At 72.4% G+C, this 57,671-nt stretch carries 44 protein-coding genes, 2 tRNA genes and 2 pseudogenes (1 of these 48 running past the window's edge); 41 read left to right on the plus strand and 7 right to left on the minus strand.

What is annotated here, in order from left to right; all coding sequences use genetic code 11:
* The 14 genes from KYY02_RS26195 to KYY02_RS26260 form a co-directional block, all read left to right on the plus strand.
* Window positions 1–3,315: Rne/Rng family ribonuclease (locus tag KYY02_RS26195; protein ID WP_371242058.1), on the plus strand; the 3,315-nt coding region annotated here is incomplete at its 5' end.
* Between the two features lie 217 nt (window positions 3,316–3,532).
* Entirely contained in the window at window positions 3,533–4,600 is a 1,068-nt protein-coding gene (locus tag KYY02_RS26200) for a glucose-1-phosphate thymidylyltransferase (protein WP_371242060.1), read from the plus strand.
* On the plus strand, window positions 4,597–5,586 hold the full coding sequence (gene rfbB, locus KYY02_RS26205) for a dTDP-glucose 4,6-dehydratase (RefSeq protein ID WP_371242063.1): 990 nt from the start codon (window positions 4,597–4,599) through the stop codon (window positions 5,584–5,586). The genes KYY02_RS26200 and rfbB overlap by 4 nt, the downstream gene beginning before the upstream one ends.
* Window positions 5,587–5,701: 115 nt before the next feature.
* Window positions 5,702–6,625 (plus strand): dTDP-4-dehydrorhamnose reductase, encoded by a 924-nt coding sequence (rfbD, locus tag KYY02_RS26210; RefSeq protein WP_371242065.1) that lies wholly within the window; start codon window positions 5,702–5,704, stop codon window positions 6,623–6,625.
* Entirely contained in the window at window positions 6,622–8,619 is a 1,998-nt protein-coding gene (locus tag KYY02_RS26215; protein ID WP_371242067.1) for a glycosyltransferase family 2 protein, read from the plus strand. Before rfbD ends, KYY02_RS26215 begins: the two co-directional genes overlap by 4 nt.
* A 14-nt stretch (window positions 8,620–8,633) precedes the next feature.
* Window positions 8,634–9,227: a dTDP-4-dehydrorhamnose 3,5-epimerase gene (gene rfbC / locus KYY02_RS26220; protein ID WP_371242069.1), complete on the plus strand. Its 594-nt coding sequence runs from the start codon at window positions 8,634–8,636 to the stop codon at window positions 9,225–9,227.
* 212 nt (window positions 9,228–9,439) lie between these two features.
* A complete protein-coding gene (rplU, locus tag KYY02_RS26225; protein WP_004931419.1) occupies window positions 9,440–9,760 on the plus strand; it encodes a 50S ribosomal protein L21 in 321 nt (106 codons plus the stop codon).
* Between the two features lie 14 nt (window positions 9,761–9,774).
* A complete protein-coding gene (gene rpmA / locus KYY02_RS26230) occupies window positions 9,775–10,029 on the plus strand; it encodes a 50S ribosomal protein L27 (protein WP_003976205.1) in 255 nt (84 codons plus the stop codon).
* A gap of 110 nt (window positions 10,030–10,139) precedes the next feature.
* Window positions 10,140–11,594, plus strand: a complete 1,455-nt coding sequence (gene obgE / locus KYY02_RS26235; protein WP_371242071.1) for a GTPase ObgE — start codon at window positions 10,140–10,142, stop codon at window positions 11,592–11,594.
* A 462-nt stretch (window positions 11,595–12,056) separates the two neighbouring features.
* On the plus strand, window positions 12,057–13,607 hold the full coding sequence (locus KYY02_RS26240; RefSeq protein ID WP_371242073.1) for an alkaline phosphatase D family protein: 1,551 nt from the start codon (window positions 12,057–12,059) through the stop codon (window positions 13,605–13,607).
* A 222-nt stretch (window positions 13,608–13,829) separates the two neighbouring features.
* Entirely contained in the window at window positions 13,830–15,044 is a 1,215-nt protein-coding gene (locus KYY02_RS26245; protein ID WP_371242075.1) for a hypothetical protein, read from the plus strand.
* Window positions 15,045–15,269: 225 nt separating this feature from the next.
* Window positions 15,270–16,766 carry a D-ribitol-5-phosphate cytidylyltransferase gene (locus KYY02_RS26250; protein WP_371242077.1) on the plus strand — a complete coding sequence of 499 codons (1,497 nt, stop codon included), beginning with the start codon at window positions 15,270–15,272 and terminating at the stop codon, window positions 16,764–16,766.
* 181 nt (window positions 16,767–16,947) lie between these two features.
* Window positions 16,948–19,023, plus strand: coding sequence for a hypothetical protein (locus tag KYY02_RS26255; RefSeq protein WP_371242172.1), 2,076 nt, complete (start codon window positions 16,948–16,950; stop codon window positions 19,021–19,023).
* 194 nt (window positions 19,024–19,217) lie between these two features.
* On the plus strand, window positions 19,218–20,414 hold the full coding sequence (locus tag KYY02_RS26260) for a glycosyltransferase family 2 protein (RefSeq protein ID WP_371242079.1): 1,197 nt from the start codon (window positions 19,218–19,220) through the stop codon (window positions 20,412–20,414).
* 225 nt (window positions 20,415–20,639) lie between these two features.
* Here KYY02_RS26260 and KYY02_RS26265 read toward each other — a convergent pair whose 3' ends face one another.
* Complete coding sequence (locus KYY02_RS26265; protein ID WP_371242081.1) at window positions 20,640–22,700, minus strand: hypothetical protein; 2,061 nt, start codon at window positions 22,698–22,700, stop codon at window positions 20,640–20,642.
* Window positions 22,701–22,801: 101 nt separating this feature from the next.
* Window positions 22,802–24,235 carry a polysaccharide pyruvyl transferase family protein gene (locus tag KYY02_RS26270; protein WP_371242083.1) on the minus strand — a complete coding sequence of 478 codons (1,434 nt, stop codon included), beginning with the start codon at window positions 24,233–24,235 and terminating at the stop codon, window positions 22,802–22,804.
* Between the two features lie 194 nt (window positions 24,236–24,429).
* Between KYY02_RS26270 and proB the strand changes: the two genes are divergently transcribed.
* The 5 genes from proB (at window position 24,430) to KYY02_RS26295 (ending at window position 29,355) form a co-directional block, all read left to right on the plus strand.
* Window positions 24,430–25,608, plus strand: a complete 1,179-nt coding sequence (proB, locus tag KYY02_RS26275) for a glutamate 5-kinase (RefSeq protein WP_371242085.1) — start codon at window positions 24,430–24,432, stop codon at window positions 25,606–25,608.
* A gap of 133 nt (window positions 25,609–25,741) precedes the next feature.
* On the plus strand, window positions 25,742–26,206 hold the full coding sequence (locus tag KYY02_RS26280; protein WP_371242087.1) for a DUF8830 family protein: 465 nt from the start codon (window positions 25,742–25,744) through the stop codon (window positions 26,204–26,206).
* 63 nt (window positions 26,207–26,269) lie between these two features.
* Window positions 26,270–27,556: a glutamate-5-semialdehyde dehydrogenase gene (locus KYY02_RS26285; RefSeq protein ID WP_371242089.1), complete on the plus strand. Its 1,287-nt coding sequence runs from the start codon at window positions 26,270–26,272 to the stop codon at window positions 27,554–27,556.
* 95 nt (window positions 27,557–27,651) lie between these two features.
* Window positions 27,652–28,194 (plus strand): SCO2584 family spore wall biosynthesis protein, encoded by a 543-nt coding sequence (locus tag KYY02_RS26290; protein ID WP_442538166.1) that lies wholly within the window; start codon window positions 27,652–27,654, stop codon window positions 28,192–28,194.
* A gap of 87 nt (window positions 28,195–28,281) precedes the next feature.
* Window positions 28,282–29,355 carry an SCO2583 family membrane protein gene (locus tag KYY02_RS26295; RefSeq protein WP_371242093.1) on the plus strand — a complete coding sequence of 358 codons (1,074 nt, stop codon included), beginning with the start codon at window positions 28,282–28,284 and terminating at the stop codon, window positions 29,353–29,355.
* A gap of 208 nt (window positions 29,356–29,563) precedes the next feature.
* Here KYY02_RS26295 and KYY02_RS26300 read toward each other — a convergent pair whose 3' ends face one another.
* Window positions 29,564–30,682 (minus strand): M48 family metallopeptidase, encoded by a 1,119-nt coding sequence (locus KYY02_RS26300; RefSeq protein ID WP_371242095.1) that lies wholly within the window; start codon window positions 30,680–30,682, stop codon window positions 29,564–29,566.
* Window positions 30,683–31,020: 338 nt separating this feature from the next.
* On the opposite strand from KYY02_RS26300, the gene KYY02_RS26305 reads away from it, so the two are divergent.
* From KYY02_RS26305 to KYY02_RS26345, 9 genes are all read left to right on the plus strand, one after another.
* On the plus strand, window positions 31,021–31,185 hold the full coding sequence (locus tag KYY02_RS26305; RefSeq protein WP_351999504.1) for a hypothetical protein: 165 nt from the start codon (window positions 31,021–31,023) through the stop codon (window positions 31,183–31,185).
* Between the two features lie 60 nt (window positions 31,186–31,245).
* Complete coding sequence (nadD, locus tag KYY02_RS26310; protein WP_371242097.1) at window positions 31,246–31,884, plus strand: nicotinate-nucleotide adenylyltransferase; 639 nt, start codon at window positions 31,246–31,248, stop codon at window positions 31,882–31,884.
* Between the two features lie 16 nt (window positions 31,885–31,900).
* Window positions 31,901–33,607: an LCP family protein gene (locus tag KYY02_RS26315; protein WP_371242099.1), complete on the plus strand. Its 1,707-nt coding sequence runs from the start codon at window positions 31,901–31,903 to the stop codon at window positions 33,605–33,607.
* Between the two features lie 94 nt (window positions 33,608–33,701).
* A complete protein-coding gene (gene rsfS, locus KYY02_RS26320) occupies window positions 33,702–34,145 on the plus strand; it encodes a ribosome silencing factor (RefSeq protein ID WP_371242101.1) in 444 nt (147 codons plus the stop codon).
* Window positions 34,142–34,810 carry a histidine phosphatase family protein gene (locus KYY02_RS26325; protein ID WP_371242103.1) on the plus strand — a complete coding sequence of 223 codons (669 nt, stop codon included), beginning with the start codon at window positions 34,142–34,144 and terminating at the stop codon, window positions 34,808–34,810. The genes rsfS and KYY02_RS26325 overlap by 4 nt, the downstream gene beginning before the upstream one ends.
* 132 nt (window positions 34,811–34,942) lie before the next feature.
* Window positions 34,943–35,015: transfer RNA gene (locus KYY02_RS26330), tRNA-Ala, on the plus strand.
* Window positions 35,016–35,215: 200 nt separating this feature from the next.
* Window positions 35,216–35,389 carry a hypothetical protein gene (locus tag KYY02_RS26335; RefSeq protein WP_371242105.1) on the plus strand — a complete coding sequence of 58 codons (174 nt, stop codon included), beginning with the start codon at window positions 35,216–35,218 and terminating at the stop codon, window positions 35,387–35,389.
* Window positions 35,390–35,392: 3 nt separating this feature from the next.
* Window positions 35,393–35,626, plus strand: a complete 234-nt coding sequence (locus KYY02_RS26340; RefSeq protein ID WP_019523121.1) for a hypothetical protein — start codon at window positions 35,393–35,395, stop codon at window positions 35,624–35,626.
* A gap of 144 nt (window positions 35,627–35,770) precedes the next feature.
* Window positions 35,771–35,843: transfer RNA gene (locus tag KYY02_RS26345), tRNA-Ala, on the plus strand.
* An 85-nt stretch (window positions 35,844–35,928) separates the two neighbouring features.
* Here KYY02_RS26345 and KYY02_RS26350 read toward each other — a convergent pair.
* Together KYY02_RS26350 and KYY02_RS26355 are read right to left on the minus strand one after the other, a co-directional pair.
* Window positions 35,929–36,474 (minus strand): annotated as a pseudogene (locus tag KYY02_RS26350) (ferredoxin); the annotation flags it as partial.
* A gap of 2 nt (window positions 36,475–36,476) precedes the next feature.
* A pseudogene (locus tag KYY02_RS26355) lies at window positions 36,477–36,773 on the minus strand (cytochrome b/b6 domain-containing protein); the annotation flags it as partial.
* A gap of 482 nt (window positions 36,774–37,255) precedes the next feature.
* On the opposite strand from KYY02_RS26355, the gene leuS reads away from it, so the two are divergent.
* The 9 genes from leuS to KYY02_RS26400 all read left to right on the plus strand — a co-directional run bounded on the left by leuS (window position 37,256) and on the right by KYY02_RS26400 (window position 48,348).
* A complete protein-coding gene (gene leuS, locus KYY02_RS26360; protein ID WP_371242108.1) occupies window positions 37,256–40,138 on the plus strand; it encodes a leucine--tRNA ligase in 2,883 nt (960 codons plus the stop codon).
* Window positions 40,139–40,334: 196 nt separating this feature from the next.
* Window positions 40,335–41,072 carry a hypothetical protein gene (locus tag KYY02_RS26365; protein WP_371242110.1) on the plus strand — a complete coding sequence of 246 codons (738 nt, stop codon included), beginning with the start codon at window positions 40,335–40,337 and terminating at the stop codon, window positions 41,070–41,072.
* Between the two features lie 83 nt (window positions 41,073–41,155).
* The gene (locus KYY02_RS26370; protein ID WP_371242112.1) at window positions 41,156–42,001 is read left to right on the plus strand and encodes a DegV family protein; all 846 of its coding nucleotides are present in this window, start codon (window positions 41,156–41,158) and stop codon (window positions 41,999–42,001) included.
* A gap of 106 nt (window positions 42,002–42,107) precedes the next feature.
* Window positions 42,108–43,334 carry a ComEA family DNA-binding protein gene (locus KYY02_RS26375; protein WP_371242114.1) on the plus strand — a complete coding sequence of 409 codons (1,227 nt, stop codon included), beginning with the start codon at window positions 42,108–42,110 and terminating at the stop codon, window positions 43,332–43,334.
* Window positions 43,331–45,916, plus strand: coding sequence for a ComEC/Rec2 family competence protein (locus KYY02_RS26380; protein WP_371242116.1), 2,586 nt, complete (start codon window positions 43,331–43,333; stop codon window positions 45,914–45,916). Before KYY02_RS26375 ends, KYY02_RS26380 begins: the two co-directional genes overlap by 4 nt.
* 16 nt (window positions 45,917–45,932) lie before the next feature.
* A complete protein-coding gene (locus KYY02_RS26385; RefSeq protein WP_371242174.1) occupies window positions 45,933–46,778 on the plus strand; it encodes an arylamine N-acetyltransferase family protein in 846 nt (281 codons plus the stop codon).
* A gap of 15 nt (window positions 46,779–46,793) precedes the next feature.
* Window positions 46,794–47,048 (plus strand): hypothetical protein, encoded by a 255-nt coding sequence (locus KYY02_RS26390; protein ID WP_371242118.1) that lies wholly within the window; start codon window positions 46,794–46,796, stop codon window positions 47,046–47,048.
* Between the two features lie 52 nt (window positions 47,049–47,100).
* The gene (gene holA / locus KYY02_RS26395; RefSeq protein WP_371242120.1) at window positions 47,101–48,078 is read left to right on the plus strand and encodes a DNA polymerase III subunit delta; all 978 of its coding nucleotides are present in this window, start codon (window positions 47,101–47,103) and stop codon (window positions 48,076–48,078) included.
* Between the two features lie 102 nt (window positions 48,079–48,180).
* Window positions 48,181–48,348, plus strand: a complete 168-nt coding sequence (locus tag KYY02_RS26400; RefSeq protein WP_371242122.1) for a hypothetical protein — start codon at window positions 48,181–48,183, stop codon at window positions 48,346–48,348.
* A gap of 449 nt (window positions 48,349–48,797) precedes the next feature.
* On the opposite strand, the gene rpsT is transcribed toward KYY02_RS26400, so the two are convergent.
* On the minus strand, window positions 48,798–49,064 hold the full coding sequence (gene rpsT, locus KYY02_RS26405) for a 30S ribosomal protein S20 (protein WP_030858234.1): 267 nt from the start codon (window positions 49,062–49,064) through the stop codon (window positions 48,798–48,800).
* A 254-nt stretch (window positions 49,065–49,318) separates the two neighbouring features.
* Between rpsT and lepA the strand changes: the two genes are divergently transcribed.
* The 4 genes from lepA (at window position 49,319) to hemW (ending at window position 56,917) form a co-directional block, all read left to right on the plus strand.
* Window positions 49,319–51,187 (plus strand): translation elongation factor 4, encoded by a 1,869-nt coding sequence (gene lepA, locus KYY02_RS26410; protein ID WP_371242124.1) that lies wholly within the window; start codon window positions 49,319–49,321, stop codon window positions 51,185–51,187.
* 246 nt (window positions 51,188–51,433) lie between these two features.
* Complete coding sequence (locus KYY02_RS26415; protein WP_371242126.1) at window positions 51,434–53,308, plus strand: AMP-dependent synthetase/ligase; 1,875 nt, start codon at window positions 51,434–51,436, stop codon at window positions 53,306–53,308.
* Window positions 53,309–53,545: 237 nt separating this feature from the next.
* Complete coding sequence (locus KYY02_RS26420; protein WP_371242128.1) at window positions 53,546–55,657, plus strand: SpoIIE family protein phosphatase; 2,112 nt, start codon at window positions 53,546–53,548, stop codon at window positions 55,655–55,657.
* 27 nt (window positions 55,658–55,684) lie between these two features.
* Entirely contained in the window at window positions 55,685–56,917 is a 1,233-nt protein-coding gene (gene hemW / locus KYY02_RS26425) for a radical SAM family heme chaperone HemW (protein WP_371242130.1), read from the plus strand.
* A gap of 179 nt (window positions 56,918–57,096) precedes the next feature.
* Here hemW and KYY02_RS26430 read toward each other — a convergent pair whose 3' ends face one another.
* Window positions 57,097–57,671, minus strand: partial view of a DUF3097 domain-containing protein gene (locus KYY02_RS26430; RefSeq protein WP_371242132.1) — the 3' portion only. Its footprint extends 232 nt past the window's final position; 575 of the gene's 807 nt are visible here — the last part of the coding sequence; its start codon lies beyond the right edge, outside the window; its stop codon occupies window positions 57,097–57,099.

Consider the following 57,671-nt stretch of genomic DNA (forward strand, 5'->3'; position numbering starts at 1 on the left):
ACCCGGCGTCGCGCCACGCGGCGTGCCGACGTGCCCGTCGCCGAGGAGACCCCGGTGACCGAGGCCCCCGAGCCCGCGCGGACCCCTGAGCCGGTGCAGGCCTCGGAGCCCGAGCAGACTCCCGAGCCCGCGCAGACTTCCGGGCCCGTCGCCGACGAGGCCGGTCCGCGGCGCCGGCGCCGGGTGGTCCGCAAGCCGGCCGCCGGCTTCGCCGAGCCCGCCGGGTCCGGTGAGACGGAGGCCTCGCAACGACGCCCCGCGCGTCCGGCCGTCGCCGTGTTCCAGCCGCCGGTGTTCACCGAACCCCGCTTCCAGACCCCGGAGCGGGCCGCCGCCGAAGCGGCCGTCGAGGTCGCCGAACCGACGGTGGAGCCGGAGCGGACCGAGGAGTTCGCGGAGGAGCAGCCCGCCGCCTCCCGCCGCCGGCGCCGGCGGCGGGGTGCGGGCGACGAGCCCGAGGCCGCTCCCGTGCCCCCCGTCGAGGACGAGGCGGAGGAGGCCGAGGAGCAGTCCGAGGACCACGCCGAGGCCGACGACCAGGACGACAGCGAGGCCGCCGGTTCGCGTCGCCGCCGCCGCCGCGGCGGCCGTCGCCGCCGACGTGGTGACTCCGCCGAGACCGACCTCGAGGGCGAGGAGTCCGCGGACGCCGGCGCCGAGCAGGCCGCCCAGGACGCCGAGGACACCGCCGAGCAGGTCGAGGAGGACGCGGAGGACGAGGGCGAGTCGGCCGAGGACCGCGAGGAATCCGGGTCCAGCAGCAGTCGTCGCCGTCGTCGCCGTCGCCGTCGCGCCGGTGACGGCGGCGGGGAGACCGAGGCGGTCTCCGACGACCCCGAGCGCACCGTCGTCAAGGTCCGCGAGCCCCGTCCGAAGGCCGAGCCGTCGGACGAGGTGCAGTCCATCAAGGGCTCCACGCGTCTGGAGGCGAAGAAGCAGCGTCGCCGCGAGGGCCGTGAGCAGGGCCGCCGCCGGGTGCCGATCATCACCGAGGCCGAGTTCCTGGCCCGCCGCGAGGCCGTCGAGCGCGTCATGGTGGTGCGCCAGCACGGCGACCGTACGCAGATCGGTGTCCTGGAGGACGGCGTGCTCGTCGAGCACTACGTCAACAAGGAGCAGGCGACCTCGTACGTCGGCAACGTCTACCTCGGCAAGGTGCAGAACGTGCTGCCGTCGATGGAGGCCGCCTTCATCGACATCGGCAAGGGCCGCAACGCCGTGCTGTACGCCGGCGAGGTCAACTTCGAGGCGCTCGGCATGTCGGGCGGCCCGCGCCGCATCGAGTCCGCGCTGAAGTCGGGGCAGTCGGTCCTGGTGCAGGTCACCAAGGACCCGATCGGGCACAAGGGCGCCCGCCTCACCAGCCAGGTCTCCCTCCCGGGCCGCTACCTCGTGTACGTCCCCGAGGGCTCGATGACCGGCATCAGCCGCAAGCTGCCCGACACCGAGCGGGCCCGGCTGAAGACCATCCTCAAGAAGATCGTCCCCGAGGACGCGGGTGTCATCGTGCGCACCGCCGCCGAGGGCGCGAGCGAGGACGAGCTGCGCCGGGACGTCGAGCGACTGCAGGCGCAGTGGGAGGAGATCAAGAAGAAGTCCAAGAACGGCGCCGGCAGCGCGCCGACGCTGCTGTACGGCGAGCCGGACATGACCGTCCGGGTCGTGCGGGACATCTTCAACGAGGACTTCACCAAGGTCGTCGTCAGCGGTGACGACGCCTGGGAGACCATCCACGGGTACGTGTCGCACGTGGCGCCGGACCTGGCCGGGCGGCTGTCCAGGTGGACCAGTGAGGTCGACGTCTTCGCCACCTACCGGATCGACGAGCAGCTCGCCAAGGCGCTGGACCGCAAGGTGTGGCTGCCCAGCGGCGGTTCGCTGGTGATCGACCGGACCGAGGCGATGGTCGTCGTCGACGTCAACACCGGCAAGTTCACCGGCCAGGGCGGCAACCTGGAGGAGACGGTCACCAGGAACAACCTGGAGGCGGCCGAGGAGATCGTGCGCCAGCTGCGGCTGCGCGACCTCGGCGGCATCATCGTCATCGACTTCATCGACATGGTGCTGGAGTCCAACCGGGACCTGGTGCTGCGGCGCCTCCTCGAGTGCCTGGGCCGGGACCGTACGAAGCACCAGGTCGCCGAGGTGACCTCGCTGGGTCTGGTCCAGATGACCCGCAAGCGGGTCGGCCAGGGCCTGCTGGAGTCGTTCTCGGAGACCTGCGTCCACTGCAACGGACGCGGTGTCATCGTGCACCTGGACCAGCCGACCGCCGCAGGCGGTGGCGGCAAGCGACGCAAGCGGGCCAGGGCCGGTGCGGACCAGCCGCACGAGCACGAGGCGGTCGCGAGCGTGGAGACGGCCGAGGAGGAGGCGGAGACGGAGGCCGAGGTCGCCGCCGAGGCCGCCGAGCCGGTCGCACTCCCGGCACCCGAGTTCGTGCCGGACGAGGAGTTGTACAACAGCGCCGCCGAGGCGGAGGCCGCGGCGACCCGTGGGCGCACGCGCCGCCGGGCGAGCCGGCGTACGTCGGCCCCGGCGGGCGCGCCGAGGCGGGAGACCGCCAAGGACAGGGCCGACCGGCACAGGGCCGAGGAGAGCGAGCCGGCCGAGGACGAGGTTCCGACGGCGCAGGACGTGACGGTTGCGGAGGAGGCCGCGCGTCCGGTGCAGCCGGAGTCGGCCGCCGAGGCGCTGGCCGAGCCCGCGGCCGTCGAGGACGCGGTGGTCCCCGAGCCGGCGGAGGAGGCCGCGCCCAAGGGCCGTACGCGCCGCCGGGCCACCCGCAGGGCGTCCGCGCCGGCCGGTCCTCCGGCGGGAGCGGAGGCCGCGGTGGTGACGGTCACGGAGCCCGCGGCCCCGGTCGCCGAGGCGTCCGAGCCGAAGCCCGAGGAGGTCCCGTCCGAGGCGCCCGCCGGGGCCGGCGCCCCGGCCCGCCCACGCCGCCGCGCGGTGCGCAAGCCGAGCACGCCGACCGCGTCCGAGGAGACGGCCGTCGTGGTCGTCCCGTCGGTGGCGACGGAGGCGGCGGCCGCCGAGGAGCCCGTCGGGGATACCGAGGCCGTCGAAGCCGAGGAAGCCCCGGCCAAGAAGACCGCCCGCAAGGCGGTCAAGAAGGCCACGGCGAAGAAGGCCGCCACGAAGAAGACGGCGGCCAAGAAGACCGCCGCCAAGAAGACGACGGCCAAGAAGGCGGCGGCGAAGACCACCAAGTCGGCCGCCACCAGGACGACCGCGAAGAAGACGGCGTCGAAGAAGACCGCGGCGGCGGCCCAGCAGCCGTCGTCCTCGGTGACGGCCTCGACGGAGGACTGACCTCCGAATCGTTCGACGATCGTGATCCGCCCCCCGGTTCCACCGGGGGGCGGATCGCTTTTCTGCCACGAGGCGGCTATCAGGGTTCGAATACATGAATGGCCGGTGAATCGTTGCCCCTGGCGCATGGTTATGATGTGCCCAAAGATCTAATGCGAAATCAGACAAACGGGGACTTTTTGCCCCTGTCAAGGTCCACAGTATTGGGGCGCCACACGTGAAGGCTCTCGTGCTTTCCGGGGGAGCGGGAACCCGCCTCCGTCCGATCACCCACACCTCGGCCAAGCAGCTCGTGCCGGTCGCCAACAAGCCCGTGCTCTTCTACGGCCTGGAGGCGATCGCCGACGCCGGGATCACCGAGGTCGGGATCATCGTCGGCGACACCGCGGACGAGATCCGCGAGGCGGTGGGGGACGGTTCCCGGTTCGGCATCGAGGCCACCTACATCCCGCAGGACGCCCCCCTGGGTCTCGCGCACGCCGTGCTCATCGCCCAGGACTTCCTCGGCGACGACGACTTCGTCATGTACCTCGGCGACAACTTCATCGTCGGCGGCATCACCGGCCTGGTGGAGGAGTTCCGCACCGAGCGGCCCGACGCGCAGATCCTGCTGACCAAGGTCCCCAACCCCACCTCCTTCGGTGTCGCCGAACTCGGCGCCGACGGCCGCGTGGTGGGCCTGGAGGAGAAGCCGAAGCAGCCGAAGAGCGATCTCGCCCTCGTCGGCGTCTACCTGTTCACCCCGGCCGTGCACGAGGCGGTCCGCTCCATCGAGCCGTCCTGGCGCGGCGAACTGGAGATCACGCACGCCATCCAGTGGCTGATCGACCAGAAGCGGGACGTCCGCTCCACCACGATCTCCGGGTACTGGAAGGACACCGGCAACGTCACCGACATGCTGGAGGTCAACCGGTCCGTCCTGGAGATCCTCGAGCCCCACGGCGCGGGTACGGTGGACGAGGCCAGCGAGATCATCGGCCGGGTGCGCATCGAGGAAGGCGCCCGGGTCAGCGGCAGCCGGATCGTCGGGCCCGCGGTCATCGGCGCCGGCACGGTGGTCAACGACGCATACATCGGCCCCTTCACCTCGGTCTCCGAGGGCTGCCGGATCGAGGACAGCGAAATCGAGTACTCCATCGTCCTGCGGGGCGCGTCCGTCACCGGCGTGCGCCGGGTGGAGGCCTCGCTCATCGGGCGCGACGTCGAGGTCACGCCCGCTCCCCGTAACCCCAAGGCACACCGGCTCGTGCTCGGTGATCACAGCAAGGTGCAGATCTCCTCATGACTACCAGGATCCTGGTGACCGGCGGCGCCGGCTTCATCGGCTCGCACTACGTCCGTACGGTGCTCGGCCCCCAGGGCCCCGGTGACGTCTCGGTCACCGTCCTGGACAAGCTGACGTACGCGGGCAACCCGGCCAACCTCGACGAGGTGCGTGAGCACCCCGGGTTCGCCTTCGTGCAGGGCGACATCTGCGACCCGGAGCTGGTCGGCAGGCTGATGGCCGAGCACGACCAGGTGGTGCACTTCGCCGCCGAGTCCCACGTCGACCGGTCCATCGACGGCGGCGCGGAGTTCGTCCGCACGAACGTGGTCGGCACCCACACCCTCGTCGACGCAGCGCACCGGGCCGGCGTCAGGACCTTCGTGCACATCTCCACCGACGAGGTCTACGGCTCGATCGACGAGGGCTCCTGGCCCGAGACCCACCCGCTGGAGCCCAACTCGCCCTACTCCTCGGCGAAGGCGTCCAGCGACCTGATCGCGCTCTCCTACCACCGCACCCACGGCCTGGACGTCCGCGTCACCCGCTGCTCCAACAACTACGGGCACCACCACTTCCCCGAGAAGGTCATCCCCCTCTTCGTCACCAACCTCCTCGACGGCAAGAAGGTCCCGCTGTACGGCGACGGCGGCAACGTCCGCGACTGGCTGCACATCGACGACCACGTCCAGGGCATCGAGCTGGTCCGCACCAAGGGCCGCACGGGCGAGATCTACAACATCGGCGGCGGCACCGAGCTCTCCAACAAGGAGCTCACCGGGCTGCTCCTCGAGGCGTGCGGCGCCGACTGGGAGACCAGCGTCGAGTACGTCGAGGACCGCAAGGGCCACGACCGCCGCTACTCCGTCGACTGCACGAAGATCCGCGAGGAACTGGGCTACGAGCCCCGCAAGGACTTCCGTGAGGGCCTCGCCGAGACCGTCCAGTGGTACCGCGACAACCGCGCCTGGTGGGAGCCGCTGAAGGAGCGCGCGGCACTGAGCTGACGCACCACCCGTCTCGCGCGGGCCCGGGGTCGTCCCGGGCCCGTTCAGGCGTTTCCCGCGCGTCCCGGATCCCGCCCGGGGCCCGCGCGACCCGGCACGGAGGACAGGAAGAGGGATGAACCCGACAGAGGAACAGGGGAAGACGCCGGCCGGCTGGCTGGTCACCGGGGCGGGCGGGATGCTCGGCCAGGACGTACTGGCCCGGCTGACCGCGGCGGGGGAGCAGGCCACCGCCCTGGACCGGGCGACGCTGGACCTCACGGACGCCGACGCCGTGCGGCAGGCGCTCGAACGTCACCGGCCGGCCGTGGTGGTCAACTGCGCGGCCTGGACCGCCGTGGACGACGCCGAGACCCGCGAGGCCGAGGCGCTCACGATCAATGGCGACGGCCCGGCCCACCTGGCGGCCGCCTGCGCCCGCACCGGCGCCGTCCTGCTCCACGTCTCCACCGACTACGTCTTCGCGGGCGACGCCACGACGCCGTACGCCGAGGACGCCCCCACCGCGCCGCGCAGTGCCTACGGCCGCACCAAGCTGGCCGGCGAGCAGGCCGTTCTGAAGACCCTCCCCGACAGCGGCTACGTCGTGCGCACCGCCTGGCTGTACGGAGCGGGCGGAGGCAACTTCGTCCGAACGATGATCAAGCTGGAAGGTCTCAAGGAGACCCTCGACGTCGTCGACGACCAGCGCGGCCAGCCCACCTGGAGCGCCGACCTGGCAGGCCTGCTGCTCGAGCTGGGGCGCGGAGCCCTGGCCGGCACCGCCCCGGCGGGCGTCTACCACGGGACCAGCTCCGGCGAGACCACCTGGTACGGCCTCACCCGCGAGATCTTCCGCCTGCTCGGCACCGACCCGGACCGGGTCCGCCCCACCACCAGCGAGGCGTTCGTCCGTCCCGCCCCCCGCCCGGCGTACAGCGTGCTCGGCCACGAGCGCTTCGCCGCGGCCGGCATCGAGCCGCTGCGCCACTGGCGCGCGGCACTCACCGAGGCGTTCCCGGAGATCCACCGGGTCCACGAGAAGGAGAACCCGGCGTGACAATCAAGGTCAGCGTCGTCATCGCGGTCTACAACCCGGGCAAGTACGTCGAGGACTGCGTCAACGGTCTGCTCCGGCAGAGCCTCACCCCGGACGAGTTCGAGGTCTTCTTCGTCGACGACGGATCCACCGACGAGACCCCCGCCCGGCTGGACCGGCTGGCGGCCGAGCACTCCCACTTCCACGTCATCCACCAGGAGTCCTCGGGCTGGTCGGGCAAGCCCCGCAACACCGGCATCGACGCCGCCCGGGGCGAGTACGTCATGTTCGTCGACCACGACGACTGGCTCGGCGACGAAGCCCTCGAGCGGATGTACGACTACGGCAAGGCGAACGACGCCGACGTGGTCGTCGGCAAGATGGCGGGCATCGGCCGCCCGGTCCCGCAGGAGCTGTTCCGGGTCAACCGGCCGCGCGCGACGGTGGAGAACGCTCCGCTGATCGACAGCCTCACCCCGCACAAGATGTTCCGGCGGGAGTTCCTCCAGCAGCACAACATGCGCTTCAAGGAGGGCCGCCGCCGGCTGGAGGACCACGTCTTCGTGGTCGAGGCCTACCTGCGAGCCAGGAGCGTCGCCGTCCTCGGTGACTACCTGTGCTACTACCACATCACCCGCGACGACGGCTCCAACGCCGGCTTCCAGCGCTTCGATCCGGTCGGCTACTTCAACAACCTCCGCGAGGCCCTCGACGTGGTCGAGGAGCTCACCGAGCCCGGCCCGCTGCGCGACAAGCTGTTCAGCCGCTGGCTGCGCAACGAGATGGTCGAGCGGCTGCGCGGCAACCGGCTGCTCAAGCTCCCCGAGGACTACGCCGAGGATCTGTACCGCGAGATCCGCGGTGTCGTCACCGAGCGGTTCGGTCCGGGCGTGTTCGCCCGGGTCGCCCCCACTCAGCGGGTGGTGGCCGGACTGATCGCCGCCGACCTCTACGAGGACGTCCGCGCCCTCGCCCGCTGGGAGGCCGGGATCAAGCCCACCGGCATCCTGGACTCCCTGACCTGGGAGGACGGCGTCCTGAAGGTCGGCTTCACCTCCGAGTACCAGGTCGACGGCGAGCCGATGACCTTCCGCCGGGAGGGCGAGCGCGACCTGCTCGGCCTGCCGCTGTCCGACAGGGCGCTCGAGGCGCTGGCCGGCCAGGACATCGCCCTGGAGGCCCCGGTCGGCAAGAGCGACGTGGACCTGGTGGTCCGCCACCGGGAGGACGCCAGGCAGTTCTACCTCCCGGTCGAGTGCGAGCTGCACCGCCTGGACGCGGGGGAGGGCTCCTTCCGCCAGCGGATCACCGCGCGCGCCGTCCTCGACCCGGAGACGGCGGCCGCGGGCGAGCCTCTGGAGAAGGGTCTCTGGGACCTGCACCTGCGCATCAAGTCCTGCGGCTGGAGCAAGGAGACCCGGCTCGGCGCGGTGCGCGGTGAGGACGTGGAGGCCGGACGGCTGGCCGCGCTCACCGGCGAGCCGAGACGGATGATCCTGCCGTACTGGACCGACGGGCCGGGCAACCTCTCCCTCGACGTCGACCAGCACACCAACAAGCTGGAGCGCGAGGCGGTGGCCCGGATGGACCCGGCCGGAGCCGTGATCGAGGGCTCGGCCGTACGGCTGCCGCTGCCGCTGCACGTCGCGGCGGACGCCGGTGACCCGGTGCAGCTCCGCTTCGAGCGCAGGAACGTGGGCAAGTACCCGGCCGACGCCGTGGTGGACGGCCGTACCGTGAGCGCCGCGCTGCCGCTGGAGACGCTCACCGGGATGCGCTGGGCGGTCCGTATCGGGGTGCCGTCCGCCGCCCGCGGCGAGGCGAAGTGGACCAGGCTCCCGGTCGACGTGGTGGTCGCCGCCGACGGCGCCGCCCGGGTGATCGACCGGCACACCCCGCCGGCCAGGTCCGCCGGGCGGAAGCCGACGCCGAAGAAGCCCGCCCAGCCCCGCTCCCTGTGGCGCCGGGCCGCCGGCCGCGTCAAGCGCGCACTGACGAACGAGAAGAAGAGCTGAGGACGGACCCTTCCATGCGCCCCCTTTCCCTCTCCGGTGCCTGGGTGCACGAGCCGAAGATCTTCCCCGACGGCCGGGGCAGCTTCCACGAGTGGTTCAAGGCCCCGGCCTTCGCCGAGGCGGCGGGCCACCCGCTCACGCTCGCCCAGGCCAACATGTCCGTCTCCAGCCGGGGTACCCTGCGCGGCATCCACTTCGCCGACGTGCCGCCCGGCCAGGCCAAGTACGTCAAGTGCGTGCGCGGCGCGGTCCTCGACGTGATCGTGGACATCAGGACCGGCTCGCCCACCTTCGGCCAGTGGGAGGCGGTCCGCCTGGACGACCGGGACCACCACGCGGTCTATCTCTCCGAGGGCCTCGGTCACGGTTTCATGGCGCTCACCGACGACGCCACCGTCGTCTACCTCTGTTCCGAGGGCTACGCCCCCGAGCGCGAGCACGGCATCCACCCCCTCGACCCGGCCCTGGGCATCGAGTGGCCCGCCGGCCTCTCCCCCCTCCTCTCCGCCAAGGACGAGCAGGCCCCCACCCTGGCCGAGGCCCGGGACCAGGGCCTGCTGCCCTCCCACGAGGCGTGCGTGGCCTACCGGGAGGGCCTCGGCGGCTAGCCGTCCGGGTCGGACCGGCTCTCCCCGCGGGGTCGGTTTGACCCCCACGCCGGGTCCCCGTAACCTTGACCGTCGGCGTGTCCATCGGGGCCGCCACATCCCCGTAAACCTCTTCCTTCCGGGTGCCTCGGTGGCCGGGAGAGGTCGTCCGTGTTCTTGGCCGGGCGGCTGGCCTGCGGGGGTGCCGTTCTTCGAGTGAGAGTGAGATCCGCGTGTACGCCATCGTGCGCAGCGGTGGCCGCCAGCACAAGGTTGCTGTCGGTGACATCGTTGAGGTTGACAAGATTTCCACCGCCAAGGTGGGCGACACGGTCGAGCTCTCGACCCTGCTCGTCGTCGACGGCGACGCTGTGACCAGCGACCCGTGGGTGCTGGCCGGCATCAAGGTCCAGGCCGAGGTCGTGGACCACCACAAGGGCCAGAAGATCGACATTCTGCGCTACAAGAACAAGACCGGCTACCGCCGTCGTCAGGGCCACCGCCAGCAGTACACGGCGATCAAGGTCACTGAGATCCCCGCGGCTGCGAAGTAAGGGACTGAGGAGACATGGCACACAAGAAGGGCGCATCGTCCACCCGGAACGGTCGCGACTCGAACGCCCAGCGGCTCGGTGTGAAGCGCTTCGGCGGTCAGGCCGTCAACGCGGGTGAGATCCTGGTCCGCCAGCGCGGCACCCACTTCCACCCGGGCGCCGGCGTCGGCCGTGGTGGCGACGACACGCTGTTCGCCCTGCAGGCCGGTGCGGTGCAGTTCGGCACCCACCGTGGCCGCAAGGTCGTGAACATCGTTCCGGTCGCCTGACCGGAAGCTTTCGCGAGGCGGACCTCACTTCCCCCACGGGAAGCGGGTCCGCCTTTCGCGTGTTAGCCAAGAGACATTCCCGCAGTAAGTAGTAACTGGAGGCACATCCCATGACCACCTTCGTGGACCGCGTCGAGCTGCACGTCGCCGCGGGTAACGGAGGCCACGGCTGTGCCTCCGTCCACCGTGAGAAGTTCAAGCCGCTCGGCGGGCCCGACGGCGGCAACGGCGGACGCGGCGGCGACGTGATCCTCACCGTCGACCAGTCCGTGACGACCCTCCTCGACTACCACCACTCCCCGCACCGCAAGGCCACCAACGGCAAGCCCGGCGAAGGCGGCAACCGCAGCGGCAAGGACGGGCAGGACCTCGTCCTCCCCGTGCCGGACGGGACCGTCGTCCTGGACAAGGCGGGCAACGTGCTCGCAGACCTGGTCGGACACGGGACGTCCTACGTCGCCGCCCAGGGCGGACGCGGCGGGCTGGGCAACGCCGCCCTCGCCTCCGCGCGGCGCAAGGCGCCCGGGTTCGCGCTGCTCGGCGAGCCGGGGGACCTCCAGGACATCGTCCTGGAGCTCAAGACCGTCGCCGACGTGGCACTGGTCGGGTACCCGAGCGCCGGCAAGTCGTCGCTGATCTCCGTGCTCAGCGCCGCCAAGCCGAAGATCGCCGACTACCCCTTCACCACCCTCGTCCCGAACCTCGGCGTCGTCACCGCCGGGTCGACCGTCTACACCATCGCCGACGTGCCCGGCCTCATCCCCGGGGCCAGCCAGGGCAAGGGACTCGGCCTGGAGTTCCTGCGGCACGTCGAGCGGTGCAGCGTGCTCGTGCACGTGCTGGACACCGCCACGCTGGAGTCCGAGCGCGACCCCGTCTCCGACCTCGACATCATCGAGGAGGAACTGCGCCAGTACGGCGGTCTGGGCGACCGCCCCCGTATGGTCGTCCTCAACAAGATCGACGTTCCCGACGGCAAGGACCTCGCCGAGATGGTGCGCCCCGACCTGGAGGCGCGCGGCTACCGCGTCTTCGAGGTGTCGGCGGTCGCCCACATGGGGTTGAAGGAGCTGTCGTACGCGCTCGCCGACCTCGTCGCCCGGGCACGGGCCGCCAGGCCCAAGGAGGAGGCGACGCGGATCGTCATCCGGCCCAAGGCCGTGGACGACGCCGGCTTCACCGTCATCCGCGAGGACGTCGACGGGGAGCTGCTGTTCCGCGTGCGCGGCGAGAAGCCCGAACGCTGGGTCCGCCAGACCGACTTCAACAACGACGAGGCCGTCGGCTACCTCGCCGACCGGCTCAACCGCCTCGGTGTCGAGGCGGAGCTGATGAAGGCCGGCGCCCGGGCCGGTGACGGCGTCGCGATCGGCCCCGAGGAGAACGCGGTCGTCTTCGACTGGGAGCCGACCGTCATGGCCGGCGCGGAGATGCTCGGCCGGCGCGGCGAGGACCACCGCTTGGAGGCGCCCCGCCCGGCCGCCCAGCGGCGCCGGGACAAGCAGGCCGAACGGGACGAGTCCGAGCAGGAGTACGACGGCTTCGAGCCGTTCCAGTCGGAGTGACTCCGGGTGGAGTCGTGGTGAACGTCCGGCCGGCCGGCGGGTGTTCCGACCGGCCGTACTGAAAGGCGGCCCGGCCGGCCTCACGACCGGACGTCCGCCGCGGGAATCCCGCCCGCCCCGCACGGATCGCGCGCGACCGGTGCGGCACTCGCCGCCGGCACCCTCGCGGCGCGGGCGTCCACGCCACGCTCGGCCGGGACCGCACGGCCGCGCGACGGCGCGGTCGCCGCCGGGGCGCACCCGGGCGTCGCCTTCACCGACTGACGGCCGCGGACCGAGTCGCCCGTAGCCCGCCGCTCACCCGACGGACCCGTCGCGGCCACGGAACGTTTCCGTGCCGCGACGGGTTTCCCGCTGTCTCCTTGTTTGTCATGCACGCGAACCTCGGAGTTCAGCGGACGGACCGACCGGACCGCGAGCTTCCCCGTGTCCAAGCGTCACACGAGGCAGGGGAGTTAGCCGATGACCGGAGCAGTTCAGCCCGATCGCCGTCGTGTCCTGACCGCGGGCGCCGCCGTGCTCGGCGCCGCCGCCTCCGCCCAGCTGTGGCTGCCGGCCACCGCGCACGCGGCCGGAGTGAAGCTGCCCGACGGCGTGTTCAGCCTGGGCGTGGCCTCCGGTGACCCGCTCCCGGACGGGGTCGTCCTGTGGACCCGGCTCGCCCCGGACCCGCTGAACGGCGGCGGCATGCCCGACCGCACCGTGGCCGTGGAGTGGCAGGTCGCCCGGGACGCCCGCTTCAGGAAGGTCGTCCGCCGGGGTGTCGCCCCGGCCCGGCGCACGTACGGGCACAGCGTCCACGTGGACGTACGCGGGCTGCGCCCGGACACCACGTACTGGTTCCGCTTCCGTGCCGGCGGGCAGCTCTCGCGCGTCGGCCGCACCCGTACCGCGCCCGCCCCGTACAGCTCCGGCGGCCGTCTGAAGGTCGCGCTCGCCTCCTGCCAGAACTGGCAGCACGGCTACTTCACCCCGTACGCCGACATGCTGCAGCAGGACCCGGACGTCGTGGTGTTCGTCGGCGACTACATCTACGAGTCCGTTCCCTCGGCGACCGGCGTACGGCGCCACGAGGGCGCCGGTGAGCCGTACAGCCTCACCCAGTACCGCAACCGGTACGCCCAGTACCGCTCGGACCCGGACCTCGCGGAGATGCACGCCAACGCCCCGTTCGTGGTCTCCTTCGACGACCACGAGGTCGACAACGACTTCGCCGGCGAGATCCCGCAGGACCCCGGCAAGCAGGCGCACGACCCGTTCGTCGCCCGGCTGACGGCCGCCTACCAGGCGTACTACGAGCACATGCCGGTCCGCGCCGCCGCCGTGCCGAACGGCCCGCACATCCGCATGCACCGTCGGCTGGACTTCGGCCGGCTCGCCCGGCTTAACGTGCTGGACACCCGCCAGTACCGCAGCGACCAGGCCACCACCCAGGAGGGGGCCCAGGACCCGTCGCTGACCATGCTCGGGACCGCGCAGAAGCGCTGGCTGGTCGACGGGCTGCGCCACTCGCCCGCCCGCTGGAACCTGATCGCCTCCCAGATCATGATGGCCGAGACCGACCTCCGGATCGGCGAGGGCAAGCTCTGGTTCTACGACGCCTGGGACGGCTACCAGGCCGAACGCAACGCCCTGCTCCAGGAGTTCCGGCGGGTCAGCAACCCCGTCGTCCTCAGCGGCGACCGCCATCTGACGATGATCAGCGACCTGAAGGCGGACTTCGCCGATCCGAAGTCCGCAGTCGTGGGCGCCGAGTTCGTCGGCACGTCCATCTCCAGCAACGGCGACCAGGACCAGGCCGCGTTCCGTGCGCAGTGGGACCCGCGGCGCGCGGACAACCCGCACTGGAAGCTGCTCGACGCCCACCGCGGCTACCACCTGTTCGACATCGGCCGGGGCGGCATCGACGCGCACGTGCGGGTGGTGGACACCGTGGTGAAGCCGCAGGCCACGCCGAGCACGCTGGCCAGGCTGCGGGTCGAGGCCGGGCGGCCGGGCGTCCACCTGGCCTGAGCCGGCCGGGGGCGGGTCGCGCAGCCCGGTGCCTGCGGGGTGCCTTCCCGAAGGGGGCGCCCCCAGCGCCCACCCGCGCCGCCCCCGGGGGCGCCTCCCAGGTCCCCAAGACACCGGGGAGGCACGATCGCCCGCGGTGACGTGCGGGGAGGGGACGGCACTCAGGCGGGTCCCAGGCTCCTCTCACGGCATCCTCAGCGAGCCGTCCCACCGTGCCTCGGCATGGACACCGACCCCACGAGAGAAGAACTCCCGGCCACCGGCGCAGCGATCCCCCCACTGCCCGCCGGCACCCGCCTGCTGCACATCGGTCCGCACAAGACCGGCACCACCGCCGTCCAGGGTGCGCTGTTCGCCGCGAAGGGGGAGATGGCGCGGCACGGCGTCGACTTCCCGGCGCACAGTCGGCACCCGATCGAGGCCGTCCTCGCCGCCTGCGCCCGGCCCGCGATGATGGGGGACACCGTTCCCACCGAGCGGCACTGGCAGCGGCTGCTGGACCGGGTGCGGGCTACCGGGCGGCGCACCTCCGTGATCAGCAGCGAGTTCTTCGCGGACGCCGAGGACGGGGCGACGATCGCCCGGATCGTCGAGCAGCTCGGCGGCATGGGGGTCCCCCCGCTCGAGCGCAGCCGAGAGTGGGGGAGGGTGCACGTCCTGGTCACCCTGCGGCCCCTGGCGCGGATCATGCCCTCGCAGTGGCAGCAGTACGTGCAGAACGGGCTGCGGCTGGGCTACGAGCCGTGGCTGGAGCACATGCTCCGCCGGCCCCCGTACGACCGGCCCACCCCCAGCTTCTGGCGTCGGCACCGGCACGACCGGCTGGTCGAACGGTGGGCCGGGGCGACCGGCCCCGACCGGGTGACCGTCGTCGTGGTCGACGACCGCGACCGGGACGCGCTGATGCGCACCTTCGAAGGGCTGCTGGGACTGCCCGAAGGACTGCTGCGTCCGGTCCCGGAGACCGCGAACCGTTCCCTCACCCTCGCCGAGACCGAGATGCTGCGGAACCTCAACAAGGAATTCCGCGGCAATGGGCTCCCGGAAGAGCTGTACTCGAAGCTGGTGCGCCACGGCGCGATCGCGCACATGAAGAACGCGTGCAGCCCCACCCCGCAGGACGTGGGGATCCGTACCCCCCAATGGGCCCTGGAGGCCGCTGCCGGTATCGGCGCCGAGGCGGCCGCGCGGATCGGCTCCATGGGCGTGCGGGTCCTCGGCGACCTGGCGTCGCTGTCCCGCACACCGGCGTTTGGAGGGCCGGCGGACGAGCCGCGGCTCGCTCCCGAGGTGGCCGCGCAGGCCCTGTTCGGGATGCTCACCACGGTCGCGGCGACGAACGGCGCCGACAAAGGACGTACCGTTCACCGGACACCGTCGAAGGAACTCGTGAGAGTCCTCGGTCACCGCTGTCTGAAGCGGCTGCGCCTGCGCTGAGCCGACCGGGTGGTGTCACGCCTGTCACGCACAGCAACGGCATAACTCCTGTGGAGTTACTCACAAGAATTCACGGGGCGTCCCGGGAACCCTCGCCGGGCGCCCGGAGTCCTAGGTGAATGGCAGGTGTCGTGCACATATGCGGCGGAGGTCGCTCACCTTGCACTGCGGTAACCACAAGTGGGACCATTTCGAAGTTCCCTGTCGCCCCAAGGTAGGTCACCTGTGTCCCAGCACATAGCCAAGCCCCGTACCACCGCAGTGATCCTGGCCGGCGGCACCGGTCAGCGGGTGGGTCTGTCGATCCCCAAGCAGCTGCTGAAGATCGCCGGCAAGGCAGTCATCGAGCACACCCTGGCCACCTTCGAGAAGGCCGACTCGATCGACGACATCATCGTGCTGATGGCGCCGGGGTACGTGCCCGACATCGAGAAGATCGTGGCCAAGGCCGGGTTCGCGAAGGTCGCCAGGGTCATCGAGGGCGGCTCGACCCGGAACGAGACCACCGAGCGGGCCATCGCCGCGCTCGGCGAGGGCCTGGCCGAGGGCGAGGACCGCAACGTCCTCTTCCACGACGCCGTGCGCCCCCTGCTGTCGCAGCGCGTCATCGACGACTGCGTGACCGCGCTGGAGCGCTACCAGGCCGTGGACGTGGCCATCCCGTCCGCCGACACCATCATCGTCACGCGCACGCACGGCGAGGACGGCGAGTTCATCACGGAGATCCCGGACCGCTCCCGGCTGCGCCGCGGCCAGACCCCGCAGGCCTTCAAGCTGTCCACCATCCGCCGCGCCTACGAGGTCGCCGCCGGCGACCCCAACTTCCAGGCCACGGACGACTGCTCGGTCGTACTCAAGTACCTGCCGGACGTGCCGATCCACGTCGTGGCGGGCGACGAGTACAACATGAAGGTCACTCAGCCGGTCGACGTCTTCATCGCCGACAAGCTCTTCCAGCTCGCCTCCACCGCCGCCCCCGAGCAGGTCTCCGAGGAGGCCTACCGGCAGCTGCTCACCGGGAGGACCATGGTGGTCTTCGGCGGTTCGTACGGCATCGGCAAGGACATCGCCGAGCTCGCCGAGTCCTACGGCGCCACCGTCTACGCGCTGGGCCGCTCCACCACCGGCACCCACGTGGAGAACCCGGAGGAGGTCGACGACGCGCTGTCCAAGGCGTACGGCGAGACCGGCCGCATCGACTACGTCGTCAACACCGCGGGCGTGCTGCGTATCGGCAAGCTCGCCGAGACCGACAACGCCACCATCGAGGAGGCGCTGAAGGTCAACTACCTGGCCCCGGTGCAGATCGCCCGCTCTGCCTACAAGTACCTCGCCGAGACCAAGGGGCAGCTGCTGCTGTACACCTCCAGCAGCTACACCCGCGGGCGCGCCGAGTACAGCCTGTACTCCTCGACCAAGGCCGCGATGGTGAACCTCACCCAGGCCCTGTCCGACGAGTGGGCCGGCGACGGCGTCCGGGTGAACTGCATCAACCCGGAGCGCACCGCCACGCCGATGCGCACCAAGGCCTTCGGGCAGGAGCCGACGGGCAGCCTGCTGTCCTCCGAGGCGGTGGCCCGGACCTCGCTGGACGTGCTGTTGTCCGAGCTCACCGGCCATGTCATCGACGTACGGCAGCAGGACCCGACGGCGGGCGCGGCGCAGGCCACCGAATTCGAGCAGGCGCTGGCCGCGGTGCTGGACCGTCAGGACGGCGTGTAATAATTGCCGCTAAATAGTCTTCCGTAATTCAGGCCTCCGCGGCCTCCTGTTCACGTGGTTAGTCGACGGGAGCTCGCGGGGGCCTGAATCCGTACCTCCTGAATCGCGCACAGGCACAGAACCGGCACTCCCCTCCAAGAGCAGGTCATTCGTGATATCCACCGCTATTCGCGTCGCCCGGGTGGGCAGTGCGGCCGAACTGGCCGCAGCGGCCCTCATGGTGCTGGGCTTCCCCTGCCTCATGCTGGCCGCGCTGGTCCCGAGCATCCCCGCCTTCGCGGCGGTGGCCGCCGTGACGTACCTGGCGGACCACTATCTGCACCGCAAGGGCAGCTACCTGGTCAGCCGCCTCAGCAAGGTGCGGGCCGGCCTGTCGATCCGCTTCCTGATCCGACAGCTGCTGCTGATCCTGCTGCTGGCCCGCCTGTCCCTCGCGGACGACCTGATCTACTACGGGGCGATCGCCTGCTTCATCGCCTTCTACGGACTTCAGGCCCCGCACGGCGCGCTCACCACGCTGATCCGCAACCGCCGCCGGCTGCCGGTCGCCACCCGCAACGTCGACCTGGCCTCCCGTATCCGCATCCCGGACGCGCCGCCGCGCGCGCTGCTGAACCGGCCCGCGGAGAAGATGCTCCACCTCGACCTCGCGGCGGTCGTCGGCGTACTCGTCGGCGCCTTCCTGGAGTCGGCGGTCATCGGCTACGCCGGCATCGGCGTCACGGTGGCCGCGGGCGCCCTGTACGTCCTCGCCCTGCTGCCCTACGTGCGCGGCCGGAAGACCCCGCCGAGCCCGGAGAAGGTGCTGGACGCGGTCGACGGCTGGCTGCGCGAGTACCGCCCGGAGACCGTGCTGTACTTCTCCGGCTCCAAGGACTCCGCCTACCAGGTCAACATGTGGCTGGAGACCATGGAGCAGCTGGACACCCGTCCGCTGGTCATCCTGCGCGAGCGGGTCATCCTGCAGAACCTGGTGCCCACCACGGTCCCTGTCATCTGCGTGCCCGGAGGGGTGCACCTGATGAACATGGACCTGTCCACGGTGCGGGTCGCGCTGTACGCGGCGAACGTCGGCAAGAACATCCACATGCTGCGCGTGCCCACCATGAAGCACGTCTTCATCGGTCACGGCGACAGCGACAAGCTCGCCAGCGTCAACCCGTTCAGCAAGGTCTACGACGAGGTGTGGACGGCCGGCCGCGCGGGCCGCGACCGCTACGCCATCGCCGACGTCGGTGTCCGCGACGAGGACATCGTCGAGGTCGGCCGTCCGCAGCTGGCCCCGATCCAGACCTGGCGGGGCGTCCCCGGCGACCGCATGCCGACCGTCCTGTACGCCCCCACCTGGGAGGGCTGGGACGACAACCCGGGCAACACCTCGATCCTGCTGGCCGGCGAGAGCATCGTGAGAAGGCTGGTCCAGGCCGACCCGGCGGTGCGCGTCCTGTACAAGCCGCACCCCTTCACCGGCACCCGCAGCCCGAAGGCGAAGGCCGCCCACCAGCGGATCACCGCGCTGATCGAGAAGGCCGCCGCCGCGCGCGCCGCCGACCCGCGCTTCACCGCCGACACCGCCGCCCGGACCGAGGCCCGGGCCGAGCTGGCGCGCATCGAGGCCCGGCTGGCCGAGCTGTCCGGCGGCGCCGGCAAGGGCGACGAGGCCGAGGCCTCCCGCGACGGGGTGGTCGACGTGGCCCGGCACGAGGAGACCGCCCGGCTGCGCGCCGAGTGGAACACCGCGTACTGGCGCTCCTTCCCCGATTGGGAGCACCGCGTCATCACGGGCGCCGAGCCGCGCCTGTACGACTGCTTCAACGTCTCCGATGCGATGGTCTCCGACATCTCCAGCGTGGTCTCCGACTTCATCGCCAGCGGCAAGCCGTACGCCGTCACGGACTCCGCCGAGCTGGGTGTGGAGGAGTTCAAGCGGCAGAACACGGCGGTGCGTGCCGCGGTGATCCTGTCCAACGACGCGGAGGAGCTCGGCGGGCTGCTCGACGCGGTCCGCGACCCGGCCGCCGATCCGCTGGCCGGGGACCGGGGAGAGCTCAAGCGCTACCTGCTCGGCCCGGACGAGCCGAAGTCCATCGACCAGTTCAACACGGCGGTAGCCCAGCTCGCGCTGAAGGCCGAGACGCGCAACCTCGGCCAGCAGACCCGGATCACCACCGGCGGCCCCGACGTGGAGCTGGCTGACGTGGTGCCCGTGCCGCGGACGTCAGCGGCCGGTGAGACGGACGGCGTCGACGCGGGCTGACCGGCCCGGCGGGTTCGGCGGGACTCGGCCCCCGAGGAGTCGATCCTTCGGGGGCCGGGCTCCTTCGCGTGCCCGACGGCCCTGTGACGTGAACCACCGGAACCGGCGTCCGGCGCAACCCCTCGCTTCGAACTGTCGTCTTACGGACGAAGAATGAGGCGACACGGGGTGAACGCCCCGCGACGAAGGGGAAAGTGACCATGGCGCAGCCTGATGTCACCGTGGTCATAGGGGCGTACGAGGCGATGCCGTACCTGACCGAGTGCCTCGCCTCCGTGGAGGCGCAGACCATCACCCCGGAGCGCGTCGAGGTCGTCGCGGTCGACGACGGCTCGACCGACGGCACGGGGGAGTGCCTGGAGGAGTTCGCGGCCCGTGCGCCGATGCCGGTCACCGTGCTGAGGCAGGAGAACTCGGGCGGCCCCAGCGGCCCGCGCAACGTGGGCCTGGACAAGGCCACCGGGCGCTACGTCTTCTTCCTGGACGCCGACGACCGGCTGGGCCCCGAGGCTCTCGCGCGGATGGTCGGCATGGCCGACCGGGCCGGCACCGACGTCGTGCTGGGCCGGATCGAGGGCGTCAACCGGGGCGCGCCGAAGTCCATGTGGGGCAGGACGCTGGAGCGCACCGACGTCTACTCCTCCAACATCAAGTTCACGCTCAGCGCGCAGAAGCTGTTCCGCCGCTCGTTACTCGAGCGGCACGGCATGCGGTTCGACGAGTCCCTGTTCACCGGCGAGGACGCGCTGTTCACCATGGAGGCCTATCTGCGGGCCGACGGCGTCTCCGTGATCGCCGACCACACCTGCTACTACCTGGTGGGCCGTGACGACGGCAAGCACGTCACCAGGAGCGGCGGCTACACGCTGCGGTTCGACTCCGCCCGCGCCCTGATGAACCTGATCGCCGGTCTCGTCCCCGAGGGCCCCCGCCGCGACCTGCTCATGGTGCGGCCCTTCACCGTCACCCTGCTGCCCCAGTTCGGCCCCCGGTTCCTCAAGGACACCGACGACGTCCGGCGGCGCAAACTGGAGCTGGTGCGGCCGCTGACGGACGTCCACTGGACCGAGGGCGTCGCCCGGCGGCTGAAGGTCGAGGAGCGGCTGCGGCTGCACCTGGTGGCCGGGCAGCGGCTGGAACTCCTCACGGACGTCCTGCGGTTCGTCCAGGAGGAGAAGCAGCCGCAGGCCCTGCTGGAGCGGCGGGGCCGCCGCGTCTACCTCGCCTACCCGCACTTCCGCGACCGTGCGGCGGACATCCCCGACTCCGTGTACCTGGCCTCCCCGCGCGAGGCCCGCGCGGTCCCCGGATACCGCGCGGGTGGCGCGGACTCCCTGCTGCGCCGCACCGCCCGCACCGCTCGCCGCCTGCTGACCCCCGCGGCGACCTGAGCCAGGGGCGCCGTTCGGACCTCGTCGGGGCCGCGGGGGCCCGGCACCGCTCCCCCTGCGCTCGGCTTCGCTCACGCGGGAGGGGCCCCACCGCCGCGTCGCCGTCGGCCGCCAGGGCTCTCCGCCCCGGCGCCCTCCTCCGCCTCGCGGTCGCACGGCACCGGGCCTCGCCCGGTCCGGTCGCACGACACCGCCCGCCGGAGCCGGCCTGATCCGAACGACGCCCTAGACGAGGCGAGTGGCCGCCGGGTTCGTACCGTGCGTCGTGGCGGTCTCCCGGCGCTGGACGGGGAGCTCCGCGGCGAGACGCCGGGTGGTGCGGGTCCGGTGGGCCTGGGACGCCGTGCACAGGGCCTGGACGGCCGCGGCGAAGCGCCGCCGGGACGGCGGGTCGGCCGGGCCGAGCAGGCGGAGCTTCAACTCCGCTCGTGCCCGCGCCAGTTCGTCCTTCTCCGGGTCGCGGACCGACTCCAGCAGGGCCGGCACCCCGGCCGCGTCCGGCGTCAGCACCTTCGCCGCCGCCACCGTCGGGAACGCCGCGCGGAACGCCTCCTCGGGCAGCCCGCCGGTGTTCGCCACCGCGTACGGCTTCCCGCTGGCCAGGAAGTCGCTGATCACGCTCGACACATCACTGATCAGCAGGTCGGTGACGTTGAAGCAGGCGTACAGCTCGGGCCGGGCGCCCGTGACGACCTGGTGCTCCCACTCCGGCAGCGACGCCCAGTACGCCTCCTCCCAGGCCGCCGTCGCCCGTGCCACCGCCTGCGCCCGGCCCGGTTCCGGCGCGGACTGCACCAGCATCCGCTCGACCTGGTCGGAGCCCGCCCGGAAGGCGGTCGTGGTGAACCGGTCCAGCTCCGCGGTGCGCTGGGCCAGCTCCCCCGACGGCGCGGGACGCGCCCCGGACCGCTCCCGGTTCGCCGCCCGGATCAGCTCCCGCACGCGCCGGTCGGCGGCACCCGCCCGGGGGTCCACCGAGCCGGTCAGCGGATGCGGCCTGTACAGCAGCCGCACCCCCGGGTCGGCGAGCAGCGCCCGCACCAGGTTCTCACCGGCCGCGACCACCGACGTGTTGCCCGGGTTGCCGTCCCAGCCCTCCCAAGTCGGCGCGTACAGCACGGTCACGCAGGCGCCTGCGGGCGGTCCCGCGTACGGGCGCACGGCGTCCAGCTGCGGGCGGCCGATCTCCACCACGTCCTTGTCCTCCACCCCCACCCCGGCCAGCGCGTACCGCTCACGCGCCGCCGGACCGGCCACCCACACCTGGTCGTACGCCTTCGCGTACGGGTTGCAGGACGACAGCTTGTCGCTCTCGCCGTGGTTGACGAAGGCGTGCTTGATCGTGGGGATCCGCAGCACCTGAGAGGTCTTGCCGGAGTTCGACGGGTGGATGAGCACCTGGAGCGTGGACTGTTCCAGCCGCATCAGCGTGGACACCTTCGGCAGGCACACGACCGGGATGTCGGTCGCCGCGATCCTCGACACCATGAACCGCTCCCGCAGCACGATCACCGGCCGTCCGCCGAGCCCGGCCAGCGGCTCCAGCCACATGTTGGCCTGGTAGGCGGAGGACGGACCGCCGGAGAAGTACAGGCCGACCGTCGGCCGGTACTCGGCCAGCCACGCCTCGAACCAGTCGAGCACCTCCTGCTCGCCCGCCGGACGCCGGCCCGGCAGCAGCCGCAGCAGCAGCGCGCACAGGCCCGCGGACGTGAGCAGCAGCGCCAGCGCGACACCGGCCGCCGCGTGCCGGGCGTCGTCGGTGACCGCCGTCGCCGTCAGCCCGGCCGTGGCGGGCAGGCCGAACGTCAGCAGCCGGTGGCCGGGGCGGCGCAGCAGCGCGGCCGGGGCGGGGGACAGGCGCAGCGCCGAGGCGTCGATGTTGCGGGTCAGCACCGGCAGCGTGCGGGTGCGGCGGACCAGCACGGACACCGCCTGGACCGTGCAGTGCAGCGCGTAGAAGGCGAGCAGCCCGGCGACCAGCGGGGCGTACTGCGTCTCCCGGTGCTGCTCGCCGAGCCGGAGCAGGCCCACCACCAGCAGCAGGTCGCGCAGCACGTGGCGGACGGTGATGTCCGCGTGCGACGTGGTGAACAGCGCCACCATGCCGGGCAGCCACCGGTACAGCACGCCCTCGACCGCCAGGGACACGGCGGTCGAGACGAGCAGCAGCGGCACGTGGGGGCGCAGCGCGGCGACGGCCTGCGCGGCGAAGGCGGCCGCCAGAACGGCGAGGGTGAGCAACTGGGCGGCGGTCCGCCGCCGGGGGGACGAGGGCTCGGGCACTGCGGTCACTCCAGGGTCGACGCAGAACGGGTGCCCGGGTTAACGCGCACCGACCTCCGGACGACACGCAGGTGTCCTCGCCGCAAGGAGTGACCGGGGTACTACGACCCTCCGGAACCCCGGTTCCGGCCCCCCTGCAGTGCCCGGCGCAGGGGAGCGCCCACCACGCGGCGAGCACGGCGGTACACCGACGCGGGCGCCGGCACGGCCGTGGACCTGCGCGCACCGGCCTTCGCCCGGGTCAGCTCCCGTCGCAGCCGGGTGTTCTCCTCGGTCAGTTCGCCCACCCGGTTGTTCAGCCAGCCCATACGGGAGGCGAGGGAGGCGAGGTCGGTGTCGATCCAGGGGCGCACCCCCGCAGGGAAGTCCAGCGAGCGCAGCTTCTTCTCGAAGGCCGCGCCGCCGTCGCCGTGCGAGAACGTGTTCTCCAGACCGTTGCGGTCCAGGAACGCCGTGAACCGCTCGAACCGCTCGTGGTGGTTGCCCGTCAGCGCGCTGAGGTCCGTCTCCTCGTACAGCCGCGCCGGGTCGACGTCCTCGGGCAGCTTGTCGATCCGGCGGTGCGGGATCTCGAAGTAGCGGCACAGCTCCAGCGTCCGCGAGTCCGCGCACAGCACGGTCGCGGGCGTGCCGGCCAGCAGCGCGGCGATGTTGCCGTGGATGCGTGAGCCGAAGGAGTAGTCGAAGTCCCGCAGGTCGTCGATCCAGGTGACCGGGTCGACGTAGACGCGGGCCTTGCCCTCCCGGTACATCGGGTGGTCCGGGTGCGTCGGCATCGCGGTGACCTTACCGTTCGGGTCGGACAGGTCCCGCCAGTGCAGCTGCTTGGCGTCGCTGAGGTTCTGGCCTATGAACCGCAGGTTCGGGTAGCGCGCGTGGGTGCGCGAGATGATCCGCCCCATGCCCAGCTTGCGCACGGCGCTGTGCGAGCCGTTGATCGCTATGCGCGAGTCGGCGGTCAGCTCCTGCGCCCGCTTCCGTACGACGAGTTCCTTGCCGTACATGAACATCGACGGGCAGCCGATCACCTCGACGTCGCTGAACCCCATGTCCTTGAGGTACTTCTCGGTGAACTCGCCCCGCACGCCGATCGAGGCGCTGTGGTCGAGCACCGCGGAGACGAACGCGCGCACGCTCGGTTCCATCGGCTTCAGCCGGTCCGGGTTGTAGCTCAGTCCGGTCTGCGCGCCGACCCCGAGGACGACCACGGGGATCCTCAGCCGGCCGATCAGCCGCGTCAGCCGCTTCAGGCCCGGCTCGAAGGACGGGCGGAAGGCGTTGGCGAGCGGGACGACGAAGGCGTCGTACTCCTCGTTGATCCGCGCCGCCTCGGCCGCCTCGGTGCGCATCTCGTTCGAGACCACCTCGGTGCGCGGGGTTTCGAGGATCTTGTGTGCGGCGTCACTGAAGATCAGGTTGCCGGCGTTGGTGGCGATGACGTCGCGGTGGAGGGCCTCCTCCACGGACATGACGGCGTAGGGGCTCTTGCCGGATCTGAGGAGGACGCGCTTCGCGGGGGGAACGTTGTGTGGCACGGAGTTCAAAATACGTTTGCATAATCTTTGATTTCCATAGGTGACCGACGCAACCTTCCTCTTGTGAGAGATCCGTGACCGCACGGTTACTCGCACCGGCCCGTTCCGGAGGCTGGAACGGCCGGGCGCCGTCCGATCCGCTTCGCGTAGATTGCCTGGTGGGCGATCGATCGACGTGAGGGACGGGCGGCAGGGTGGCAGGGGCAAGGCAGGCCGTGGGCGAGGCGCGCAGGATCGTCGTGAAGGTCGGCTCCTCGTCGCTGACCACCGCGGCGGGCGGTCTGGACGCGGATCGGGTGGACGCGCTCGTCGACGTGCTGGCGAAGGTGCGGAACGAGGGGGCGTCCCGCGGGGCCCCGGTCGAGGGCGGCGGCGGACGGTCGGGCGGAGGAGAGCGGGAGATCGTCCTCGTCTCGTCCGGCGCCATCGCCGCCGGGCTCGCCCCGCTGGGTCTGCGCCGCCGCCCCAGGGACCTGGCCCGGCAGCAGGCCGCCGCCAGCGTCGGCCAGGGACTGCTGGTCGCCCGCTACACCGCCTCCTTCGCGCGCTACGGCGTCCGGGTCGGCCAGGTGCTGCTGACCAGCGACGACATGAGCCGCCGCGCCCACCACCGCAACGCCTCCCGCACCCTGGACGAACTGCTGGCGATGGGCGCGTTCCCGATCGTCAACGAGAACGACACCGTCGCCACCGACGAGATCCGCTTCGGGGACAACGACCGGCTCGCCGCCCTGGTCGCCCACCTGGTCCACGCCGACCTGCTGGTCCTGCTCTCCGACGTGGACGGCGTCTACGACGGCGACCCGGCCCGCCCCGGCACCTCACGGATCGCCGAGGTCAGGGGCCCCGCGGACCTCGCCCACGTCGAGATCGGCAGTGCAGGCAAGGCGGGCGTCGGCACCGGCGGCATGGTCACCAAGGTCGAGGCCGCCTCGATCGCCGCCGCCGCCGGCATCCAGGTGGTGCTGACCAGCGCGGTGCACGCCGCCGACGCCCTCACCGGCGGCGACACCGGCACCTACTTCCACCCCACCGGACGCCGCTCCGCCGACCGGCTGCTGTGGCTCCAGCACGCCTCCGCCCCGCAGGGCGCGATCACCCTGGACGACGGCGCGGTCCGCGCCGTCGTCCAGGGCCGCAAGTCGCTGCTGCCCGCCGGGATCGCGGGCGTCGAGGGCGAGTTCAGCGCGGGCGACCCGGTGGAGCTGCGGGACGGCGAGGGGCGGGCGGTGGCCCGGGGACTGGTCAACTTCGACGCCAAGGAGATCCCCCTCCTGATCGGCCGCTCGACCCGTGAACTCGCCCGGGAACTCGGACCGGGGTACGAACGCGAGGTCGTACACAGGGACGACCTGGTGGTCCTGCATCCGTAATGCGCCGAAACGTCCGCCCTCGGTGGTGGACGTTCCGCAAAAGTGCCCCGCGATCGCCGACGGCCTGCTCAACTTTGTTGCGAGGACACATCCGCCCGACCACCGGGTGGGTCCGCGCGTGAAGGAGGCCGTCGTGAGACGAGTGCGCCCGGGGACGACACCGTCCCGCGGTGCCGGCTCCCGTGCGGCCGGCGACGAGCGCGCCCTGAGCAGAGTCGGGGCCGGTGACCGGTTCCAGGGCGGCGGCCCCCGGGACCTGCCCCGCCTGTGGCACGTCACCCTCAGCGTCTCCGGTGAACCGGCCCCCGCCACGGAGGTCCGGCGGGCGCTGGAGCAGCTCGCCCACGACCATCCGTTCCTGCTGACCAGCCGCTACGCCGGGGACCACGCGGAGATCCGCTACTGGGAGGAGGCCCGCGACCTGCACGACGCGGCCGCCGTGGCGCTGCGCCTGTGGGGCGAACACCGCCGGACCGCCGGCCTGCCGCCCTGGGAGATCGTCGGCCTGGAGGTCATCGACCGGGCCACCTACCACCAGCGCGTCGCGGCGGGGTACGGGCCGGTGCTGGCGACGCCCGCCGGCGTCCACCCGTTCTGAGCCCGTGTCTCGGAGGCCGGGACGACCGACGACCGGACCCGCCGCCCGCACTACCCTTTTTCCATGACCACGCTCTCGCCGTACGACTCGATGTCCCCGGTCGGCCAGGCCGCCTACCGCGCCAAGGGCGCCGCCGCCACCCTCGCGCCGCTGCCGCGGGCCGCCAAGGACGACGCGCTGCTCGCCATCGCGGACGCGCTGGAGGTCCGTACGAGTGAAATCGTCGAGGCCAACGCCCAGGACGTGGCCAGGGCCCGCGAGGCCGGCACCGGCGAGGGCATGATCGACCGGCTCACCCTCACCCCCGAGCGGGTGCGCGCGATCGCCGCCGACGTGCGGGACGTGGCCGCGCTGCCCGACCCGGTCGGCGAGGTCGTCCGCGGCTCCACGCTGCCCAACGGCATCGACCTGAGTCAGGTCCGGGTGCCGCTCGGCGTCGTCGGGATCATCTACGAGGGCCGCCCGAACGTGACGGTCGACGCCGCCGCCCTCTGCCTGAAGTCCGGCAACGCGGTCCTGCTGCGCGGCTCGTCCTCCGCCTACCGGTCGAACACCGCCCTGGTGGGCGTCCTGCGCGACGCCGTGCACGGCGCCGGGCTGCCCGCCGACGCCGTCCAGCTGGTGCCCGGCGAGAGCCGGGACAGCGTGCGCGAGCTGATGCGCGCCCGTGGTCTGGTCGACGTGCTCATCCCGCGCGGCGGCGCCTCGCTGATCAACACGGTCGTCCAGGAGTCCGTCGTCCCGGTCATCGAGACCGGCACCGGCAACTGCCACGTGTACGTCGACGCGCAGGCCGACCTCGACACGGCGGTGGAGATCCTGGTCAACTCCAAGGCCCAGCGGGTCGGGGTCTGCAACGCCGCCGAGACCCTCCTGGTGCACCAGGACATCGCCGCCGAGTTCCTGCCGCGCGCCCTGGACGCCCTCGCCGACGCCGGGGTGACCGTGCACGCCGACGAACGCGTGATGGCGTACGCCAAGGACTCCCGCGCCACCGTCGTGGAGGCCACCACGGAGGACTGGGAGACCGAGTACCTCTCCCACGACATCGCCGCCGCCGTCGTCGACTCCCTCGACCGGGCCGTCGAGCACATCAGGCTGTGGACCTCCGGCCACACCGAGGCCATCGTCACCACCTCGCAGCAGGCCGCCCGCCGCTTCACCCGGTTGGTGGACTCCACCACGGTCGCGGTGAACGCCTCCACCCGGTTCACCGACGGCGGTCAGTTCGGCTTCGGCGCGGAGATCGGCATCTCCACGCAGAAGCTGCACGCCCGAGGGCCGATGGGCCTGCCCGAGCTGACCAGCACGAAGTACATCGTCACCGGCGACGGTCACGTACGGCGCTGACCCGCGCACACGGGGGAGCGGCGGAACCGTCTCATCGGACGGATGAATTTCCGTACCGTCTGCCCAAAATGACCCCCCAGGTCTACTCTGGAGCCGTGCCGGAGGACGTGGGGGGCACGCCGTTCCCTGACGGCTGGGAGCCCGACGACGACCACGACCGCGGGGTGTCGGACGAAGAGTTCGCCTCCGTGGTCTTCGACGAGGCCTTCGTACGGGCGGCGGAAGTGCACGAGCCGACCGCCGTCGAGCGCCTCCTGGCCGCCGCGCAGGCCAGAGCCGAGGCCGAGGCCCACCGGGCCCGTACGCGCGGCGACCGGTACGGCGGCTACCGGGGCGATTCCGGCTACGACGATCCGGACGACGCCGAGGACGTCCTGGAGGGCGACTACGGCTCCCCGGGCCCGTACGGCAGGCCGGTGCGCTGGCACCGTCCCGTCGCCTGGATGCTCGCCCTGGTGATGGGCATCGGCATGGTCGCGCTCGCCTTCTCGGCCGTCTACCGGGGAGCGTCCTCCCACCGCCAGGACCCGGCCCCGCCCGCCACCACCGGCGTGGAGCAGGGCGGCACGGCGGTGCCCTCCGCGTCGGCCGACTACTCCCAGCCGGCCGTCCCGGTGATCCCGCGCGGCAGCCCCTGAGGCCGCCCGCCGGCCCGGTGAGGACCTGCCGGAACTTGACCCGGGTGCGGCGTTTACCGGAACCTCCCCGGACCTACCCTTGAAGATATGGGAGGGCCTTCGGACCCACCCGAGGGGACGCCCGAGGGAGCCCCCGGAGGTGGAGAGGACGAGTACAGGTCCGTCGTCTTCGACGAGTCCTTCGTCCGTGCTGCCCGACTCCAGGAGTACTCCGCCGAGCAGCGCATCACCGACCACGCGCCCGCCGTGCGCCGCCGCCCGCCGCGCAGCCGCGTCGGGCTGCCCCGGCAGGCGCTGATCCTGGTCCTGCTGATCGCCGTGGCCTTCGGCACCGCCGTCTACATGGGCGTGCGCCATCCCTACCGGAGCCCCGCCGCCGACAAACCCGCCGAGCCGCTGCGGACGACCGTCATCCCGCTCGCCCCGCGGGGCGAGGTCCCCGGCACCACCGACGTCGAGCGGCTGTACGCGCGCAGTCCGGCGGCGCGGTTCCGGCCCGGCGCCGAGGGGGTGCCGCTCCCGGCGTCCCGGCGCACCGCGCACTTCTCCGACGGCCAGGTGATGGCGGCGCTGCTCACCGCCAAGGACTACATCGTGCGGTCCGCCCTCGACCCGGGCGTGCTCACCGGCGGCGAGACCCGGCCCGTGCGGGTGCTGCTCGACCCCGGCCAGCTGGACCAGTTCGACCGGAGCTTCGGCCGGCCCGCCGCCGACGGGCGGCACGCACCCACCGGATGGCTGGTCCGTTTCGACCCCGCACGCGTGCGGCTGGCGGACCGTGGGATCCGGGTCCAGGGCACCATGCAGGCCGCCGAGACCGACTCCGCCACCCTCGAGGTCACCACGGACCACACGTTCGTCTACGCGCTGCGCCCGGCCGGCGCAGACCGGGACGCCGCGGCGTCCCTGTTCACCGTCCGGCGCGAGCTGCACTTCCGCTTCGACCGCGACGACCTGCGCCTGCACCGGACGGAACTCGTCGTCGCCCGCGTCCAGGCCGGGCCGCTGTCCTGCGCCGAGGACTCCGCCGTCCGGCTGCGCCCGCTGCTGGCGGGCCGGACGGCCAAGGAGACCGCTCCCGCCGGCACCGATCCGTACGCCACGGACGGCGCGCCGGCCCTGTGCGGATCCCTCGCCCCGGGCGCGCAGCCGAAGCTGTGAGCGCGGGCGGCGCCGCGTCGTTCCGGCGGGCGGCGCCATGCCCGTCGCGTCCGCCCGCGTGCCGCCGCCCGTGTCCGTGCGCTCCCCACCCGCCGCCCGCCCGGGGTGCCACGCGCAGGGGGACGGGGAGCACCCCGCGGGGGCCGCCCCGGGCGCGGGCGGGAGACGCAGGTTCCCGCCCGGCCGCCGGCCCGTGGCCCCGGCGGCCCTACGCGCCGTCGCGTGGCGGCTCGCCGCCCTCCGTGCCCGGCCCCGCACCCGGCTCCCGCGGTCCCGGCTTCGGCTCCGCGGACGTGAACCCGCCGAAGCCGCGGCGGACCCGGCCGCCCAGATCCCCGGCGCCGCCCGCGATGTCGCTGACCAGCTTCATCAGCGGGTCCTTGGAGCTGCGCACCTCGTCCGCGTAGCTGCTCGCCGAATCCCGCCAGGAGTCCCGCACCGAGGCGTCCCTGTCCTCCTCACGGCGCGGATAGTGGCCGTCCATGATCCGCTGGAAGTCACGGGAGGCCGCCCACTTCTTCAGCTCGGCCGCCCGCACGGTGGTGAACGGGTGCGAGCGGGGCAGCACGTTGAGGATCTTCAGCACGGAGTCGCGCAGATCGCCCCCCGCCTCGTACTCCTCGGCCTGCTCCAGGAACGCGTCCACGTTCATCTCGTGCAGGTGGTTGCCGCCCGCGATCTTCATCAGGCCGCGCATCGAGGCCCGTACGTCCTGGCCGACCAGCAGCCCCGCGCGGTCCGCCGACAGCTCCGACTTGCGGAACCACTCGCGCAGCGCCGTCACGATCGCCGTGATCGCGACGTTGCCGAGCGGGATCCACGCGACGCGGACCGCCAGCGACGTCAGGAACAGCAGGACCGTCCGGTACACCGAGTGCCCGGACAGCGCGTGCCCGACCTCGTGTCCGACGACCGCGCGCATCTCCTCCTCGTCGAGCAGCTCCACCAGCCCCGTCGTCACCACGATGATCGGCTCGTCCAGGCCGATGCACATGGCGTTCGGGTTCGGGTCCTGCTTGACGTACATCGGCGGGACCTTCTCCAGGTCCAGGATGTAGCAGGCGTCCCGCAGCATGTCGTTGAGGTGGGCGAACTGCCGGTCCGAGACCCGCACCGAGTCGGACAGGAACAGCAGTCGCAGACTGCGCTCGGGCAGCAGACCGCTCAGCGCCTTGAACACCGTGTCGAAACCGGTCAGCTTGCGCAGCGCCACCAGTGCGGAACGGTCCGCCGGGTGCTCGTACGCCCGCGTGGAGATCCCGGGGAAGCGCCTGCGCTGCCTGCTCGGCACGCTCTCGTGCCCGTTGTGCTGATGGTCGTCGGACATGTGTCCCCCATGTGCGTCTGAGTGACCCTTCGCTCCCCCGTGGCGAAGCCCGGCCCGGGCGGAGCCGCCGTGGACGGGCGGTGACGGACGACGGGACGGCCGAGGAGGTGCGGGGATCCTGCTCCGGGTGCTTCTGGTCGTGAGGACGGCGGGCTGCGCGCCCGCCGCGCGGTTCCTGTCGCGTGGCTACAGCCGGAAGGACGATCGAGCGGCGGGGAAGGTTCCTTCCGCCCGCCTCCGCGTCCGCAACGGCGGAGTCGACGTGATCGGTGCGAAGGCGCCCGCTTACGATGAGCCGACGTCTTTGTCCCGCCCACACGCGATAGGTCCTGCCGAAGATGAGCATCCACAGCACCGCTGCCCAGTTGGTCACCCTCGCCGCCGAGGGCGGGGAGCACGGAGGCAACCACGAGAGCCTCAGCCCCGCCCTCACCGGCGGCGGCGCCCTGTTCGTCCTGCTGCTCCTGCTGTGGATCACCACCCGCTTCAACCGCGACCGCTGAACCTCCCCCGGCCGCCCTCGCGGACGGGGTTCTCGGGCCGGGCCGGTAGGGTCTGCACGCATGGGAGAGCAGGACATGCCTACCGGCCCCGGCAGCGGCCCGGCGCGGCAGGGCGGACGCCGTCTCGGCGTGATGGGCGGCACCTTCGACCCGATCCACCACGGACACCTGGTGGCGGCCAGTGAGGTCGCCGCGCAGTTCCGCCTCGACGAGGTGGTCTTCGTCCCCACCGGCCAGCCGTGGCAGAAGAGCCACCGCGCGGTCTCCGCCGCCGAGGACCGTTATCTGATGACGGTCATCGCCACGGCCGAGAACCCGCAGTTCTCGGTGAGCCGCATCGACATCGACCGCGGCGGCCCCACCTACACCACGGACACCCTGCGCGACCTGCGTGCGCTCAACCCGGACAGCGATCTGTTCTTCATCACCGGCGCCGACGCCCTCGCCCAGATCCTCACCTGGCGCGACAGCGAGGAGCTGTTCTCCCTGGCGCACTTCATCGGCGTGACCCGGCCCGGCCACCACCTGACCGACGCGGGCCTGCCCGAGGGCGGTGTCTCGCTCGTCGAGGTCCCCGCCCTCGCCATCTCCTCGACGGACTGCCGTGCGAGAGTCGCCAAGGGGGCACCCGTCTGGTATCTGGTGCCGGACGGAGTCGTGCGCTACATCGACAAGCGCGAGCTGTACCGCGGCGAGTGAGCCGAGAGGGGCACCGGTGAACGACCGATACGACGCGGGGTACGGGGCCGACGGGGGCGCCCCGTACGAGCTCGTCGGCTACGACGAGTACGGCCGGCCTGTCTACCGCCGGGCCGCGGACCGGCAGGCCCAGCAGGCCCAGCAGTACGACGGGTACCAGCAGCAGGGCTACGGTTACGACCCGTATCAAACGGGCGGACACCAGCAGCCCTCGTACGACCCCTACGGAACCGGGACCGGGGCCCCGCAGCAGCCGCAAACCCCGGCCCCGCCCTACGACCCCTACGACTCCTACGGCACCCAGCAGGGCGGCCAGGGCGCCCCGTACGACCCCTACGGGCAGACCGCGCCCACCGGGCAGCAGCCCCGCGTCACCGAGCAGACCGCGCACATCCCGCAGCAGCCCGGCCCGACCGACGACGAGCAGGACACCGACGGGCCCGCACCGGAGTACCGCACCGAGCAGTTCGCCTTCGTCGAGGATCCCGACGGCGATTCCGAGGACGTCATCGACTGGATGAAGTTCACCGAGAACCGCACCGAGCGCCGGGAGGAGGCCAAGCGCCGCGCCCGCAGCCGGATCATCGCCCTCGTCGTGGTGTTCGCCCTGGTCGCGGCCGGTGGCGTCGGCTACCTCTGGTACGCGGGGAAGCTGCCCGGCCTGTCCGGCTCCGGTTCCGGCACGGGCACCACCACGGCCGCGGGCGCGCAGAAGCGGGACGTGATCGTCGTCCACCTGCACGACACCACCGGCGGCGGCACCGCCACCGCCCTGCTCGTCGACAACGCCACCACCGGGCAGGGCACCACCGTCCTGCTGCCCAACTCCCTCGCCCTGACGGCCGACGACGGCACCACCACCACGCTCGCCAAGGCGGTCGAGGACGACGGCTCCGAGGGCACCAGGACCGCCCTCGACACCGTCCTCGGCACCGACATCGAGGGCACCTGGAGGCTGGACACCCCGTTCCTGCTCACCCTCGTCGACCTCGTGGGGAACATCGAGGTCGACACCGACACCGACGTGCCCGCCCCGGGCGCCGGGAAGGAGGGCGAGGCGCCCCTGGTCAGGAAGGGGAAGGGGCAGACCCTCAGCGGCAAGATGGCCGTCGCCTACGCCACCCACCGCGGCTCCGGCGAGGCCCAGGACGCCCAGCTGGAGCGGTTCGGGCAGGTCCTGCACGGCGTCCTGCGCAAGATGACCTCCGACCCGGACGCCGCCACGCTCACCGTCCAGACCCTCGGGCAGATCATCGAGCCGCCGCTCACCGACAAGGACCTCGGCTCCTTCCTCGCCCGGCTCTCCGACCGCGCCAAGGGCGGTGACCACGGGACCACCGTGCTGCCCGTGCAGGACGACGGCACGCTCACCGCGGAGGCGAGCGACAGCGTGGTCGAGGACGTCCTCGGCGGCACCGCCAAGAGCCCCGACCCGGACGCCGCCGTCAGCGTCTCCGTGCGCAACGCCACCGGGGTGGACGGCCGCACCGAGAAGGCCCGCGTGGTGCTCCTCAACGGCGGCTTCACCTTCCGGGACGCGGGCGCCGCGGGCGCCGCCGAGTCCGCCTCGAGGGTCGTCTACGCGGACGCCGCCGACAAGGAGAACGCCACCGAGGTCGCCAAGACCCTGGGACTGTCCGCCGACTCCGTCACCAAGGGCGAGGTCTCCGCCAACGCCCGTGTCTCGGTCGTCCTCGGCCAGGACTACGACCCCGGCTCGTAGCGCACACGGGGCGCACCCTCCGTCGTCGCGTGGGGTGCGCCCGGCGGTCCGTGAGACCCTTGAGGGCAAGTGTCCACCGATCGAAAGCCTTGTAGTGACCGCAACCGACCGTTCCCTCGAGCTCGTCACCACCGCCGCCCAGGCGGCCGCCGACAAGCTCGCGCACGACATCGTCGCCTACGACGTCAGTGACGTGCTGTCCATCACCGACGCCTTTCTGCTGGCCTCCGCACCCAACGACCGCCAGGTCAAGTCGATCGTCGACGAGATCGAGGAGCGACTCAGCAAGGAGCTCGGCGCCAAGCCGGTCCGCCGCGAGGGCGACCGCGAGGCCCGTTGGGTGCTGCTCGACTACGTCGACATCGTCGTCCACGTCCAGCACAGCGAGGAGCGCGTCTTCTACGCCCTGGAGCGGCTGTGGAAGGACTGCCCCGAGCTGGAGCTGCCCGAGGACGCCAGGGCCACCCGGGGCAAGGCCGCCGAGCACGCGAAGCTCCGGGAGGCCGAGGAGGCTGCGCAGCCGGGCGGTGAGTGGTGAGCGCCACCGGTGAGGTGGGCGGGCCCGCGCGCCGGGGCCGCCGCATCATCCTGTGGCGGCACGGCCAGACCTCCTGGAACGTGGAGCGCCGCTTCCAGGGCTCCACGGACGTGGATCTCACCGAGACCGGCGTCGCCCAGGCCCGCCGGTCCGCCCGCCTGCTCGCGGGGCTGAAGCCCGACGCGATCGTCGCCTCCGACCTGAAGCGGGCCGCGGCCACCGCCGCCGAGCTCGCCGCGCTCACCGGCCTGGACGTCACCCACGACGAGGCCCTGCGGGAGACCTACGCGGGCGTCTGGCAGGGGCTGACGCACGACGAGATCATCGCCAGGTACGGCGACGAGTACACCGCGTGGAAGCGCGGCGAGCCGGTCCGCCGGGGCGGTGGCGAACTGGAGACCGAGGTCGCCGACCGCGCCGCCCCCGTGGTGCTGCGGCACGTCGAGAAGCTCCCGCAGGACGGCACGCTCGTCGTGGTCAGCCACGGCGGCACCATCCGCACCACCATCGGCCGGCTGCTCGGACTCGCCCCGCACAACTGGGAGAGCCTGGGCGGTCTCACCAACTGCTGCTGGTCCGTCCTCGGCGAGGGCGCCCGGGGCTGGCGGCTGCTCGAGCACAACGCCGGCACCTTGCCCGAACCCGTGCTCGGCGACGACGACTGAGAGCGCTCCGATCCGGCCCGGGGGCGCCCCGGGACCCGGATTTCACTTTCCGGCAGGTCGCAGGCTAAAGTTCTTCTTGTTCGCCCCGCCGAGCGGGACGGAACGCCAGGAGGTCACCTCGTGTGGCAACCAGGGGCTATAGCTCAGTTGGTAGAGCGCCTGCATGGCATGCAGGAGGTCAGGAGTTCAATTCTCCTTAGCTCCACATGACGAAGATCCCGCCCCCTCAGGGAGGCGGGATCTTTCGTTGCCCGCCGGCGAACAGTACGGTCCTGGCGCGCGTACACCTCTACGAGGCGTCGAGCCGTGTCCTGACCGGTACCACGGCGTCGCTGACCGTGTCGGCCCGGCCGTGGCAGAATCAAACGGCCGGAAGGGAGCGCGGCCCGACGGGAGGGAGTTGTGATGCCTGCGAGCATCCTCGAGGAGGTCGACCACCTCCTCGGAGCGGTGTCGACGCGACGGAGCTCGACCCGCCTCGGCTGCCCTTCCCGCGGCTCCGCGCACGTCGCGCGGGTGCTCGGTGACAACGGCGGGGTCTCCTGCGTGTGCACGGCCTGCGGCCACAGCTGGAGCTGACCGATGGGTGCACACAGGCGGAAGTGCGACTGGTGCGGCAGCGGGACGCCGATCGTCCGGGACATGGAGCCGCTCAATCCCGACTACCAGTACTGGTGCGAGGAATGCGCGCGGGCGCTGATCATAAAAGGCGACCCCATCGAGACGTACCGCGAACTCGAGGGGGAGCCGATCTACGGTCGGCTGCTGGAGGAGCACTGCACGCTCAAGCGCTTCTATTCGTTCGTGACCGCGTAGCCCTCCGCGCGGGGGCATTTCGGGGCACAGGCGAGCGAAGCGAAACCGATTTGGTGTTGGACCGGGTCGACCGTGTAAAGTTGGCGTCGCCGCCGGGGAAACCGGGCGACACGAACAACATGCGGCTCCGCCGCGTGGCCACAAGGGGCTATAGCTCAGTTGGTAGAGCGCCTGCATGGCATGCAGGAGGTCAGGAGTTCAATTCTCCTTAGCTCCACAGAAGTAGAGGGCGGGTCATCCGGACGGATGACCCGCCCTCTCCGGTTGTCCCGGACCGCCGCAGCGGCCCGGGACCCGTGCCAGCGGCCCAGGGCGCGCCGTCCGTGCCCCTGCGAGAGCACCGGAAGATTGCGGGACGGCGCCTTGGCCTGGGGTGCCTCGTCCTCGATGCGCGGGGCCAGGGCCGGGCAGCGGCGCACCGCCCGCAGCGCCTTCGCCTCCGCCGAACGCGGCACCTGGGCCTGAGCCACCGTCGGGAAGCCGTCCGCGCCGATCCGGAAGACCTCCGGGAGGATGTCCGCGCACAGGCCGTGGCCCCGGCACAGAGTCCAGTCGACATGGATCTTCCGGCGGCTGGGTCCGTTCCCCTCCCCGCCGCCCGGGATGCCCGTGGGGGCCCCGCCCTCGAGGAGCGGCAGGACGCCCGCCACGGACCGTCCGCAGCCGTTGACGAGGACGTGCGCGGCGAGGTCGTCGGTGGACGCCCTGACGGTCGACTCCAGGAACATCGCGGAGCCGTCCGGGTGTGAACACGCCTCGCGCCGTTTCACGTTCCCGGCGACCCGCCTGACCGCCTCCAGGGCGGTGGGACCGCCGCCCCGGAGGATGTCCTCGAGGCCGCGGGCGGCGGGACGGCCTCGTCGTCCGTGAGGGCCAGTCCGAAGGGGACGGTCGCGGCGATCCACGTGGTGTGGTCCAGGGCCGGCTCGATGCCTGCGTGCACCAGCAGGAAGGCGATCGAGGCGACCGCGGTGGTCCGGTGCGCCGCCCGCGTCAGGATCCGCTGGCGGGGGCCCAGCAGGATCCGGTCCTGGGCGACGAGCCCCCGGATCACCGAGCAGCTGAGGCAGACGAGCGACAGGACGTCCGCGCCGAAGTCGAGGAACCCGACGAACCAGTCGTCCGCGGTGCTGTCGTGCGGTCCCACGATCCGGCTCCCGACGTCACGACGCGGAGCGGGTACGACGGAGCCGCAGCCGACCGGCCCCGAGCGGGGGACGGGCTGCTGTCCGGGTGAGGGTTCATGGGGGCGACTCCGAAGGTTCGGTAAAGCGGTCCCGCCGCCGAACTCTGGGGCTCGTCGTAGCGATGAGTACGAGGTTTGAGTTGTTGCGCTGTCATCGAAAGGCAATGAGGTCGCCGCACCGTCCCTCAGCGGTCGTTACGCGAAGTAGCATTCGACCTGGGGTCGACGTGCCGTGAAAGCGCGTCGCGACCGGATCGGCGGCTGCGGTACCCTGGCGCCATGCGTGCCGTACGCCTTCTGCTTGGCGAGCCGCGCTGATCAGTCCCGACCGCCGGTGGCCGGCAGGTCGGAATCGGCGCGGCGTCCCCTCCTGTGCGAGGGGATTTTTCATTTCCAGGAAGTCGCGGCAGCAGGCAGAGACGATCGATGGAGCATTGAGGATCATGAGCGAGACGAACCCCGCTGCCACCGCAGCCGCGGAGGCCGCGCCGCACCGCTACACGGCCGCCCTGGCGGCCGAGATCGAGGCACGCTGGCAGGACTTCTGGGACGCCGAGGGCACCTACGCCGCCCCGAACCCGAGCGGCGACCTGTCGGGCGATCCGGCGACGGCCGCCAGACCCAAGAAGTTCATCATGGACATGTTCCCGTACCCCTCCGGTGCGGGACTGCACGTCGGGCACCCGCTGGGCTACATCGCCACCGACGTCTTCGCCCGCTTCCAGCGCATGACCGGGCACAACGTCCTGCACACCCTGGGCTTCGACGCCTTCGGCCTGCCCGCCGAGCAGTACGCCGTGCAGACCGGCACGCACCCGCGCGTGTCGACCGAGGCCAACATGGAGAACATGAAGTCCCAGCTGCGCCGGCTGGGCCTGGGCCACGACAAGCGCCGGTCGTTCGCCACGATCGACCCGGAGTACTACAAGTGGACCCAGTGGATCTTCCTGCAGATCTTCAACTCCTGGTACGACGAGGAGGCGAAGCGGGCCCGCCCGATCGCCGAGCTGGTCGAGCTGTTCGAGTCCGGTGAGCGCGGCGTCCCCGGCGACCGCTCCTGGAGCGAACTGACCGAGACGGAGCGCGCCGACGTCCTGAGCGGGTACCGCCTGGCCTACGCCTCCGACGCGCCGGTCAACTGGTGCCCCGGCCTGGGCACCGTGCTGGCCAACGAGGAGGTCACCGCCGAAGGCCGCTCCGAACGCGGCAACTTCCCCGTCTTCAAGGCCAAGCTGCGCCAGTGGAACATGCGCATCACGGCTTATGCCGACCGCCTCCTTGACGACCTGGACGCCCTGGACTGGCCCGAGGCCATCAAGCTGCAGCAGCGCAACTGGATCGGCCGTTCCGAGGGCGCCCGCGTCGACTTCCCCATCGACGGCGAGAACATCACCGTCTTCACCACCCGCCCCGACACCCTGTTCGGCGCCACCTACATGGTGCTGGCGCCCGAGCACCCGCTGGTGGAGAAGTTCACCCCGGACGCCTGGCCCGAGGGCACCCACGAGGTGTGGACCGGCGGGCACGCCACGCCCGCCGAGGCCGTCGCCGCCTACCGCGCGCAGGCCGCGGCCAAGTCCGACGTCGAGCGGCAGGCCGAGGCCAAGGACAAGACCGGCGTCTTCATCGGCGCGTACGCGACCAACCCGGCCAACGGCGAGCAGGTCCCCGTCTTCATCGCCGACTACGTCCTGATGGGCTACGGCACCGGCGCGATCATGGCCGTCCCGGCGGGCGACCAGCGCGACTTCGAGTTCGCGCGCGCCTTCGAGCTGCCGGTCCACTGCATCGTCGAGCCGACCGACGGCCGTGGCACAGACCCCTCCACCTGGGAGAACGCGTTCGCCTCGTACGACGCGAAGATCATCAACTCGTCGAACGGCGAGATCTCCCTGGACGGCCTGTCCGTCGTCGAGGCCAAGGCGCGCATCACCGAGTGGCTGGAGCGCGAGGGCCGCGGCGCGGGCACCGTCAACTTCCGCCTGCGCGACTGGCTGTTCAGCCGGCAGCGCTACTGGGGCGAGCCCTTCCCGATCGTCTACGACGAGGACGGCGTCGCCCACGCCCTGCCCGAGTCGATGCTGCCGCTGGAGCTGCCCGAGGTCGAGGACTACAGCCCGCGCACCTTCGACCCGGACGACGCCGACACCCAGCCCGAGACGCCGCTGTCGCGCAACGAGGACTGGGTGAACGTCACCCTGGACCTGGGTGACGGCCGCGGTCCGCGCCGGTACCGCCGCGAGACCAACACCATGCCCAACTGGGCCGGTTCCTGCTGGTACGAGCTGCGCTACCTGGACCCGCACAACAGCGACAAGCTGGTCGACCCGGCCGTCGAGCAGTACTGGATGGGCCCGCGCGAGGGCATGCCGCACGGCGGCGTCGACCTGTACGTCGGCGGTGCCGAACACGCCGTGCTGCACCTGCTGTACGCGCGCTTCTGGTCCAAGGTGCTGTACGACCTGGGGCACGTGTCGTCGTCGGAGCCGTTCCACAAGCTGTTCAACCAGGGCATGATCCAGGCCTACGTCTACCGCGACAGCCGGGGCATCGCCGTGCCGGCCGCCGAGGTGGAGGAGCGCGACGGCGGCTACTGGTACCAGGGCGAGCAGGTCTCCCGGCTGCTGGGCAAGATGGGCAAGTCCCTGAAGAACGCGGTCACCCCGGACGAGATCTGCGCCGAGTACGGCGCCGACACGCTGCGCCTGTACGAGATGGCGATGGGCCCGCTGGACGTCTCCCGGCCGTGGGACACCCGCGCGGTGGTCGGTCAGTTCCGGCTGCTGCAGCGGCTGTGGCGCAACATCGTCGACGAGGCGAGCGGCGAGGTGACCGTCGTCGACGACGGTGACGTCGACGAGGTCACCCTGCGCGCCCTGCACAAGGCGATCGACGGGGTGCGCGGCGACCTGGAGGGGATGCGCTTCAACACCGCCATCGCCAAGGTCACCGAGCTGAACAACCACCTGACCAAGCGGGGAGGGGCGCTGCCGCGCTCCGTCGCGGAGCCCCTGGTGCTGCTGGTCGCGCCGCTGGCCCCGCACATCGCCGAGGAGCTGTGGCGCAGGCTGGGACACGTGGACTCCGTGGTGCACCAGGACTTCCCGGTGGCCGACCCGGCGTACGTGGTGGACGAGACCGTCACCTGCGTCGTGCAGATCAAGGGCAAGGTCAAGGCACGGCTGGAGGTGTCCCCGGGCATCTCCGAGAGCGAGCTGGAGAAGGCCGCGCTGGCCGACGAGCGGGTCGTCGCGGCGCTGGACGGGGCCGGGATCCGCAAGGTGATCGTCCGGGCGCCGAAGCTGGTGAACATCGTCCCGGCGTGAGGTGAGCGTTTCGGGGACCGCCCGGTGCGATCCGCCGGGCGGGCCCGGGACGCCCGGTGGTCCAGGTGATCAGGGTGGTCCCCTACGGGCAGGTTCGGGGTTCTCCAGGAACTCCGGACCTGCCCGCTGCGTTTACTGTTGAAGAGCGGCGCGAAGCGCGCCGGGACAGGCCGGAGGGGCCCGGAGGAGGAGCTTCGTGGAAGCGGTGTTCGCAGTGGTCGCCCTGTTCTTCGTGCTCTTCGTCGTGCTCGGCGCCTACGCCACGGTGAAGGTCGTCGGCGCCGCCAGGCGCAGCGCGGACCGGCACATCACCCAGGCCCGCCGCACGGTCGAGGACCACACCCTGCGGGCCAAGGCCTTCGCGCAGCCCGGCTCAGCCGGTGAGATCGCCCAGCTCCGGCTCAAGCTGCGCACCTCCATGCGGGCCACCCAGGACGCCCTGGAGGCCGCCGTCGCCGAGGACGAGTCCCTCAAGGAGTCCCTCGGCCTCTTCCAGCGGCTCAGCGCGCACGGCCACGAACTGGACGGCGAACTCAGGCGCCTGGAGTCCGAACCGGACCGCACCGCCCTCGCCGCCCGGCTGCCCGAGCTGCGCGAGCGCACCGAGCGCATCGCGGAGGCCGCGGACTCCCTGCGCTGGGCGGCCCGCGACCGCGCCCGCCGTTTCGCCTCCGACGACCTGGACTCGCTGAGCGAGCAGATCGACATGGAGGCCGGGGCCCTGCGCCACTGGACCACCACGGAACAGCACCCGGCACCCCCGCCCTGGCCCGAGACCCCCGCCGCCGACGCCCCGCCGGCCGGGCGGACCCGGCCGGACGCCCCGGAGCACGCCTCGGCGAAGGAACCGGAACAGCGGCCCGCCATCACCCCGCCGGCACCGCGTCCCACCTACCCCTGGCAGAAGAACCCCCGCCCCGAGAGCACCACCTGAGCACCCCCTGATCCGGCCACCGTCGAACCCCGCCCGCGAAGCCGGACTGCCGCGTGGGCACCACGGCAGGTAACCTCCAGCTCATGTCCCGCCATGTCGCGATCGTCACCGATTCAACGGCCTATCTGCCGACCCGGACGATGGAGCGGCACCGCATCACGGCGGTACCCCTGACCGTGGTCCTCGGCGACCGCGCGCTCGAAGAGGGCACCGAGATCTCCACCCGCTCCCTCGCCCAGGCTCTGCAGAAGCGGCGCCCGGTCACCACCTCGCGGCCCGGCCCCGAGGTGTTCGCCGAGACCTACCGCAGGGTCGCCGGGGCCGGCGCGACCGGCATCGTCTCCCTCCACCTCTCCGCCGAGCTCTCCGGCACCTACGACGCGGCGGTCGTCGCGGCCCACGAGGCGCCCGTGCCGGTGCGGGTGGTGGACACCGGCATGATCGCGATGGCGCTCGGATTCTGCGCGCTGGCGGCGGCGAGGACCGCGGAGGCGGGCGGCACGGTGGACGAGGCGGTCACGGCAGCGGAGAAGCGGGCGGCGGACACGTCCGCCTACTTCTACGTCGACACGCTCGACTACCTGCGCCGGGGCGGCCGGATCGGCGCCGCGCAGGCCCTGCTGGGCTCGGCCCTCGCGGTCAAGCCGCTGCTGCGGCTGGCGGGCGGCCGTATCGAACCGCTGGAGAAGGTGCGTACGGCGTCGAAGGCGATCGCCCGTCTGGAGGAGATCGCGGTCGAACGGGCGGGCGGGGCGGAGGTCGACGTCGCCGTCCACCATCTCGCCGCGCAGGAGCGGGCGTCGGCCCTCGCGGACCGGCTGCGGACCCGGCTGCCGGGACTGGCCGACCTGCACGTCAGCGAGGTGGGCGCGGTGATCGGGGCGCACACGGGGCCCGGGCTGTTGGGGGTCGTGGTCTCGGCCCGGTGAGGCCGGTGCGCCCGTACGGGTGACGGGGTTTTCCACAACCAGTCGGTAATCCCCGGAGAACGAGCAAGATCATCGTGGATGGGGTGACGTGCCGGATCCTCCTCGCATGGCACTTCGATCACGCTCACGCACAGGGACGGCGACCAGCGGCCCGGGCCGCCCGCCCGCCTCCGACGGCCGCGCCCGCCACCGTCGGCCGACCGGACCCCGCGGCCGGGCCCCGCGCCGGGACCACCGGGCGGTGGCGGAGGAACTCCGCCGCCGGGCGGAGTCGCTGTTCGACGGCGACGACCACCGCGCGCACACCGGGCGACCACCGGCCTGGGCCCTGACCGGTACCCGCCGCATCAGGCGGGCCGGCTCCTCGGCGGCCGCGAACCGGACGGCGGATGCGGACCGGACGGCGGATGCGGACCGGCCGGAGCTCGGGGACTGCCCGGCCGGCGTGGACCGGCCGGTGACTCAGGAGCGGGCGACGGCTGCGGATCGGCGGGCCGACCGGAGGCGGGCGGCTGCTGTGGGCCCTCTCGCCGCGGGGACCGGTGGCGGTACGGCCGCGGCGGACGACGAGGACGACGTCACGGGCGCGGAGGAGGTCGGCCGCGGGGCCGGACGGGGATGGCGGCGGGAGCGGGCCGGGCTCGCGCTGCGGGAGCGGCTGCCGTTGTGGGTGCGGGCGCGGTGCGGGATGGAGCGGCGGAGCGTGGTCGCGCTGTCGGTGCTGCTCGTGGTCGCCGTGGGGTTCGCCGTACAGCACTTCTGGACCGGGCGGACCCAGCCGGTACGGGCACCGGAGGTGGTGCGCGCGGCGGCTCCCCACGGCGAGCACGTCAAGGGCGCGGCGAAGGGGGAGACCGCGCCGGACGCTGCGACGAAGCCCGGGGGCCCGGCCCCGGCGGGGGCCGAGATCGTGGTCGACGTCAGCGGCAAGGTACGCGACCCGGGAATCCACCGCCTGCCCGCCGGTTCACGCGTCGAGGACGCGCTGCGGGCGGCCGGCGGAGTACGGCCCGGCACCAGGACCGACACCCTGAACCGCGCCCGTTTCCTCGTCGACGGCGAACAGGTCGTCGTAGGGGGCCCGGCACCGGCCGGAACAGCCCCCGGAGGCAGCGCCGGTACGGCGGGAGCCGGCCCCACCGTGCCGGTGTCCCTCAACACCGCCACCCCGGACCAGCTCGACGCCCTGCCCGGAGTCGGCCCCGTGCTCGCCCAGCACATCGTCGACTACCGCACCCGGAACGGCGGTTTCCGCTCGGTGGACGAACTCCGCGAGGTGAACGGCATCGGCGACCGCCGTTTCGCGGAGCTGCGCAGCCTCGTACGGCCATGAGGACGGAGACGACGGCCACGCCACCACCCCCGCCCCCGCAGCCCACCGCCCGGCGGCACGTCCACGCCGCCTCCGGCAAGCGGCTCGGAGCCGCGCACCCGAGACAGGAGGGACCGGCGGACCTGCGCCTGGTCCCGCCCGCCCTGGCCGCCTGGGCCACGGCCGCCGTGATGCTGCACGCCCCGCCCGGCCGGGCGGCGGGGACGGTGATCGTCTCCCTGCTGACGGCCGGCATTCTCCTCGTGGCGTGCAGCCGCCCGACCGGGCGGGGACGGGCCACCGCCCGGGCCGGCGCCGCCGCGCTGCTCTGCGTCGCGGCGGCCGCCGGATCGGCGGGACTGCACGGCGCGGACCTGCGACGGGGCCCGGTGCCCGCACTGGCGCGGGAGTACGCCCAGGTGACCGCCGAGGTCGAGATCACCTCCGACCCCCGGCTCACCCGGTCCAGGGTCAGCGGCAACCACATGGCCCCCACCTCCGTACTGATCGAGGCCGACGTACGACGGGTGGAGCGCGTCGACGGCACGGCGGAGACGACCCGCACGCCCGTCCTGCTGATCGTCGACCCGGGCCCGTCCGAACGCACCGCACCGGACGCTGAGGACCGTTCCCCCTGGCTCGCCCTCCTGCCCTCCACCCGCCTCCGCGCCGAGGCGCGGCTCGCCCCGGCGAGGGCGGGCGGCGACCGGTTCGCCGCCGTGCTGCGGGTGAGGGGCCGGGACGGCGGCGGCCCGGAGACCGTGGGCCGGCCGTCGGCTCCGCAGCGGCTGGCGGGACGGCTGCGTGCCGGACTGCGGGAGGCGACCGAGGGACTGCCGACGGACGCGCGGGCGCTGCTGCCCGGCCTGGTCGTGGGCGACACCGCGAGGATCACCCCGGAACTGGACGAGGCGTTCAGGGAGACCGACCTCACCCATACGCTCGCCGTCTCCGGCGCCAACTTCACCATCCTCCTCACCCTGCTCCTCGGCCCGCCCGGCCTGGCACAGCGGGCCGAGAGACGCGGACTCGCACCCCGCCTCGGCATCCCCCTGCGGACCACCGCACTCCTCGGTGCGACGCTCTCCCTCGCCTTCGTCGTCGTGTGCCGGCCCGATCCCAGCGTGCTGCGGGCCGCCGCCTGCGGCTCCGTCGCCCTGCTCGCGCTCGCCACCGGCCGCCGCAGATCACTGATCCCGGCGCTGGCGACGGCGGTCCTGCTCCTGGTGCTCTACGACCCCTGGCTGGCCCGCAGTCCCGGCTTCCTGCTCTCCGTGCTGGCCACCGGCGCGCTGCTCACGCTCGCGCCACGCTGGAGCGCGGGACTGCGGCGGCGCGGTGTGCCGCCCCGCCTCGCGGAGGCGCTGGCCGCCGCGGGTGCCGCGCAGGCGGTGTGCGCGCCGGTGGTCGCCGTACTGGCGGCGCGGGTGAGCCTGGTGGCGATCCCGTGCAACCTGCTCGCGGAGTTCGCGCTGGCGCCGGCCACGGTGCTGGGCTTCCTGGCCCTGGCCACGGCACCGGTGGCGATGCCGGCGGCGGAGGTACTGGCCCGGTGCGCGAGCTGGCCCGCGGAGTGGATCGCGCAGGTCGCCAGAACGGGCGCCGCGCTGCCCGGCGCGGGAGTGGACTGGCCCGGCAGCTGGACCGGCGCGGCGGCACTCGGCGCCCTCACCGTGCTCGCGCTGCTCGTGGGCCGCCGCCTGCTGAGACACCCCTGGTGGTGCGCCGCCTGCGCACTCCTGCTGGTACTGGTGGTGGTGCAGCCACGGCCCCTCACCCGGGCGATCACGGGCTGGCCCCCGCCGGGCTGGCGGCTGGTGATGTGCGACGTCGGCCAGGGCGATGCGCTGGTACTGGCGGCGGGCGAGGGCGCCGGCGTGGTCGTGGACGCCGGTCCCGATCCGGCCCTCGTCGACCACTGCCTGCGCTCCCTCGGCGTCACCAGGGTCCCGCTCGTCGTCCTGACCCACTTCCACGCCGACCACGTGGCGGGCCTCCCCGGCGTACTGCGCGGACGCGCGGTGGGCGCCGTCGAGACGACGCCCTTCGAAGAACCCGCCGACCAGGCCGCGTTCGTCCGAAGACTCGCCGCCGCCCGGAACATCCCGGTGACACACGCCGCCGCCGGTCAGGCGCGGCGCACGGGGAAGCTGTCCTGGGAAGTGGTGTGGCCACCGCCGAGCACTCCGCCGACTGCGGGCACACGACCCACGGCCCCGGCACCGGAAGGCCCGAACGACGCCAGTGTCGCCATGCTGGTCCGCACGGCCGGCCTGCGCCTGCTGCTCCTCGGGGACCTGGAACCCCCGTCCCAGCGAGCCCTGGCGAGATCACCGGCGGCCAGGCGACTGGCAGACGTGGACGTCCTCAAGGTCGCCCATCACGGCTCGGCGTACCAGGACCCGGACCTCACACGCCGGGCGGCCCCACGGCTGGCGCTCATCAGCACGGGAGAGGACAACACCTACGGGCACCCTGCCCCGAACACGGTCGCCGCCCTCCGCGCCGCAGGCGCGACGGTTCTGCGGACCGACCGGGACGGAGCGCTGGCCGTGGCCGGCGGCGGGGACGGCGGCGGGGCGCTGCGGGTGGCGCGACACTGAGGGCATGACTGAGAGGATGAGCACCGCGGGAGTCGACGCCTACCTGCGCCGCCTGGGCGTCGGGCAGCCCACCCGGCCCACCGCGGACGCGCTGCGCGAGCTGCACCTGCGGCATCTGGAGACCGTGCCGTTCGAGAACCTGTCCGTCCATCTCGGCGAGGAGATCGTGCTGGACGGGAAGCGGCTGCTGGACAAGGTGGTGGAGGCGCGACGGGGCGGTTTCTGCTACGAACTCAACGGCGCCTTCGGGGCGTTGCTCGCCGCCCTCGGCTACGACGTCCAGTTGCTCGCGGCGCGCGTGTACGGCGACGGGGGCCGGCTCGGCATCCCGTACGACCATCTCGCGCTGCGGGTGCGGACGGTGGACGGCGGCGACTGGCTGGCCGACGTCGGCTTCGGGGCTCACTTCCACCTGCCGCTCGCCTTCGGGGAGCGCGGGGAGCAGGAGGATCCCGGGGGCACGTTCCGGATCACCGAGGCGGGCGCCGACGCGGCCGGGGCGCGCGGCGGGCACGACCGGGGGGAGGCGGCGGACCTGGACGTGAGCCGGAACGGGCGGCCGGTGTACCAGCTGGAGGTCCGGCCGAGGGTGCTCGGCGACTTCACGGCCGGGGCGTGGTGGCACAGCACCTCACCGCTCTCCCCCTTCACGCGGTCGCCGGTGTGCTCGCGGATCACCGGGGACGGGGGCAGGATCACGCTCAGCGGCCGGCGGTTCACGGTCACCGCGCCGGACGGGACGCGGCGGGAGCACGAGGCGGGCACGGATGAGGAGGTGCTCGCGCTCTACCGGGACCGGTTCGGGATCGCACTGGACACGGTGCCGACGGCGCGCGGCACGGGCACCGGCACGGGCGGCTGACCCCGGTATCGGACAATGACCCGTGTGAGTGATGTGCGACATGTGCTGGTGCTGCCCGACCGTGATGCCGCGGAGGAGGTGGCCGAGGCCCTCGGTGAACGGTTCGGCGTGGACGAGGAGCCGCGGCTGGTGCGGGACGCGCTCGCCGGTGAGGACGACGCGGAGGACGCGCAGTGGCTCGTCGTCCTGCGGGACGAGCCGGGCCGGCTGGACCCCGCGGAGCTGAACGAGTTCGTGGCCGAGTGGGACGGCTGGCGGGAGGAGCCGTAGGGGGACCGCGGCCGGCACGGCGTTGTCGGTGGCGCGTGGGATGCTTGTCGCGATGGCCAGGAAGACCGCATCCGACGACCTCCTCGCCCCGGTGACGCTCGCCGTGGGCCAGGAGGACCTGCTGCTCGACCGCGCCGTGCGGGAGGTGGTGGCCGCCGCGCGGGCCGCCGACGCCGACACGGACGTACGCGACCTGACACCGGACCAGCTCCAGCCCGGCACCCTCGCCGAACTGACCAGTCCGTCGCTCTTCGCGGAGCGCAAGGTCGTGGTCGTCCGCAACGCGCAGGACCTCTCGGCCGACACCGTCAAGGACGTCAAGGCGTACCTCGGCTCGCCCGCCGAGGAGATCACGCTGGTCCTGCTGCACGCGGGCGGCGCCAAGGGCAAGGGGCTGCTCGACGCGGCGCGCAAGGCGGGAGCACGCGAGGTGGCGTGCCCGAAGATGACGAAGGCCACGGACCGGCTGGCCTTCGTGCGGGGCGAGTTCCGGACCACCGGCCGATCGGCCACCCCCGAGGCGTGCCAGGCGCTGGTCGACGCCCTCGGCAGTGATCTGCGGGAGCTGGCCTCGGCGGTGTCCCAGCTGGTCGCGGACGTCGAGGGCACGATCGACGAGGCGGTCGTCGGCCGGTACTACACCGGGCGGGCCGAGGCGTCGAGTTTCACGGTCGCCGACCGCGCGGTCGAGGGGCGGGCGGCGGAGGCGCTGGAGGCACTGCGCTGGTCGCTGTCGACCGGGGTCGCTCCGGTGCTGATCACCAGCGCGCTGGCCCAGGGCGTACGGGCGATCGGCAAGCTGCAGTCGTCGCCGGGCGCCCGCCCCGCCGATCTCGGCATGCCGCCCTGGAAGATCAACCAGGTCCGGCAGCAGATGCGCGGCTGGACCCCGGACGGCGTGGCCGTCGCGCTGCGCGCGGTCGCCGAGGCGGACGCGGGCGTGAAGGGCGGCGGGGACGACCCGGAGTACGCCCTGGAGAAGGCCGTCGTCACCGTCGCCCGCGCGGCGCGCTCGCGGGGCCGGGCGTAGCCCGGAAGCACGGGCGGTGACCGAGTCGCCCCGTGGTCCCCGAAGAGGGGAACCGGATGCGCCAGCCGTAAGCCGCCCGGGTACGGAGAGGCGGCGAGCACGATGGCTGAACACCCGAACGCACAGCTGGCCCGCAGGGGCTGTGAGGCGTTCACCCGTGGGGACATGGAGACCCTGCGCTCGATGAGGGCGGCGGACGGCCCCGTCATGGGCCGGGCACCGGCGTGCTGGCCGGTGATTCCGAGGGCCGGTGACTTCAAGGGCCGGTGATTCCGAGGGCCGGGAAGAGATCCTCTCCATGTGCCGGCGGCCCGGCGAGGAGACCGACGGGGCGTTCACGGTCGAGCTGCGGCAGGTCCTGGTCGACGGCCGGGGACACGCAGTGAGCCTGCACCGCCTCACGGCCGACCGGCGGGGCAGGCACCTGGACGAGCACGGGGGGCATCGTCTTCCGGATCGTGGGACGACAGAACGACAGGACGACGGACCTGGACGAGTGCGCCGCGGACGTCGACGCGAGGAACGACTTCTGGTCCCGGACGATGCCGAAGGCCCCGCCCGCCACCCGGGGAAGGGTGTGCGTGCGAGGCCTTCGGTCGAAGCGTGTGAGCCCGTACCCGCGTGGCGAACGCAGGCCGCGTACGGGCTCGGGTGCCGGCCGGGGGCGGATGAGAGAGGGCCCGCCCGGATTCCCGCCGACGGTCAGATCACGGAGTGGTTCAGCCCTTGACGGCCGCGACCTTCTGAGCCAGCGCCGACTTCTTGTTGGCGGCCTGGTTCTTGTGGATGACGCCCTTGGAGACGGCCTTGTCGAGCTGACGCGCCGCGGCGCGCTGGTACTCGGTGGCCTTCTCGACGTCACCCGCGGCGGCGGCCTCGCGGGCCTTGCGGATCGCGGTCTTCAGAGAGGACTTGACGGCCTTGTTGCGCAGCCGGGCCTTCTCGTTGGTCTTGTTCCGCTTGATCTGGGACTTGATGTTCGCCACGAATGAGCCTCTACAGGTTCTGGCACGGGACCGCACGGGGACCGCACGGCTCCGGTACCGGGTGATTTCTTGGGGTGTGCCTCGCGCTGAGAGGGCATGAGACACAGCCCCCCACACTACCAGCGGCCCATTCGGTGGCCCAAACCCGTTCCCGGTCGCCACCCGTGGGACCATGGAAGCTACGTATCGATCCGACCCGAGACCGCAGACGCACAAGCACACGTATGCGGACGCCTCAAGAATCAGGACCCTGCGTGCCCGCGATCCCCAGCCATGTGCCCGAGCCGAGCCGTACCGACCCGGCGCTGATCCGCAATTTCTGCATCATCGCGCACATCGACCACGGCAAGTCCACGCTCGCCGACCGGATGCTCCAGCTGACCGGAGTGGTCGAGCAGCGGCAGATGCGCGCTCAGTACCTCGACCGCATGGACATCGAGCGCGAGCGCGGCATCACGATCAAGTCCCAGGCGGTGCGGTTGCCGTGGGCCCCGACCCACGAGAAGAGCAACACGCACATCCTCAACATGATCGACACCCCCGGGCACGTCGACTTCACGTACGAGGTGTCCCGCTCGCTCGCCGCCTGCGAGGGCACGATCCTGTTGGTCGACGCCGCCCAGGGCATCGAGGCCCAGACCCTCGCCAACCTGTACCTGGCGATGGAGAACGACCTCACGATCATCCCCGTACTGAACAAGATCGACCTGCCGGCCGCGCAGCCGGAGAAGTTCGCCGAGGAGCTGGCGAACCTGGTCGGCTGCGACCCCGACGACGTGCTCAAGGTCTCCGCGAAGACCGGCCTCGGCGTCGAGGCGCTGCTGGACAAGGTGGTCGCCGAGATCCCCGCCCCGGTCGGCGTCAAGGACGCCCCGGCCCGCGCGATGATCTTCGACTCGGTCTACGACTCCTACCGCGGTGTCGTGACGTACGTCCGTGTCATCGACGGCCAGCTCAACAAGCGCGAGCGCATCCGGATGATGTCCACCGGCGCCACCCACGAGCTGCTGGAGATCGGCACCAACTCGCCGGAGATGCTGCCCGCCGACGGTCTCGGCGTCGGTGAGGTGGGCTACCTCATCACCGGGGTGAAGGACGTCCGCCAGTCGAAGGTCGGTGACACCGTCACCAGCCAGCACAAGGGCGCCGAGGAGGCGCTCGGCGGCTACAAGGACCCCAAGCCGATGGTGTTCTCCGGCCTCTACCCCCTGGACGGCTCCGACTACCCGGAGCTGCGCGAGGCCCTCGACAAGCTCCAGCTCAACGACGCCGCCCTGGTCTACGAGCCGGAGACCTCCGCCGCCCTCGGCTTCGGTTTCCGCGTCGGCTTCCTCGGCCTGCTGCACCTCGACGTGATCCGCGAGCGCCTGGAGCGCGAGTTCGGGCTCGACCTCATCGCCACCGCGCCGAACGTGGTCTACCGCGTGGTCATGGAGGACGGCAGCGAGCACACCGTCACCAACCCGAGCGAGTTCCCCGAGGGGAAGATCGACGAGGTGTACGAGCCGGTCGTGCGCGCCACCATCCTGGCGCCCAGCGAGTTCATCGGCTCGATCATGGAGCTGTGCCAGACCCGGCGCGGTGTCCTGCTCGGCATGGACTACCTCTCCGAGGACCGGGTGGAGATCCGCTACACCCTCCCGCTCGCCGAGATCGTCTTCGACTTCTTCGACCAGCTGAAGTCCAAGACCCGCGGCTACGCCTCCCTCGACTACGAGCCCACCGGCGAGCAGACCTCCAGCCTGGTGAAGGTCGACATCCTGCTGCACGGCGACAAGGTGGACGCGTTCTCCGCGATCACCCACAAGGACCAGGCGTACGCGTACGGCGTACGGCTCGTCGCCAAGCTCAAGGAGCTCATCCCGCGGCAGGCCTTCGAGGTGCCGGTACAGGCCGCCATCGGCTCCAGGGTCATCGCCCGCGAGACCATCCGCGCCATCCGCAAGGACGTCCTCGCCAAGTGCTACGGCGGTGACATCTCCCGCAAGCGGAAGCTGCTGGAGAAGCAGAAGGAGGGGAAGAAGCGGATGAAGATGGTGGGTTCCGTGGAGGTCCCGCAGGAGGCCTTCATCGCCGTCCTCTCCAGTGACGACAGCGCGGGATCGGGCAAGGGCAAGAAGTAGCCGGAGGTTACCGCGGGTCACTCCGCGAACCGGGCGTAACGGGGCCCGTCGTACGCGAGTACGGCGGGCCCCGCGCGTCCACGGGGTAGCCCTTTCTGTGTGAAGTGGCAGGCCGTGACCCCTTACGCCGTGGCCGCTCGCCCCTTACTCTGTCCGTGCTCGATAGTTACTCGTGAGTTAAACAACGGCGCGAGGAAACCCAGCCCCACTGAGCCAGCCGCACCGTCGCGGGCCCCGGAGGATGTCGTGAGCGACACACAGACACTGATCGAGAACCGTCCGCCGAGCGTGGCGACCCTCTTCCTGGAGCGTGTGGCGGCCACACCGGACGCCGAGGCCTACCGCTACCCCGTCCCACCGGCCTCCGGCGAGGGCCCGGACGACTGGAAGGCCCTCACCTGGGCGGGCACCGCCGAGCGGGTCCACGCCATCGCGGCCGGCCTGATCGAGCTGGGCGTGCAGCCGGAGGAGCGGGTCGCGCTCGCCTCCGCCACCCGGGTCGAGTGGATCCTCGCCGACCTCGGCATCCTCTGCGCAGGCGCCGCCACCACCACGATCTACCCGCAGACCAACGCCGACGAGTCCGCCTACATCCTGTCCGACTCCCAGAGCCGGGTGCTCATCGCGGAGAACGCCGAGCAGGTCGCCAAGGCGGTCGGGAAGCGCGCGGAACTGCCCGAGCTCACCCACGTCGTGGCCGTCGACGCGGCAGGCGTCGAGACCGACGACTTCGTGATCACCCTCTCCGACCTGGAGAAGCGCGGCGCCGCCCGGCTCCAGAGGGAACCGGAGCTGATCAAGGAGCGGGTCGCCGCGATCGCCAGGGACCAGCTCGCCACCCTGATCTACACCTCCGGCACCACCGGCCGCCCCAAGGGCGTGCGCCTGCCGCACGACTGCTGGTCGTACATGGCGAAGGCGATCGCCACGACCGGTCTGGTGAGCGGCGACGACGTGCAGTACCTGTGGCTGCCGCTCGCGCACGTCTTCGGCAAGGTGCTCACCTCCGGGCAGATCGAGGTCGGTCACGTCACCGCCGTCGACGGCCGCGTCGACAAGATCATCGAGAACCTCCCGGTGGTCCGGCCGACCTACATGGCGGCCGTGCCCCGCATCTTCGAGAAGGTCTACAACGGCGTGGCCGCCAAGGCGAGGGCCGGCGGCGGCGCCAAGTACAAGATCTTCCAGTGGGCCGCCGGGGTCGCCCGCGAGTACGCCAAGGTCACCCAGGACAACTTCCGCCGCACCGGCACCGCGAGCGCCCCCTTCGGCCTCTCGGCGAAGCACGGCGTCGCCGACAAGCTCGTCTACGCCAAGATCCGCGAGGCCTTCGGCGGCAACCTGCGCGCCTGCGTCTCCGGCTCGGCCGCCCTCGCCCCCGAGATCGGCTACTTCTTCTCCGGCGCCGGCGTCCACATCCTGGAGGGCTACGGCCTCACCGAGTCCTCCGCCGCCTCCTTCGTCAACCCGGGCGAGGCCTACCGCACCGGCACCGTCGGCAAGCCGCTGCCCGGCACCGAGGTGCGCATCGCCGACGACGGCGAGATCCTGCTGCGCGGTCCCGGCATCATGCAGGGCTACCACAACCTGCCCGAGAAGACCGCCGAGGTCCTGGAGGAGGACGGCTGGTTCCACACCGGCGACATCGGCGAACTCTCCGCCGACGGCTACCTGCGCATCACCGACCGCAAGAAGGACCTGATCAAGACCTCCGGCGGCAAGTACATCGCGCCCGCCGAGGTCGAGGGCCGGTTCAAGGCGGTCTGCCCCTACGTCTCCAACATCCTCGTCCACGGCGCGGACCGCAACTACTGCACCGCCCTCATCGCCCTCGACGAGATCGCCATCACCGCCTGGGCGGCCGAGAACGGCATGGAGGGCAGGCCGTACGCCGAGATCGTCGCCGCGCCCGCCACGGTCGAGATGGTCGACGGCTACGTCAAGCAGCTCAACGAGGGCCTGCAGCGCTGGCAGACCATCAAGAAGTTCCGCCTCCTCCCGCGCGACCTCGACGTCGAGCACGGCGAGATCACTCCGAGCCTGAAGCTGAAGCGCCCGGTGGTGGAGCGCGAGTACAAGCACCTCATCGAGGAGATGTACGAGGGCGCGCGCGAGGCGTGAGCGTCACGGTGCGACCGCGGGGGCGGGTTCCCGGACCGGTGCGGTCCGGGAACCCGCCCCCTTTTTCCACGACGACCGGAACAAAACGGCTTTCTGTTCGTTCCTGAACGCGCGCGCAGCACTGTTCTCACCCATGACGGTTCACTTCGTCGACTCGGCGCCTGGGAGCGGGGCCGGTCTGTCACCCTGTCGGCAGCGATCGAGTTCTCTTCGTACGAACTGCCCGGGGAGCTGCCCATGAGGGCCATTCCGACCCGACGGGAGACCACCTCGTGCGCCTCCGGCGCGCGGGAGCGCGTGTGGGTGGACGCGACCCTGCCCGGGAGCCCCCTCGCACCGGGCACCGCACGAGCCGTGCTGCGCAAGGCGCTCACCGAGTGGGCGGAACTCGCGCCGCCCGGCGCCGAGCACCTCACCGGCCGCGCCGGCGACGACGCCACGCTGATCGCCAGCGAACTCGTCACCAACGCCGTCGTGCACGCCGGCACCGAGGTGCGTCTGACGTGCGGGCTGGAGGAGGCGACCGGCGCGCTCGTCATCGAGGTCGCCGACCGGCACCCCTCCCGCGCGCCGCGCGGCAACGAACCGGAGGCGTCGGCGTACGGGACCCCGGAGCACGGGCGCGGCCTGCGCCTGGTCGCCGCGCTCTCCGAGGCCTGGGGGATCACCTATCGTCCGGGCACGAAGACGGTGTGGGCGCGGCTGGCCGCCGGGGGGAGCGCGGCGGGCGACCAGATCGAGGCGTACGCCGGGGAGCGCGCGCTGGCGCGCGATCTGAAGGTGGCGGAGATCCTCGCGCCGGAGCCGCCCCGGCCGGAACAGGACGCAGTCGACCCGCTGGACGCAGTCGACCCGCTGGACGCAGTCGACCCGCTGGACGCACTCGATCCGCTGGTCTCCCGACGCCCGCCGGGCCACCGGGAAGCGCCCGGCGCCGCCCGTGACATCTGGCGCGGCGGCTCGTACGGCGACGACTGGCTCGCCCGCCGGCCAGGCCGCGACGGGACCTGGCTGGGGCGCGGCGCCCTGTCCTTCCTCGCGGAGGCCTCCGACCTGCTCGCCGGGCAGCTCGACGAGGACCTGGTCACCTCCCTCACCGGGCAGCTGATCGTGCCGCGGCTGGCCGACTGGTGCGCGGTGTGGCTGGAGGACGGGACCGCCGGCCACGGCGGAGGCTGGAGCGGGGGGAGCCGGGCCGGTGGCCTCCACCTCGCCCGCGTCTGGCACGCGAGTGAGCACCGCATCGAGGATCTGAGCCGTTCCCTGGAGCGGAACCCACCGCCCGCGTGCGACCCGCTGCAGGCCGGTCCCGCCCCCTATCCGTGGCCGGACGGAGCACTCGGCACCCCGGACGCCGGCGACCGACCCCCCGGAACCCTCACCGCCCCCGGCGCCGCCCTCGCCTACCGGCTCGTCGTCGGCGGACGCCCGCTGGGCACGCTGGTGATCGGACGGGGCGGGATCGACCGGTTCCCCGACGAGATCACCGGCCTGGTGGAGGACCTCGGACGGCGGGTCGCGCTCGCCATCGGGGCCGCCCGGCGGTACTCCCGCCAGGCCACCATCAGCGCCGTCCTGCAGCGCGGACTGCTGCCCGGCGCCGTCGCCGAGATCCCCGGCGTGCGCAGCGCCCTCGTCTACGAACCCTGCGACAAGGGCGGACCGAGCGGTGACTTCTACGACCTCTTCCCCGCCGGGCGCGGCCGCTGGTGCTTCGCCGTCGGCGACGTCCAGGGCAAGGGGCCCGAGGCCGCCGTCGTCATCGGCCTGGCCCGGCCCTGGCTGCGGCTGCTCGCCCGCGAGGGGTACCACGTCGCCGACGTCCTGGACCGCCTCAACCAGCTCCTCCTCGACGACGCCACCGAGGCCGCCGACGCCGCCGCCCGCGCGCTGGTGGCCGCCGGCGCCCGCCCGACCACCCCCGGCGACGGCCCCCAGACCCGTTTCCTCTCCCTCCTCTACGGCGAGCTCGTCCCCTTCGACGGCGGCGTCCGCTGCACCCTCGCCTCCGCCGGACACCCGCTGCCCCTGCTGCTCGCCCCCGACGGTTCGGTCCGCGCCGTCGCCCGGCCGCAGACCCTGCTCGGGGTCGTCGAGGACGCGACCTACACCAGTGAGACCTTCGAGATGTACTCCGGCGACACCCTGCTCTGCGTCACCGACGGGGTCACCGAGCGGCGCTCCGGCTCCCGCCAGTTCGACGACGGCGACGGGCTCGCCACGGCGCTGTCGGGGTGCGCGGGGATGGACGCGGAGCTGATAGCGGAACGGATCACCCAGCTCGTGCACGCCTTCGGGGCCCGCCCGCCGGCCGACGATCTCGCCCTGCTCGTGCTGCAGGCCGAGTGACGCCACCGGTGCGGGACAATGGAGCACATGCCTTCCGCACTCCCCGACGGTGAGCCCGTCCCCGCCGACGGCGCGCTGCCCGCGTCCGCACTCGCCGGGGCCGCCGACCGTCCCCTCGGGTTCTACCTGCACGTCCCGTACTGCGCGACCCGCTGCGGCTACTGCGACTTCAACACCTACACCGCGACCGAGCTGCGCGGCAGCGGCGGCGTGCTGGCCTCCCGGGACAACTACGCCGGGACCCTGGTCGACGAGGTCCGCCTGGCGCGGAAGGTGCTGGGGGACGACCCGCGCGAGGTCCGCACGGTGTTCGTCGGCGGCGGTACTCCCACCCTGCTGGCCGCCGACGACCTCGTACGGATGCTGGGGGCGATCCGCGAGGAGTTCGGGCTGGCGCCGGACGCCGAGGTGACCACGGAGGCGAACCCGGAGTCGGTCGATCCGGCCTACCTGGCGACCCTCCGCGCGGGCGGTTTCAACCGCGTCTCCTTCGGCATGCAGAGCGCCCGGCAGCACGTGCTGAGGGTCCTGGACCGCACGCACACCCCCGGCCGCCCCGAGGCGTGCGTCACGGAGGCCCGCGCGGCCGGTTTCGAACACGTCAACCTGGACCTGATCTACGGCACGCCGGGGGAGTCCGACGACGACTGGCGGGCGTCCCTGGACGCGGCGATCGACGCCGGTCCCGACCACGTCTCGGCGTACGCGCTGATCGTCGAGGAGGGCACGCGGCTCGCCCGCCGCATCCGTCGCGGCGAGGTCCCCGGGACCGACGACGACGTCCACGCGGACCGGTACCTGATCGCCGAGGAGACGCTGTCGGCGGCGGGCTTCGACTGGTACGAGGTGTCCAACTGGGCCACCTCCGACGCGGGCCGCTGTCTGCACAACGAGCTGTACTGGCGGGGCGCCGACTGGTGGGGCGCGGGGCCCGGCGCCCACTCGCACGTGGGCGGGGTGCGCTGGTGGAACGTCAAGCACCCGGGCGCGTACGCGGCGGCGCTGGCGGCAGGGCGGTCGCCGGGGGCGGGCCGTGAGCTGCTGTCGGACGAGGACCGGCGGGTGGAGCGGATCCTGCTGGAGCTGCGGCTCGAGGAGGGCGTGCCGCTGTCCCTGCTGAAGGAGGAGGGACTGGCGGCTTCGCGGCGGGCGCTGACGGACGGGCTGCTCCGGCAGGGGGCGTACGACGGGGGCCGTGCGGCCCTCACCCTGCGGGGGCGGCTGCTCGCCGACGCGGTGGTGCGGGATCTGGTGGACTGACCTTTCCTCGCCCCCGCGGCCCCTTCCCGCCCGACCGGGGCTCCGCCCCGCCGGCCCCGAGGGCCTCGTCCCCGAACGCCGGACAGGCTGACGGCGGCCCCTCCGGCGTTCGAGGAGCGGTCGCCGGGGCCGCGGGGCCCCGGGGCGGGAAGGAGCGGCGGGGTGAGGAAGCACACCTGTCAGGACGGTGCCGTGACGAAGTCGATCAGTTCCTCCACGCGGCCCAGGAGCTGGGGCTCCAGGTCCCGGTAGGAGCGCACCGAGCCGAGGATCCGCTGCCAGGCCTCCCCGGTGTTCGCCACGCGCCACCCCAGCGCCCGGCACACCCCCGTCTTCCAGTCCTGCCCCCGCGGCACCCGGGGCCACGCCTCGATGCCGACCGACGCCGGCTTCACCGCCTCCCAGACGTCGATGTACGGGTGGCCCACCACCAGCGCGTGCTCGCTCGTCACCGCCTCGGCGATCCGCCACTCCTTCGAGCCGGGGACCAGGTGGTCCACCAGGACGCCCAGCCGCGCGTCCGGCCCCGGCGCGAAGGACTCGACGATCGACGGCAGGTCGTCGACACCCTCCAGGTACTCCACGACCACGCCTTCGATGCGCAGGTCGTCTCCCCACACCTTCTCGACCAGCTCCGCGTCGTGCCGCCCCTCCACGTAGATGCGCCCCGCGCGGGCCACCCGCGCCCGCGCGCCGGGAACGGCCACCGAACCGGACGCCGTACGGGCGGGACGCACCGGACCGGCGGACGGCC

Origin of the sequence: Streptomyces pimonensis (genome assembly GCF_041380215.1) — a bacterium.
GTDB classification, from domain to species: Bacteria; Actinomycetota; Actinomycetes; order Streptomycetales; family Streptomycetaceae; genus Streptomyces; species Streptomyces pimonensis.

Bases quoted from the DNA above. Each gene is read 5' to 3' on its own strand.
- rfbB (WP_371242063.1), top strand. From the start codon at position 4,597: ATGACTACCAGGATCCTGGTGACCGGCGGCGCCGGCTTCATCGGCTCG.
- rfbD (WP_371242065.1), top strand. From the start codon at position 5,702: ATGAACCCGACAGAGGAACAGGGGAAGACGCCGGCCGGCTGGCTGGTC.
- rfbC (WP_371242069.1), top strand. From the start codon at position 8,634: ATGCGCCCCCTTTCCCTCTCCGGTGCCTGGGTGCACGAGCCGAAGATC.
- rpmA (WP_003976205.1), top strand. From the start codon at position 9,775: ATGGCACACAAGAAGGGCGCATCGTCCACCCGGAACGGTCGCGACTCG.
- obgE (WP_371242071.1), top strand. From the start codon at position 10,140: ATGACCACCTTCGTGGACCGCGTCGAGCTGCACGTCGCCGCGGGTAAC.
- KYY02_RS26240 (WP_371242073.1), top strand. From the start codon at position 12,057: ATGACCGGAGCAGTTCAGCCCGATCGCCGTCGTGTCCTGACCGCGGGC.
- KYY02_RS26245 (WP_371242075.1), top strand. From the start codon at position 13,830: ATGGACACCGACCCCACGAGAGAAGAACTCCCGGCCACCGGCGCAGCG.
- KYY02_RS26285 (WP_371242089.1), top strand. From the start codon at position 26,270: ATGACCACGCTCTCGCCGTACGACTCGATGTCCCCGGTCGGCCAGGCC.
- KYY02_RS26295 (WP_371242093.1), top strand. From the start codon at position 28,282: ATGGGAGGGCCTTCGGACCCACCCGAGGGGACGCCCGAGGGAGCCCCC.
- KYY02_RS26300 (WP_371242095.1), bottom strand. From the start codon at position 30,682: ATGTCCGACGACCATCAGCACAACGGGCACGAGAGCGTGCCGAGCAGG.
- KYY02_RS26305 (WP_351999504.1), top strand. From the start codon at position 31,021: ATGAGCATCCACAGCACCGCTGCCCAGTTGGTCACCCTCGCCGCCGAG.
- nadD (WP_371242097.1), top strand. From the start codon at position 31,246: ATGGGAGAGCAGGACATGCCTACCGGCCCCGGCAGCGGCCCGGCGCGG.
- KYY02_RS26335 (WP_371242105.1), top strand. From the start codon at position 35,216: ATGCCTGCGAGCATCCTCGAGGAGGTCGACCACCTCCTCGGAGCGGTG.
- KYY02_RS26340 (WP_019523121.1), top strand. From the start codon at position 35,393: ATGGGTGCACACAGGCGGAAGTGCGACTGGTGCGGCAGCGGGACGCCG.
- leuS (WP_371242108.1), top strand. From the start codon at position 37,256: ATGAGCGAGACGAACCCCGCTGCCACCGCAGCCGCGGAGGCCGCGCCG.
- KYY02_RS26370 (WP_371242112.1), top strand. From the start codon at position 41,156: ATGTCCCGCCATGTCGCGATCGTCACCGATTCAACGGCCTATCTGCCG.
- KYY02_RS26375 (WP_371242114.1), top strand. From the start codon at position 42,108: ATGGCACTTCGATCACGCTCACGCACAGGGACGGCGACCAGCGGCCCG.
- KYY02_RS26380 (WP_371242116.1), top strand. From the start codon at position 43,331: ATGAGGACGGAGACGACGGCCACGCCACCACCCCCGCCCCCGCAGCCC.
- KYY02_RS26385 (WP_371242174.1), top strand. From the start codon at position 45,933: ATGAGCACCGCGGGAGTCGACGCCTACCTGCGCCGCCTGGGCGTCGGG.
- KYY02_RS26390 (WP_371242118.1), top strand. From the start codon at position 46,794: ATGACCCGTGTGAGTGATGTGCGACATGTGCTGGTGCTGCCCGACCGT.
- holA (WP_371242120.1), top strand. From the start codon at position 47,101: ATGGCCAGGAAGACCGCATCCGACGACCTCCTCGCCCCGGTGACGCTC.
- KYY02_RS26400 (WP_371242122.1), top strand. From the start codon at position 48,181: ATGGCTGAACACCCGAACGCACAGCTGGCCCGCAGGGGCTGTGAGGCG.
- KYY02_RS26420 (WP_371242128.1), top strand. From the start codon at position 53,546: ATGAGGGCCATTCCGACCCGACGGGAGACCACCTCGTGCGCCTCCGGC.
- hemW (WP_371242130.1), top strand. From the start codon at position 55,685: ATGCCTTCCGCACTCCCCGACGGTGAGCCCGTCCCCGCCGACGGCGCG.